Here is a 56666-nt window from a genome sequence, read left to right on the forward strand (position 1 = left end):
CAGGTGGAACAGGCGCTCGATCAGTCGCGCTGGCCGGAACTCAGATTCCATCCGTTGTCCGAACATGTCTACGCGTTTCGCGAGACGTTTCTGGTGATCATCGGCCCGATGTACCCACCGATCATGCGCGGGCACATCGCAGTCGACCGCAGGCACCGCGAGATCATTATCACCGGCTACTGCAACTGGACCATGGTGTATATCGTGGCTGGGATTCTGGTCCCCGCAATCATCATCAAGCCAGGCGTAACGCTGATGTTCTTGGCGCTGCTCATGGTGGTTTATCTGCTGCAACGCAGACGGTTCATCGGTGTCGAAACAACCGTACAGACGCTGCTGCAGACCAACGCCACTCCGCTCATCCCACGCCTCCCCGACGGGTCCAGGCGCGCATCGCCAGAATGACAGCCGCCGCGTGCCGCGCGTTGCCGTGCATCACTCCACCGGGCACAGCGGCTTTTCGTCGGGCCGCAGCGTGAGCACACGCACGCCGGTGCGCGTCACCGCCACCGTGTGCTCGAACTGCGCCGACAACTTGCCATCGCGGGTGTACACCGGCCACTGGTCAGGCTGCGAACGGATCGCTGCGCGGCCCTGATTGATCATCGGCTCGATGGTGAACACCATGCCTTCCTGTAGCGTCAAACCGGTTCCTGCGTGGCCGTGATGCAGGATCTGCGGGCCTTCGTGCATCTCGCGCCCGATGCCATGCCCGCAATACTCCTTGACCACGCTATAGCCGTGGTCGCGCGCATGCCGCGCAATGGCCTGCCCGATATCGCCCAGGCGCGCACCGGGCCGTACCGCAGCGATGCCTTTCCACATCGCCTGATAGGCAGTCTGCACCAGCCGCCGCGCCGGATAGGCAACCTCGCCCACCAGATACGTCGTGCTGGAATCCGCAATAAAACCGTTCTTTTCCAGCGTGATATCCAGATTGACGATCTGCCCGCCGCGCAGCACATCGTCGGCCGACGGCACACCGTGGCAAACCACATCGTCGATCGACGCGTTGAGCACGAATTCGAACCCGTACTGCCCCTTGCTTGCAGGCCGTGCGTCGAGCGCATCCACAATCATGCGCTCGACAAAGGCATTGAGCTCCAACGTGCTGCGCCCTTCCAGCGGCAGCCGATCCAGCGCATGAAACACCTGCGCAAGCAGCTGCCCGGAGATCGCCATCAGTGCGATCTCATCCGGCGACTTGATCATGCGCGCCCTGGTTTTGCCGCGGGCGGCTTCAAGGTTTGCGGCCGCACTCCCGCCGCGCGCAGCTCCTGCGCCACGATGTCCTGGAACGAGGATTCCGGATGCATCTCGCACAACATGCCGACCTTGATCCAGAAAGTGGCCTGCGCATTGATCGACCGGCTGGTGACGGTACAGGCGCGCCGCAGTTGATCGTGCAGGTCGTCATCGATATTGACGATGCCCATGGTGGCTCCCGGCTTGGAATATACACATCGTATACGAACCGTATATTCGACGACAAGCCGCGCGATGGGATGAGCAGCCCGCGCGGCAGGGTTCGGTACGCATCGGCGGTGGCCTGAGGAAGCTCACCCGTAGAGCCCTGCATGCCGACGCAGGATCAGACCTGGGGCTGGCGCACGCGCACTTTGCCGACGCCCCACAGCAGCGCCGGCCACAGCATGAGATGCGCAACGGCAGAGAGTGTTGCAATCACCACGAACACGATGCATGGAAACATCGCGCCGAACACGAAGGTCATGCCCAGCACACAACCGAACAGATACTCCGCGCGGTAAGCACGGGTGACCACGGCGCAAAGCAGGATCGTCATCAACACGCCAAATGCCGCCGACGCATCGCCTTGCCGCATCGCATGCGCACAGCTGACATAGAATCCGCAGTATGAGACGGCGGCGGACACCTCTACGCACATTTGCCTGGTTAGCCATCATGGCTGCCATGCTGATGGCTGTGGCACCGGTTGTCTCACGCTTGGTGCAGGCGGCTGCCGTCGCACCTCCCATCGTCAGCGAGCTTTGCCACCACGGCGAGACAGCAGTTGCGGCGATTGCCGAAGCGGCCACACCCACTGCACACGCATGGGGCGGCGCGCCAATCGGCAGCGACCACACCCGGCAACACGATGCATGCGATTACTGCGCATTGGCGGCGCGCATGCTGCCGATGCTGCTTGCCGCATGGTTGCCGCTTGCTGCGCCCGCTCCGCCGGTGTTCGCCTCGCCCGATACGCTGCCGATCGATACCGGGCGATTCCGCTACGCGCACGCTCCACGCGGGCCGCCGGCCAGCGCTTAAACGTCCAACCGACAGGGATGGCATCGGCGGCACTCGTCGCCGTCCACGTGTCGCTGCCCCGCGCGTCCGACCACACCACCGCGGTGCCTGGCTGCCTTGTGTTGCACACGGGCTCCAGCGCAGGCGGCAGCAATCGCGCACCTGTTCCTTATTCGATACCGGCACCCGCCACGGGAGCCGCTTGCCTGGATCTGTCCATGCACACCGACCTGCCCCACCCGCACCGCCTTTCCATGGCGCTGCGCAGCGCCATGGCCGCGCCACTGCTCTGCACTGCGTTCTGTGCAATCGCACAGGACACACCCAACACGCTGTCCACCATCTTCGTCAGCCAGGACCAAGCCGTACGCGACACACCTGCATCGACCGGAACTTCGCTGGGGCTGAGCCCGTTCCAGACAGCGGCCAGCCTGGACGTCATCACCCGCGATCAACTCGAGGCACGCGGCGACAGCAACGTCACCGACGCCATTACCCGCGCCGGCGCAATCAGTGCCATGGCGCATCCAGGCAACGGGCTGAGCGCGCTCTCCACCCGCGGCTTTACCGACAGCGCATCGGTCATGCGCCTGTATGACGGCCTGCGCCAATACGGCGGCGTGGGCGTCACCTTTCCATTCGACACCTGGTCCATCGAACGTATCGAAGTCCTACGTGGGCCGGCCTCGGTGATCTATGGCGATGGCGCCATTGGCGGCGTCGTCAACATCATCCCGAAAATGCCGAGCGCCGGTGCCATTCAAAACGACATCCAGGCCACTCTCGGGACCCAGGACACCGCACGCCTGGCCTTCGGCAGCGGCGGCGGCCTGACCGACACACTGTCCTACCGCATGGATGTCAGCGGCAATACCACCGGCGGTTGGGTAGACCGTGGCCGCGCCGCAGATGCCACTTTTTCCGGCGCACTGCGCTGGCAGATTGCCCCCACCTTGCACACCACCCTGCGTTACGCCTACGGCTATCAGACGCCGATGCGCTACTTCGGCACGCCACTGGTGGATGGACGCCAGCTACCCGCGCTGCGCCACAAGAATTACAACATCGGCGATGGCGTCATCCGCTTCCGCGACCAGTGGACCCAGCTGGATACGGTGTGGACGCCCACCGCCGCACTCACGCTCAGCATGCGCCTGTACCACATCGACAGCCAGCGCGATTGGCGCAACGCCGAAGCCTATCTTTACGACTCCGCCACGCGCTTGATCGACCGCTCCGACAACACGGCCATCGGTCACGACCAACAACAGACCGGGCTTACCGCCAATAGCGTCGTGCGAGGACGCGTGGGAGGGTTCGACAACACGCTTTCGTTCGGTGTCGATGCCAATGACAGCCGCTTTCAGCACACCAACAACACCTATGTCGGCAGCGCCGGTCCGGTGGACCCGTACGCACCGGTACCCGGCCGTTTCAGCAGCGAGATTCCCACCATTCCGCGGTATCGCAACAATGCCCGGCAATACGCGGTATTCCTGGAAAACCGGCTCGCACTGAGCACGGCCTGGTCGGTGCTGGGCGGAATGCGCTATGACCACACCACGCTCGATCGGCAGAACCTTGTCGTCGGTACGCAGGCCTTCAGCACCACGTTTTCCAACGTTGGCTGGCGTATCGGCACGGTCTACGATCTGCAGCCCGGCTTGGCGCTCTACGCGCAATACGCGCGCGCCGCAGACCCGGTCGGTGGCTTGCTGATGCTCAGCCCGGCCAACAGCCGCTTTGCGATGTCGCAAGGCCGGCAAACCGAGGTGGGCCTGAAACAGGCATTTGCGCAAGGACGCGGCGAATGGACGCTGGCCGCGTATCACATCCGCAAATCCGACTTGCTCACACGCGACCCCGTCGACCCCGATCTGCGCGTGCAGGTCGGTGCGCAAAGCACGCGCGGCATCGAAGCATCGCTATCGCTCGCCACGCACAACGGCTGGCAACTGGATCTCAACGCAACCGCATTACGCGCCCGCTACGACGACTTCACCGAGGCCACTGGTGCCCCTGCGATTGCCATCTCGCGGGCAGGCAACGTCCCGCCCAATGTCGCCGCACGGCTCGCCAATGCATGGCTCAGCTGGAACTTTCAGCCCGATTGGACAGCCGCCGCAGGCCTGCGTTATGTGGGCAAGCGCTATGCCGATACCGCCAACGCGCTGGCACTGCCCGGCTACACCACCACCGATGTATCGCTGCGCTGGCAGGTGCGTCAGGACACGGCACTGACGGCACGCATCTATAACCTGTTCGACAAGGCGTACTTCACCACCGCGTACTACACCGAAACGCAGTGGCTGTACGGCCCGGATCGACGCATGGAGTTCACCGTGAACCATCGCTTCTAGGCAACCTGTCGCGCAGCGTGTGGCTGTATTTCAGCCACACGCTATTTGCAGGTATCGATCGACGCGCTACGTTGCTCGCTGCTTTGGATTTGCAGCTGTCGACGCATCAACCGTTGGAATCGCCCGACGACACCGCCCGCATCTGCAGACCATGCCGTGGCGCTTGTGCCAAACGCTTACTCAAGGTCTGGCAAGCGGGCAAACCGCTGCAATCTCCCGCATGCTCATTGCCACGCCATCCTTCGGTTGCGTCACCGCAACAGTGTCTGCTGGCAGCGATTCGCCCCATTTTCGCAGTGCATCGAAGACGCCATGCAGCCCTTCACCTAATGGCGTGAGTTCGTACACCACGCGCGGCGGCGTCTGCGCATACGCGGTGCGCGCCACCAGACCGGAGGCCTCAAAGCGCCGCAGGTGACTGGTCAATGTATGTGCGCTGATGCCCTGCAAGACCTGCCTGAGTTCGGTGAACCGGCGCGGCCCCGCAAGCAGCTCGCGCACGATCAACGACGCCCATGGCCCCTCCAGCAACCGGAAAAAACGCGCGACACCACAACACGGAGTTGTTGACCTTTCCATCGGCTGACTGATCCTGGCAGTGAACGACCCCTGGCTGCCAGCACGCCGCCGTGCTGGCACATCGATTCCCAACGACGCTGCCTAGTGCATATGCTGGTCATGCGATTCGGCATCGGGCGCCGATGCGCCGATGGGACGAACGTCGAAGTGCACCTCGACGCGGGGTGCATGCTCGAACACCAGCGTAGCCACCACCGGCTTGCCTTGTTCGAATGGCGCGTGCGGTGCAATGAACATCAGATGTGTGCTGCCGCTACCCAGCACCACGTCTTTTCCAGGCGGCAAGACCAGCCCCTGTTCCAGATGGCGCATCTTCATCACACCCGCATCCATCGTCATCTCATGGATTTCCACCTGTGCACTGGCCGGCGATTCCACCGCCACCAGCCGATCCGGCGTTGCCGACTGATTACGCAAGGTGAGGTAGCCGCCCGCCACCGGCGCACCCGGCGGCGTTGCGCGCGACCATGCGCCGCTCGCCACCACCACAGGCGCTGCGGCCGGCGCTGCGGTCGACGCAGGTGCCACAACAGCGGGCGCAGGGTTGGCCTCGGGCGCAGGTGCGCGCTCGCAGGCCACCATCGACAAAGCAGACAATGCACTCACCATCAGCAGATGCAATTTCATTTCGTTCTCCTTGGGTCGAGCCGTGCGTACGCCACAGCGCATTGCATCGGGGTCATCGACATTGAAATTCGGGAAGCCGGCAGGTCGCTCGTACGTCAGTTAGAGCACTTGCCGGATATCGTGCACAACCGAGTCCACTGTCTGCTCGTGGGCCAGGCCCACGCGCAGCTGTCCGTCGCGATCAAAAAGAAAACTGCGGGTGGAGTGATCGATGGTGTACGTCGGCCCCATCGGCACTTTTGCATAACTCACTTTCAGATTGCCTGCTGCCACCCGGATGTCGCCCTCGCTGCCGGTCAAACCGATAAAGTCCGGATCGAATGCCTTCACGTAAGTCCTGAGCACGTTTGGCTTATCGCGTTGCGGGTCCAGCGTGGCGAACGCGAATTGCACCTTCGCCGCATCCGCACCCAGCTTGCGCTTGACCTGCGCCGCACGCGCCAGCGTCGTCGGGCACACATCCGGGCAATGGGTAAAGCCGAAGAACAACACCAACGCCTTGCCACGAAAACTGCGCAATGGCCGTGGCGTGCCTTCGGTGTCGTAAAGGTAAAAATCCATTCCGCGTGCCATCGCGCTGAGGTCTGCGCCATTGGGAGCGGACCCACCGCCCCATTGCCCACATCCGGCCAATACGCAGACCAGACACCCCAGCATCACGTACGACAGTCGTCGCTTCCACACAGATCGCATTGCTTGCATCCTGATTCCCATCCATTAAGAGCGGCCTTGCGCATGCCGTTCTATCGCGCGCCCTTGATTGCGAATCGGCAGCAATCGCAGCCCTTGCCGCACACATTCGTCCGCCATGTCATTCACAGGCGCTCCTGCGGTTGTACGCCAATAGCCTGGTCGCAGTGCTCCGCGTTCGGTACGCCATCGCTCGAAGCAGTCCGACTCGGCTGTTGCGGTTCGCCTGCAGTCAGTCGGCGCAACTGGGCAGGGGTAATCAACGCCAGTGTCGGCACCAGCGTCAAAAGAGCAAGGCAAGGCGTCGCCGCCGCGCGGGGCGGCAAAGCAAAGTAGGTCATCTACACGCTCCAGAACATCCAACATCACACCCGCTGACGGGTGCGGCTCTCCATCCGATGTTTCAGGCAAACAGCGGTGGGCCGCGTGGCGCATGTGCCAACCAGCGTGCGGCTGATGGAGCCTCAGCGGCAAGACGCTCAACCGCACGCCGGCCCCGACGGAGCGCAAACAGCACGCACGCCAGTAGCAGCCAGGGCAGCAGCCGCGCGGCGAGCAGGCAGTAATCGCAGGCAAACGCATGGCCGCCATCGGTGTGGTGCAGATCGTGTTCGGCGCTCGGCCACCGCTTGGCTGTCCCGGCCTGGGCGTCTGCTGCCAACTGCGCGGCATGTACACCGACGGCATCGGCCGCCTCGCCAGCTGGCCAGGGCTGACTGTGGCAAAGCGGCCCGTCCAGAACGCCGGAGGCATTCTCGAGCGTGCGGCTGACCAAGGGCGCGACCAACAGCAATAGCAGCGCCAGGCAAGCCAGGCGCTGCATCATGCTGAACAAGGGCGAGGGACGGAAGCGCACCCGCAAAGTGTAATGAAAAAACCGCACGCCACCTGCGACCCTTCGTCGCAGCCGGACACCTGGGTTCGCGCGGCGGTGCGCACTGCATGCACTGCGCACCGCATCCGGGCCAGGCGTATCCCGCGCGGCAATCGGTCTGCACCATCAGCACCGGGCGCCACGCGCGCGCCGTTGTCTCACTGACCCTGCAGATACTCCTGCGTGGATCGCACTGCCGCATAGCCAAACTGAAACGCCGCCATCATTGTCGCGTGCACGTGGGCCGCAGGCACCTTGGTGCCATCGAAGTCCAGGTCCATCGTGGCGCAGGCATCGTGCAGCACTGTCACGGTATAGCCCATGTCGGCGGCGGCGCGCACGCAGGCATCAACGCACATGTGGCTCATCGCGCCGACAATCACCACGTCCGTCACACCGTGTTGTTGTAGCTGCTGCGCGAGCTGCGTCTCGCGAAAGGCGTTGACGTGCTGCTTGACGATGACCACTTCGCCATCCTGTGGCGCAACTGTGTCATGGGTCTGCGCGCCCTGCGAACCGGCGACCAGGAACGGGGCACCCGCAGCCGCCTCGTGACGTACATGCAACACCGGAACGCCAGTGTCGCGCGCATTGACGATCACCGACAACGCATTCGCTGTGGCCAGTTCGATGCCGGTCAATGGCAGTTTCCCGCCGGGGAAATAATCGTTCTGCAGATCGATGACGATGACGGCCTTGGTCATGGTGTTTCTCGCGTTGAATGCCATGCATCAGCATGCGCCTGCACGGTGATCACGACGAGTGGCACCACCGACATTACCGGGCCGGTAGCGACATCCCACCGCCGTTCGACGTGCTGGAGACGCGCGTCGAAGAAGAAAGTGGCCGGGGTAAGCTCAAGTCGCCCTGGCACTGCTTGCACCCGCAAACCGCTGCCGATAGTCGCTGGGCGACAGTCCAAGAATGCGTTTGAACACCTTGCGGAACGCCGCCGCATCCTGGTAACCGACGTCCCACGCAATCGCATCGATAGTCATGGCATTTGCTTCCAGCAAGGCACGCGCCCGGCCGATCCGCAGCCGCTGGCAATACTCCGTGCTGGTCATGCCGGTCGCCTTCTGGAACCGGCGCAAGAAGGTGCGTGCCTCCAGCCCCGCGTGTGCGGCCAGATGGGTCAGCGCCACATCCTGCGCACCGGTCTCCTGCAGCCAGTGCTGCACCCGCAGGATGGCCGCGTCGCCATGCGTCAAACGTGGCGAAAACACGCTGTAGTAACGCTGCTGCCGGCCCGGCGGGTCGACCAGCAGCACGCGTGCGGTTTCCAGCATGACTGCCGGCCCCAGCAGGCGATCCACCAGCCGCAGACCCAGATCGGTCCACGACATCACGCCACCGGCGGACATGACATCGCCCTCGTCGATGAGCATCTCGTCCGAATCGACCCGGACCGCCGGAAAGCGCTGCTGCAATGCGTCTGCATGCAGCCAGTGCGTGGTCATGCGACGTCCGTCCATCACGCCGGTGCCGGCCAGCAAAAACGCACCCGCACACACCGAGCACAGCATGACACCTTGAGCATGTTGCGCGCGCAGCCAGCCAATCAGGCTGCCATTGCGCTCCTCATCCGGCGCATCGCCCAGACTTGGCGGCAGGATCAACGCACACAGGCGCGCACCAACGTGTGTATCGCTCTCAACTACACGCGACGGCGCAGCGCTGGGCGTTGCCTGCTGCCAATGCGTGACCTGGATCGATGCGCTCTCGGCTGCACCGCTCGCGCCTGCAAGCCGGTTAGCCACCGCAAACAGATCGGTAAGGCCAAGCACGGCCGCCTGCTGCGCATTGGCATACAGCACCACACCAACCTCGACCCTTTGCCTGGATGTCATCTCGTTCTCCACGCCGACTTGCATTCAGCAGCGCGCCATTAGTGCAGTTGAAGTAACCGAAGTCCGCCGTCCATGCTCCTGCGCCACAGCTTCCTTCTCACGTCCACAGGAGTATGCCAATGACTTACATCATCCATGGTGCCACCGGCGCACAAGGCGCCCCGCTGCTCAATGTGCTGTTGCAGGCCGGCAAGCAGGCCGTGGCCGCAGTGCGCAACGCCGACGCGGTCACCGGCCCCTCGGTGCAGATCGATAATGGCTCCGTCCAATCATTGACCGATGCCTATCGCGGCGCGCAGGGCGTCTTCATACACCTGCCTCAGGCGCCCGAGGACGTGCGCGTGGCCTACGCCACCAGTATCGTCCAGGCCATCGACGCCGCAAAGCCCGCGCGCGTGCTGATCTCCACCAGCGGCAGCATCGTCGACGAACCGGACAACGCATTGCAGGCAGCCCCCGACTCGGCCATCGCCCTCTTGATCGATGGCGTGCAGCGCAGCGGCGTCTCCAGCGCCGTCATCGCCCCACGCCTGTATCTGGAAAACCTGCTGCTGCCCATGGTCATCGGCGGCGTGCACGCCAACGGCGTCCTCGGTTATCCGATCCGGGAAGATTTCCCGGTGCCCTGGAGCTCGCACCTGGACATCGCCGACGTTGCTGCGCTGCTGTTCGATCAGCCTGCCATCACCGGTGTGGTCGGCGTCGGCCAGCTACCAGGCCTGCTGGGCGCAGACCTTGCTGCAGCAATGGCCAAGCACTTCAAGCGCGATGTGCACTTTCAACCCGTGCAACCCGAAGCATTCGGCGAGCAATTGCAGCCCCTGCTCGGCCCCGCTGCGATGGCCGTCGCCGGGTTCTACCAAGCCCTTTGGCAAACCCCTGCCAACACCATCAACCCCGCCACCAGCGCCCAGCAATTGCTCGGCAGCACGCCGCGCAGCGTCGAACAGTGGTTGAAGGATCTGCTCGGCTAACGATGACGGCTAGTGCAGTGACTACCCGGCTGAGTCGGCGGCGCGGCACAGGCATCGTTCAAGCCTGTACTGCGCCAGCACTGCGTAATCGTGAGAGCGAGTCATTGGCTGCCGATACAAGGCTGCGCATTCTTAAGCATTACGGCCGAGCCGCGGCACGGGCGGGGACTTTCATACCTGCTGCCGCGCATGCCTCGTAGCTGCACACAGCAGCGTGTGTTCGTGCAGCCCTAAAGTCCAGGCCACACCTCAGAAGTTGTGCGGCCTGACTCAACCGCAGTGCAAGTTCCCTCGAAGGTGTCAGAGCTTTCATCGTCGTGGATCCAATGTGCCGATCTATCGAAATCGTGGGCACATACACGCCATTGAACTTGAACGCAGCTTGGATCCGGTCCGGCGTGATGCTTATCGGCACTACACCTGACGACACCGCCTGCATCGCCTGGTGGCCTACCAGGATTTGAACCTGGAACCAAAGGATTATGAGTTTGTCGTCGACGCGCTATGCCAAAGAAAATCAAGTGCAAGGCAACGTAATTAATAGAACAAAAAAGTAAGCTGCGCCAGCAATTTCACGCAGCTTGGCGAAGGCATACAAAACTCAGCTCTGTACTGCTTAAGTACCGCCAAAGGACTAATCAATGCCAATCCAACCCAAGGCGTTTGTCACCTCACGCGCCACCGATCTCCCAACGGGTTCGGTCTTGATGACCGGCGGCAGTTAGTTCGCCCATGCCAACATCGCGTCGCGGCGCGGGATGCGACCACAGAGCGCGGCTGTGGCCCTGACTATCAGCGGAATCAACCAGAATTATCACGCATGAGAACCGCCTCTCACCGCCCCCTCCTACGCCGACCGGCATTACGTAATTACGCGGCACGTAATATCTTACGAAATCAATTGACTGGCTTGACCGAATCCCTGCCGACCCTCTTGCATAGTTGGAGAAGAACCCAAAGCTATGGAAAAACTGCGAGCGCAAGCTCAATGCCAGTTTGCAGATGATCCACTTGACTTTGCTGCTCGGAAGAATTTGAACGGGCTTTGATAGGTCGCACAGGTTGCCAGGGCCGACTTATATTATAAATAGATAATACATAATTATTATATATTTCTCCACCCCCTGTCCATAGGCTGAATCTGACTTGCGTATCGCGGATGTCAGCCTGGATTTGTAGTTAAATGATAAATCCTATGATGACGCTTGGATAATAAGTTGAAAAAAATCTATCTGATAGTTACGCTGTTAGCATTGGCAATAAGTTCCCAGACCGTGCTTGCGCAGGAACCAAGCTTTTACAATTGTCAAAATAAAGCGATCCGAGTGAACATCCCATCTATGCCCCTAGGCAAGGCAGTTGCTCGGTTCACAGAACTGACACGTTGCCCAGTATCGATCGATGCTGACGAAGTCGCAAACACGGATGTGAAAGAACTTCCGACTTTCATCGTGAAAGGTAAGCTGACTCCCCGCAAAGCGCTCGATTTGATGCTCTCGAGTACGCCATTGAAGGCAAAGGAAATCAGGGGCGGCTTCTCCATTTACGAAGACAACAATTACGACAGCAAACCATAAAAGACGCTCGTCAAGGCGTGTAAAGCGGGGACCCGCTGATACGAAAAGAGATGGCACTCTGCGGATGAGAAATTGAGCGTCATCGCATTCGAATGGTCGGAAGGTGTGCAGTTCGTTTTGCTTTGCGATCTGCACTTCTCCCCCAATATCTCGCGCACTCATTGCAAAGCGATCACCGACATAGCCGCCATCGCAGAACGGACCCCGTAAGCGCTTCAAATTCGGTTTTTTGCGCTCAAGTGCCAGCAGCGCAATGAATCGCCCCGACTTCTGTAGACACCCCGCAGCCTCATGATGATTGCTGCTTTCCAAACTCTACCGGCGACAGCCCGTCGTTATGACCGTGCTGTCGCCGCGTGTTGTAAAACATCTCGATGTAGTTGAAGACATCGGACTTGGCTTCCTCGCGTATCACATAGACCCGTCGCTTGGTGCGCTCACGTTTCAGGAGCTGGAAGAAGCTTTCAGCAACTGCGTTGTCGTGGCAATTACCGCTACGGATCATGCTGCTGACCAAGCCGTGTGCCTTCAAAAAGTCCTGCCAGTCGTGCCTGGTAAACTGTGTGCCTTGGTCGGAGTGGACCAGCAGTCCTGCAGGCGGCTGACGTCGCCATACGGCCATTATCAATGCGTGTAGCACCAGGTCGGTATGCATGGTCGATTGCATCGCCCAGCCCACGATCGTCCTTGAGGAAAGATCCAACACCACGGCCAGGTACACCCCCGTGCGTTCGAATGTAGGTGATGCCGGTGACCCATGCTTGATTAGCCACGCCAGGATCGAACTGACGCGCCAGTTGACTGCTGGTCACGGCGGCCAGTTTCTCGCCACGAACACCGGGCCGGCGGCCATAGTCGACCTGGGCACGCAAGCCTTCATGTCGCATCAGTCGCGCTGTCCGATGCTTGCCGCACGACTCAGCTATATCGCGAAGGTCACAGTTGATCTTGCGGTCACCATACACACAGCCGCTTTCCAGCACGGACGGCTTGATCAGACCGAGAACGCGCGCGTCATTCTTGTCACGTTGCGACATCGGCGCGCTCCGCCATGCGTCGTATCCGCCGGGGTGTAGGCCGAACGCCCTGCACATATTCCGAAGGCGAAAGTCCCGCTCATGATCGAGCATAAACGCGTATTTAATATGGCCAGCTTGGCAAAGTGCGCTGCGGCCTTTTTTAGTGTGTCTCGCTCGTCGGTGACCCGCCGCAACTCCGAGGTCTGTTCGATTGCCGCCGAATGCGTGGACGATGGGTAGGCCTAGTGCTTCCGCCAACCATATAGGCTGTGGATTGAGATGCCGAGCCGGCTGGCCACATCGGCCACTGAGTGGCCACGGTCGGTGACCTGCTTGACCACCTCGACCTTGAACGCTTCGGTGTATCGCTTGCTGCTCATAGACACCCCTATTGCTACCGTGAGTTACGGCTGCAAGGTGTCGTAGGAAAGCCGGAGCGATTCATGGACTGTTTTTTGGTGGGCCCACCAGGATTCGAACCTGGAACCAAAGGATTATGAGTCCTCTGCTCTAACCGTTGAGCTATAGGCCCTGCTGCACAGCGCTCGCTGATGCCGCATGCCATGCGTCGGGCCCTCAGGAGTCGAGCAAGTTTACCTGTCTGTCCGCGAGCTTGTCTGCTGCGGCGCCGTCTTCTCTGCGGGTTCGTATCTGCGCCCGCTTGCTGCGATTCTGCAGGCGCCTGGTGTCTGCTGGACGCTTGGTAGATAGATGCCTGCACACCACAAACGCGCCTACACGCCCACACACCCACACACCCACACCATCAAGCATCCACTGTTTGACGTTGCTTATCGATCAACTGGCGACCTGCGCGAAACCCCTGCGCGATGGCGTCCTGGTAGGTGTCCCAGGTCTGGGTCCCGTCGTTGATGCGTGGCAGACGGGTGCCGCCGCCGTCAGCGTACACATCGACCCACAGCGTCCACTTGGCTGTCGGCGAAGCCTGTTCGACGCGTACACGGATTTCATGCTCGCAGTACGTGGTGGTTTCGAAGCGGCTTTGTCTGCTCATCGGACGGTCTCAGGTTCCTGTCGCGCTCGAAGGTAAGGCGCCGGTTGCAATCTCGCGTGAGATTGCAGGAAACATCCACTTAATAGTGCGTTGCGGTGCGGCTTCGTCGCAAAGGCGTGAAGCCACGCCGTCCGAATCTGCGCCGCTGCTGCCCGACTAGCATCGCCGGGCAGGTACCTGAAACGCAACAGCCCCGCATGTGCGGGGCTGTTGTGCGACCACTATCCAGCGACGACTAAGGTCAGTCGATGTCCAGGAACGAGCGCAACTGTTCCGAGCGGCTGGGATGACGCAGCTTGCGCAGCGCCTTGGCTTCTATCTGCCGGATCCGCTCGCGGGTGACGTCGAACTGCTTGCCGACTTCTTCCAGCGTGTGATCGGTGTTCATGTCGATACCGAAGCGCATCCGCAGCACCTTGGCTTCGCGCGGGGTCAAGCCGGCCAACACGTCACGCACCGTCTCGGAGAGATTGATGTTGGTGGTGTTGTCGATCGGGGACTCCACATTGGTGTCCTCGATGAAGTCGCCCAGATGCGAATCCTCGTCGTCGCCGATCGGGGTTTCCATCGAGATCGGCTCCTTGGCGATTTTCATCACCTTGCGGATCTTGTCTTCCGGCATGTCCATTTCCTTGGCCAGTTCCTCCGGCGTGGCCTCGCGGCCAAACTGCTGGAGCATCTGACGGGAAATGCGGTTCAACTTGTTGATCGTTTCGATCATGTGCACCGGAATACGGATGGTGCGCGCCTGATCGGCGATCGAACGGGTGATGGCCTGACGGATCCACCACGTCGCATACGTGGAGAACTTGTAACCGCGACGGTATTCGAACTTGTCCACGGCCTTCATCAGACCGATGTTGCCTTCCTGGATCAGGTCCAGGAACTGCAGGCCGCGGTTGGTGTACTTCTTGGCGATGGAGATGACCAGACGCAGGTTGGCCTCGACCATTTCCTTCTTGGCCTTGCGCGCCTTGGCTTCGCCATAGGCCATCGCACGGCTGATCTCCTTGATCTCGCCAAGGGTCAGGTAGTTGGCCTTTTCCATCTCGATCGAGCCCTGCTGCTCGGACACGATCTGGTCCTTGACGTCGCGCAGCGCGGACGACCACTTCTGCTTGCGCTTGAGTGCGTCTTCCACCCATTCCAGGTTGGTCTGGTTGCCTTCCCAGGAGCGGATGAAGTCCTTGCGCGGCATGCGTGCCACGGTGGTGGCCAGGTGCAGCACCTTGCGCTCGTGGTCCTTGATGCCGTTGACCACGCCACGCAGCTGGGTGACCAGCGCGTCGGTCAGCGGCAGCGGCAGCTTGAGCGTGGTGAAGATGGCGGCCATGTCTTCGCGCGCCTTGACCACCAGCTTGTGCTCGGCGCCGTTCTTGGCATAGATCTTCTTGAACTTGGCGTATTCGTTGGCCAGGTTCTCCATGCGCGTGGCGACTTCGACCGGGTCCGGACCGGTCGGGCCGGCCTCTTCTTCGGCAGCGTCGTCGTCGCCATCTTCGGCGTCGTCGTCGTCGGCAGCATCGTCTTCGGAGACGGCAACCGGGCCGGCGGCGGCCAACGCGGCAGCGGCGGCATCGGCTTCTTCGATCAGGTCGTTGAAGCCGACCACGATCTCGGCCAGACGCTTCTTGCCTTCCTTGTGCGCTTCGTAATCGGCGAGCAGCATTTCGGTCGACAGCGGGAACACGCCCAGTGCTGCCTGGACCTGGCTCAGGCCTTCTTCGATGCGCTTGGCGATGGCGATTTCGCCTTCGCGGGTCAGCAGCTCGACCGTGCCCATTTCGCGCATGTACATGCGCACCGGGTCGGTGGTACGGCCACCTTCGGTATCGAGCGCGGTCAGCGCTGCGGCGGCTTCTTCGGCGGCAGTGTCGTCAACCTCGCGGTTGCCGGTGTTGCCATCGTTGAGCAGCAGGGTTTCGGCATCGGGGGCAACTTCATGGACATCAATGCCCATGCCGTTGATCATGCTGATGATGTCTTCAATCTGCTCCGGGTCGACGAGGTCGTCGGGCAGATGGTCATTGACTTCGGCGTAGGTCAGATAGCCCTGTTCCAGGCCCTTGCTGATCAGTAGCTTGATGTCGGATTGCTGGGCAGGACGTTCGTTGGCCATGAGTGCTCGCGCCACCGGCTTTGAGATTGGAAAGAGAACCTAGCATTATACCAGCGTGAAGCCCGGTCTGCCGGAATCAAGACGGGACCGCTGGTAGAACTGCGCTGGCTAGGGTCTGAGAAGGAAGGTCACCGGGCCGTCATTGACCAGGTCGACAACCATATGGGCACCAAAGCGCCCGGTTTCCACCCCGGCGTGGTGGTTTTCGCGGCAGATCGCCACCAATTGATTGAACGCCCGTTCAGCCTCCAACGGCGGTGCCGCAGTGCTGAAGCCTGGCCGATTACCGGAACTGGTGTCGGCGGCCAGGGTGAACTGGCTGACCAGCAACAGACCGCCGGCAGTGTCGGTGAGCGAGCGATTCATCTTGCCGGCATCGTCGCCGAACACCCGGTAGCTCAGCAGGCGCTCGGCCAGGCGCCGGATCTGCGCGTCGCTGTCGCCGGGCTCCACGCCGACCAGCGCCAGCAACCCGGGGCCGATTTGCCCGACGACCTGGCCCTCGACACTGACCGAGGCCCGGGTAACGCGCTGAATCAATGCAAGCATCGGCTTTCTCGCCCAGCAAACTGTGTCGCGCAGCATGCCCAGCGCTGCCCGCACTGTCACGCGCGGGCCTTCGCCGGCTGCGCTGTTTAGAATTGCGCGGATGAAACCTGATGTCCGCGCTCGACTGCTCTATGCCACCGCCGCCACCGTGGGCCGCTTGCCGTGGCCGCTGCTCAAACGCGTGGCCGATGCGCTGGCCTGGAGCTGGCGCAAGCTCAACGCGCGCGAAGCCCGCGTGGCACGCCGCAACCTGGAACTGGCCTACCCGGAGTTACCGGCCGCGCAGCGCGCGCAGCTGCACGCGCAAATCCTGCAATCGACCGCGCGCCAGACCCTGGAAGTACTGCGCACCTGGACCCGCCCGCCGGCCGACAACCTGGCGCGCCTGCAACGCAACGGGCAGGAGCTCTACGACGCGGCGCTGGCCTCCGGGCGTGGCGTGATCGTGGCGGCGCCGCACTTCGGCAACTGGGAGCTGCTCAACCAGTGGCTGTCCGAGCGCGGGCCGATCGCCATCGTGTACCGGCCGCCCGAGTCGGAGGCGGTCGATGGATTTCTGCAGCTGGCGCGCGGCGGCGACAACGTGCGCCAGGTACGTGCCGAAGGCCCGGCGGTGCGGCAGTTGTTCAAGGTACTCAAGGACGGCGGCGCGGTCGGCATCCTGCCCGACCAGCAGCCGAAGATGGGCGATGGCGTATTTGCGCCGTTCTTCGGCATCCCGGCCTTGACCATGACCCTGGTCAACCGGCTGGCCGAGCGCACCGGCGCCACCGTGCTGTACGGCTGGTGCGAACGCGCTGGCGGGGACCTGCAGTTTGCCCTGCACGTGCAACCGGCCGACCCGGCAGTGGCCGACCCCGACCCGGTGCGTGCCGCCAGCGCACTCAATGCCGGCATCGAACAGATCGCCCGGCGCGACCCGGCGCAGTATCAGTGGACCTACAAGCGCTACACGCTGCGCCCACCCGGCAGCGGCGAGGCCAACCCCTACGCGACCGAGCGGCATCCGCATTGATCGTCGCGCCGCGCCCGCCTGATCGCGCGCGGCAGCCGGGCCGGGTGCGTCAGTCGTCGTGCGGGTCTGCAGGCGTCGCCAAAATGCGTTGATAGAACGCCAGATCCAGCCAGCGTCCGAACTTGAACCCGGCCTCGCGCACGGTGCCGGCATGGGTGAAGCCGAACTGTTCGTGCAGCGCGACGCTGGCCTGGTTACTGGCATCAATGCCGCCGACCAGCACATGCACGCCGCGCTGCTCGGCCGCGGCGATCAGCGCTTGCAACAACGTGCGCCCCAGGCCTTTGCCGCGATGGTCCTGGTGCACATAGATCGAATGTTCGACGCTGTACTTGAACGCCGGCCAGGCGCGAAAGGTGCCGTAGCTGGCAAAGCCCATCAGCGTGCCATCGGCATCTTCGACACCAATCACCGGAAAGCCGCCCGCGCGCTTGGTGGCGAACCAGCCGACCATGCTCTCCGGCAGACGCGGCCGGTAGTCGTACAACGCGGTCGAGTTGGCGATGGCCTCGTTGAAGATGTCCAGGATCGCGCTGGCGTGACGCGCTTCGCTGCAGTCGATAAGACGCATGGGATCCGCTGAGCTGAGAGGTGATCGAATTAGAAAGCATTGCCGGGCGCTGAACAACGCGCGCGGCGCACAACCAATCGGCGCCTGTGCTGTCACTCAATCGCAGCCACTGGATGCAGCGTTCCACCCGATGGTGGCAGCCGCCAGTTGCGAACCACGCGACAATGGCGGCATGCGGCCGGCACTGGCGCGGCGGCGTCCGCCTTGAAGCGGCCGTGGCAATCCCCATCTGGAGTCGTGCATGAGCAGCCCCGTCCCCTCCCCCAGCGCACAGGCCTTCGGCGACCCGGCAGCCATCCGCTGCGAGCGCGCCGCATCCGAGTTGCGCGCCGGCCGGCCAGTGCTGTTGACCGCCGCCGATGGGCAGGCGCGTGCGGTATTGGCGTTGGACAGCAGCACGGCGCAGTCGTATGCCGCGTTCGCACGTGCCGCGCAGGGCCGTCACTATCTGTTCGTCACGCCGACCCGCGCCCAGGTGCTGGGGCTGACTGCGCCGCAGGGCGCGCGCGTGGCCCTGGCCGACTACAGCTACGACCAACTCGCCGCACTGGCCTATCTGCGCGACACCCCGGTGCCGGCGCAGTGGGCGGCTGGCGATGCGCTGGATGCCGGCGGGGTGGAGATCGCGCGGCTGGGATTGCTGCTGCCGGCCCTGCTGGCCGTGGAGCTGCGCGACGTGCACGCCCACGCCGCCTTTGCCGGATGCCAGTCGCTGAGCCTGGATGACCTGAGCAGTGGCTGCGCCAAATCGGCTGCGGCCGGCTTTGAGCTCGTCACCCGCACGCCGGTGCCATTGCGCGGCCTGGGCATGAGCGAATTCGTGGTGTTCCGCGGCGGCGTCGCGCAGCGCGATCAAGTGGCGATCGTGGTGGGCCAGCCCGACCTGTCGGGCGCGGTACCGGTGCGCGTGCACTCGTCGTGCCTCACCGGCGACCTGTTCGGCTCGCTCAAGTGCGACTGCGGCGACCAGCTGCGGCACGGCCTGGCCAAGTTGAAGGATCTCGGCGGCGGTGTGCTGCTGTATCTGGATCAGGAAGGCCGCGGCACCGGCATCGCCGCCAAGATGCGCGCCTACGGCTACCAGCATGCCGGCCTGGACACCATCGATGCCGATGCGCAGCTGGGCTTCGGCCCGGACGAGCGCCGCTACGGCAGCGCGGTGGCGATGTTGCGCGGCCTGGGCATCGGCCGCATCCGTCTGCTGACCAATAACCCGGCCAAGGCCGAGCGGCTGCGCGCCGCGGGGATCGCTGTCGAAGATCGGATCCCGATCACCGGCGATATCACCCCTGAAAACGAGCAGTATCTGCGCACCAAGGCCGCGCGCGCCGGCCATGCGCTGGATGTGGATGCGCTGATTCTGGCTGCACAGTAAGCGCGGGCAGCAGGCTGCCTGGCTAGATGCCGCTGGCACGCAGGCGGTACGTGCCCGGGCCGATGCATCCGGCCATCGGCGCCTGATGCGTGCCCACTGTTGGCGTCTGCCTGATCAATGTTGCGTGTTCGATCGCCATCGCTGCGCGCCATCGGCGTGGGTGTCGGTCTGGGAGACCCGCCGTGTAGCGCAAACGCGCGCACCGATGAGGATCACCTAACGAAACGACTGCGCAGCCACCAGGCGGGCGCTGCCGGTGCTCGCTGCGGCATGCACCACTCACTCCGGTTCTGAGCGTGCCGTCCACACCCACCTGACGACTGCTCGCTACGTTTCGTTAGCCGCTCTTAAGAGCAATCTCGACCACCGAACGTGTTTGCCCGCTGCACCACGACGTCCTCTGTCAGCCGTCCAACCCAGTTCCTCGCAACCCAAGGCCAGAGCGGATGCGCCCTGACCGGGCACCCGGCTATGCTTGCGCACCGCTTCTGCAGGCACGCCTCGTGCACGACGCTCCACCGCCGCACCCCGACATCCTGGTCAGCGCCGCGCCTGCCGACACACCGCCGGTGGACCACGCGCACTGGCAGCAGTTGCCACGCCGTGGCGCCTACGTGGCCGCGGTCAATGGCGCACTTGGCGGTGGCTGTGCCGGCCTGATCGCCGCCGGTGTCATCGTCACTGCGCTGCACGCCTGGCACTACTGGCCGGCGGTGCTGGGCGTGACGCTGGTGCTGGCCATGCTGTGCGCATGGCTGGCAGTCAAACGGCACCGGCTCACGCTGTGGAAACTCGACCAGCATGGCCTGGCGCTGCAACGCGGGCATCTGTGGCAGAGCGACACGCGCGTGCCGATCTCGCGCGTGCAGCACGTGGATCTGCGCCGCGGCCCGATCGAACGCGCCACGCGCCTGACCACGCTGGTGGTGCACACCGCCGGCAGCCGGCTCAATGCGGTGGCGCTGTCCGGCTTGGATCAGGCCGACGCCGAGCATCTGCGCGACCGCCTCGCCCGCCAGCTTGATCATCACGACGACGCGCTGTGAATACCATCGAGCACCCCGGCCACGACGAGCAGCGCCTGCATCCGCTGTCGTGGGTGTTCGTGCTGCTGCAGCAGATTCGCCAGTTCCTGATTCCGTTGGTCGCCTTGGTCGTGTTCGGCAGCCGCGACGGCAGCCGCGATTTTGCCGACCACATCGCCACCGCCGTGGTGATCGCCGTGCTGGTGGCGATTTCGGTGCTGCGTTACTTCACCTATCGCTATCGCATTGGGCAAGACAGCGTGGCGATCCGCAGCGGCCTGCTGGAGCGCAGCCGGCGCGACATTCCATTCGCCCGCATCCACAACGTGGTGGTGCATCAATCGCTGCTACACCGGTTGGCCGGCGTGGCGGAAGTGCGGCTGGAATCGGCCGGCGGGCACAAACCCGAAGCGGAAATGCGCGTGCTGCGACTGGATCAGGCGCTGGCGCTGGAAGATCTGATACGGCGCCGCGCCCACCACGCCGATGCAGCTGCAGCTGCCGTGCAGAGCGACGACCGCACCACCTTGTTGCGCCTGCCGATGGGCGAAGTGATCCGGCTGGGCCTGATTTCCAACCGCGGCATGGTGGTGGTCGCGGCCAGTTTCGGTGTGATCTATCAGATGATTCCGCGCCGGGTGGCGTCCAGCTTTATCGAGACCAATGGCGAGATCGCGTACCGCTACGTCAACCAGATCCATCCGGGTGCAGCCGTCACCACGATCCTGGTGACGATCGCCGTCGTGGCGGTGCTGCTGGCCATGCGCGCGCTCTCGGTGGCCCTGGCCGTGGCGCAATACCACGGCTTTCATCTCAGCGAATCGGAGCGGCGCCTCACCGTGGAGCGCGGCCTGCTGACGCGGATCCGCAGCAGCGTGGCACTGCGACGGATCCAGTCGTGGACGGTGTACGAAAGCCGGCTGCATCGCCTGTTTGGCCGCCGCCAGTTGCGCGTGGATACCGCCGTGACCAACACCGGCGACAACCACGATAGCGCGCTGAAAGAGCTGGCACCGATCGCCGAGCCGCAGCGGTGCGATGCCTTGTTGCAGCGCCTGCTGCCGGGTATTGCGTGGCCGCCGGCGCAGTGGCAGGCGATCGCCACGCACTGCTGGTGGCGGCTGAGCCTGCCGACGCTGCTGATGTTGCTGCCGCTGGTGGCCGGGCTGGCGTGGCAGTTCGGCAGTCAGGCTGCATGGCTGCTGCTGTGGCTGCCGTGGAGCGCCTTCAAGGCGCATCGCCAAGTGCACCGCATGGGCTATGCGGTGGACGCGCGCTATGTGGCGGTGCGTGGCGGCTGGTGGAAACGCTGGTGGCGGCTGGCCGAACTGGACAAGCTGCAGGCGCTGCAGCTGCAACGCTCGCCACTGGATCGCCTGACCGGCACTGCCACGCTGTGGCTGGACACCGCCGGCGCCAGTCCCACCGGCCCGGCCTTGCGCTTGCGTTTTGTGCCTTTGGCGCAGGCGCAGGCGCTGCAAACCCAACTTGGCGCCGCGCTGGCACGGCGCAAGCTGCGCTGGTGATTGGTGATTGGTGATTGGTGATTGGTGATTGGTGATTGGACCAGCCTCGCTGATCGGCAGGGAGATCGCCCACGACCGACGATCAGCGCTGCGCCGGACCCCAATAGCCGAGTTCGCGCCGAATCTGCAGGCCACGCCACAGGGCGCCCAGCGGCTTGCGTCGCAGCGTACCGAGCTTGCCGGCGATGAAATCCTCGGTGGCGGCGATCACTCGTTCGGACGATCTGCCATCGCGATACGGATGGATCGCATCGGCATAACTGGCCAGCGCGCCGCGTAGTTCGGCATCCGGCGCCAGCGCGCGCGCCAGTTGCTGCGGCAACTGCGCCGGCTGCTGAAAGTCCAGCATATGCGGCTGCGGCACGCGGTTGCGGAAGGTCACCACCGGTTTGTGCTGCACCACGAACTCGGAAACGATCGACGAGGTATCGGAGACCAGCACATCGGCCGCACGCTGCGCCGCCACGACCTCTTCGGGCTCGACAAACCGCGCATTGGCACCAGCCAGCGCGCGATAGCGGTCGAACAATTCCGGCGCGCATTTTGGATGCAAGGTAAGCAGCCAGTAGTGCGCACCGCGCGCGATATCGGCGGCGATTTCCTCATACAGCACAGGTGCCGCGCTCAGGCGCTCGGTAAAGGTGGAACCGAACAGGATCACCGGCCGCCCGTTAGCGGGCGCACGCAGCGTGGCGCTGTGCCCGCCGTCATCGCGAAACACCGGATCGAGCTTGGGCCAGCCGGTTTCCACTACCGCAAAATGGCCCTCGCGCGCCGCCAGTACACGAAACGGCGCAGTGGTGGCCGGGCCTTGCGTGCAATACAGATCGAACAAGCCGCGCACACGGAAATGGCCGCGATTGTCCTCGCGCTTTTGCACGTTGAAGCCGTGGAAGAGCTGCACCTTGGCGCCGGAGATAAACGGCGGCACCCAGTTGGCAGCACTGAACACCGCACGCGGACGCAGGGCCAGCGCCTCGCGCAACCCCACTTCGCGCACGCCCGGCAGCACCAGTCCGCGTGCACCGCCTTCGTACCAGGCGGCAACCGTGTCGCCGCGGGCCTGTAATGCCTGCGCCAATGGCGCCAGAATAGGCAACGCGTAACGCTCCGTTGCGAACAGCAGGTAATCGGCCATCACATGTCCTCTTCGACCGCACCCGACGAACGGCCTCGCATTAGCGCCTGCATTATCGCGTTCAACGAGGCCGATCGCCTACGCGACTGCCTGACCTCGCTGGCGTTCTGCGATGAGATCGTGGTGGTGGACTCCGGTTCCACCGATGCCACTGCTGCCATTGCCAGCGCGCATGGCGCGCGCGTGCTGCAACGCGCCTTCGATGGCTACCGCAGCCAGAAGGCGTATTGCGTCGCGCAAGCCGGCCACGACTGGGTGCTGTGCCTGGATGCGGACGAACGCATCAGCGACAGTTTGCGCGCATCGATCCTGACGGCACGCGATGCCGGCTTTGCCGACGCGGCCGGCTACCGGTTCGCGCGGCTCTCCGAGTATTTCGGCCGCTTCTTGCGCCACGGCAATGCGTATCCGGACCGCGTGCTGCGCCTGTTCGACCGACGCCGTGGCGGCTGGCGCGGCAAGCGCGAGATCCACGAAGCGGCCAGCGTCGATGGTGCCGTGGTCACCTTGCGCGGCGACCTGGTCCACTACCCCTATCGGTCGCTGATGCAGCAGCTGGCCAAGACCCAGCGCTACGCACAGATGATGGCCGAGCACGACTACGCCCGCGGCAAGCGCGCGACCTGGAGCAAGCTGGTGTTGGCGCCGGCCTGGCGCTTCTGGCGCGGCTATCTGCTGCGCGGCGGTTTTCGCGATGGCTGGCATGGGCTGATCTACGCCTACGTACGTGCCAACTACGTACGCCAGAAGACCATCATGCTGTGGCTGCTACAGCACAACCAGCCGGTACAGGACCCGCCGCGCGCTGCGGATCAACACAGCGACTGAGCGCGGTCAGCACGGCTGCTGCGCTCATCGCCAGGCGGCGCGACCGATGCGCTCGGTGGCCACGTACCCGTCGCGCAGATGAATCGCTTCGCATGGGCGGGCAGACGCATGACGGCTTGCGCAGGTCTGGATGCTTGTTGGCCGCGCTCAGCCGATCAGGTTCCGAACACGCGAAGCGTCTCCAACTCAGCACCGCTCACTACGCGTTGCCGACAGCCTTCGGCATTGCCGGCTGTGCCTGACGTGCGGCCAGGCCCACCAATATGCCGACCATCGCCGAGTAGAAGCTTGCCGACACCTGGTGCGCGAACATCGACTGGGTCAACCCGCACAGCGCATAGCTGATCACGATCATCACCCCGGCCGCCGCCGGCCCGCGGAACTGCACCTGCCCGCTGCGTCGATGTAAGCGCACGAACACCCACAGCGGCACGCCATAGACCGCAATCAGCAGCAACAGCCCGGGCACGCCCTGGGTGGCACCCCATTCGGCCAGATCGTTATGCGCATGGCCCAGATGGCAGCGCAGCAGCCAGGTGCCGCTGGCACAGACCGGCAACTCGCGCATCGCATCATCGAACCGACCTACACCGACGCCGGTCAGCGGATGCGCGCGCAAGGTATCCCAGGCCACATGCAGGCGTTCGATGCGGGCCCCGGCAGACGAATCGCTGTCGCCCACTTCGTAGCGTTGCAGATCGCTCTGCAACTCGCCCAGGCGCATCTGGTCGGTCAATGCGGGCACGCTGACGACCACGCCCACCGCCAGCACCGCACCGCCGACGAAGGTCAGCAGCCGCATGCGCGCGCTATGCCACGGCGCGCCCCAGGCCAGCACGCCCACGGTGGCCAGCAACGCCAGCCACACGCCACGGCTGCCGCTGAGCACGATCACCACCACCGCTGCGACCGCCGCAGCGACCAGCCAGCGCACAGCGCCGACCGGACGACAAAACGCCACCACCACCAGCAACATCAGCGCGATGTCGGCAAACACAATCGCATTGGTAAAGCCTTCTGCACGGTCGGCGCCATTCATCACCTGCAGCAATGCGATCAACATGGCCGCAAACACGCCGGCCAACGCGCCCCGCCACAGCCAGACCTGACGGGGTTGCAAGGCGTAAGCCCATAACGCCGCCCAGGGCAGCACCAGAAAGCGCGAGCGGTTGTCGACATCGCGCAGGCCGTGCTCGAACAAGGCGATCGACAGCAGCGACATTGCGATCACGACCACCGACAGCCACCCCACCGCGCGCAACGCGCCGCTGCGCGCCGCGATGCCGGCACGCAGGCTGCGCCAGCCGACCAGCGAGCCAAGCAACAGGCACAGGCCGAACGGCAGCAAGCCGCTGGGCATGCTCACCACCAACGCGGTCAGCGTGAACACCCCCAGCTCGGCGATGCCCACGCCCGCGCGCGATGCCACGGGTGCGGACTGCGGGAGCGAAGTGGGCTGGGTACGCAGTGAATTCATTGAAAGATCGGTGGCGGAAGGGGGCGAGACAGGCACTGCACGTCAGCGACGCCGACCAAGCTAACGATGTCCCGCATGAATGACTGCTAGACAATCGCCAGTCACTGCAGTGGCCTGATGCAGGCAGGACCTGAAATGCGCGCGTGAAGGGCTCATTCGACGTCCAGGTTGCCCTGCTCCTTTTCTTCGACCGCCCGCTCCGTGGAGCTGGCCACGCAGTCGCCGCGCACCGCATCGCCCGGCACCAGCCACCAACGACGTCGATTGGCCACACCGACCAGCTGGCTGCGACTGCGGTCTACGCAGCCCAGCAGCGCCGTCTCCTGCGCCATCAACCAACGCTGCCCCGGTTGCTCGGCCTGCCAGGCCACGCCGCGCCGCAGCTGTTCTTCCCATGGCACCTTGAAGCCGAAGGTCTGCGCCGGGCGGTCGGCCATCAGCAGGTTCTGCTCCTTCCATGCCACCAGGCCGAGCTGGGCATCCGGGCCGATACGGCGCCCGACCTCGCGCATCACCGCACCGGCCGAACTGGAATCGTTGAAGATCGGGTAGCAGACCAGCCCGAACGCCACCCACCACGCGCCCAGCAGCGACACCACCGCCAGCGCGGAGCGGCGCACGCGCAACAGCAGCAGGCTTGCCACGCCCCAGGTACCCACCGCCAGCAGCAGCCAGCCCAGCGGGTCGGTGGCTTCGCTGCCGACCCCGCGGCTGTCCATGATCTTCTGCTCGAATCCGGGGTGCCCGATCAGCATCGCCGCCCCGCCTGCGGCGAAGACCACAGTCAGCAGCAGCGCAAAACCGAACAGCACCCGCTGCACCCCGACCCGGCGCAGCAAACCCGCGGCCAACGGCGCCAGCGCCAGACAGAACATCGGCAACGCCGGCAGGATGTAGACATCGCGCTTGCCGCTGGGGATGGTGAAGAACACCAGCACCAGCAACCACCACGCCAACGGCAGCAGATAGCGCGCATCGCGCCGGCGCAACCGCCGCCGCCACGCCGGAATCGCCCATGGCAACAGCAGGACGGTCGGCATCCACATCGTGGCCATGCTCTGCAGGTGGTACCAGATCGGCTGCGCGTGATCCCACGAACTGGCGTAGCGCTTGGCGGTCTGGCGCAGCAGGATGTCGTTGAGATACACCCGGTATTCGGGCTGGCCGGCGGTCAGCGCGGTGACCATCATCGGCACGAACCACAGCGCGATCGCCACGAAGAAGAACAGCGGCCCGAGCCAGAAGCGGCGGTCGCGCACATGCACGCGCACACCCGGCCAACCGCGTGCGGCGGCAATGCCGGCCGGGATCAGCATCAGCAGCGCGATGATGCCCACGCCCTTGGTGATCACACCCAGCCCGGCGGCAAACCAGCCCAGCGTCCACCAGCGCCAGGCCGGGCCCAGCAACAGATGCCGCAGCAGCCCGTAATTGGCCAGGGTGATCCAGAACACCACCAGCGGGTCGATCTGCGCCTTCTTGGCCTGGAAGGTGAAGTGCAGGGTGAACAACAGCAGCCACGCGGCATACACCCCCACCCGCCGGGTCCACAGCCGCCGCCCCAGGTCGTACACACAGGCCAGCGTACCCAGCGCCGCAAGCAGCGACGGCAGCAGGAACGCCACCCGCCAATTGCCCAGCAGCGTATAGAACAGCGCCTGCAGCCACATCAGCATCGGAGGCTTGTCCGAATACAGCTCGTTGCCGCGATGCGGGAACAACCAGTCCCCGCTCAGCACCATCTGCTTGGCGACCAGCGCAAAACGCGGCTCGTCCGACGGCCAGGGGTCACGCAACCCCAGCCCGGCACCGATCACCAGCACCGCGGTGATGGCCAGCAACCAGAAATCCTTTGAAGCACGGGTCTTGAGCATGGAGGGCGGCAATGGGACGCGAAAAGGGAGCGCCGGCATCGGCGCGCGATCAGGACGCTTTTAGCAAAAGCGCGTAGAAGAAACCGTCGCAGTGTTGCTCGCCGGGAAACCGCTGACGTCCCGGGCCCGCCGCATGGCCGAACTGCGCACCCAAGGGCTGCGCCTGCGCATCGGGCGTGCGTTGCAGGAAGGCCTCTACTTGCCCCTGGTTCTCGCGCGCCAGCAGCGAGCAGGTGGTGTAGAGCAGCTGGCCGCCCGGACGCAACGTGCGCCACGTCGCATCCAGCAAGCGCGCCTGCAGGGCGCACAGCGCATCGATGTCATCGGCGCGGCGGTGCAACAGCACATCCGGCTGACGACGCACCACGCCGGTGGCCGAACACGGCGCATCCAGCAGTACCGCATCGAAGGGCTGACCGTCCCACCATGCCGCCGGGTCGGACGCGTCGGCCGCATGCAACGCGACCTGCGCGTTCGGCACGGTGCGCTGCAACGTCTGTTGCACGCGTTCCAGCCGGCGCGCATCCACATCCAGCGCGGTGAGCTGCAACTGCGGGTAACGCTCCAGCAGATGCGCCGCCTTGCCACCGGGCGCAGCGCAGGCATCGAGTACCCGCGCCGCCGGCGTCAGCGTCAGCGCGTCGGCCACTTGCTGCGCGGAGCCGTCCTGCACCGAGACCTCGCCGTCGGCAAAGCCCGGCAACTGGCTCACCGGCACCGCACTGTGCAACCGCAGCGCATCAGGCAGCACCGTGTCGATCTGTGCGGCGATGCCCACCTCTGCCAGCCGCGCCACGTAGGCGGCTGGGTCGGTGCGCCCGCGATGCACGCGCAGCCACATCGGCGCCATCTGCGCGCTTGCGACGAAGATCGCTTCGGCCTGCTCGCCCCAATCGGCACGCAGCTGCTTGCGCAACCACGACGGCCAACCGGCATCGTCCGAGACCGCCGGAAATCCTTCGCGCTGCGCACGCCGCAGGATCGCGTTGACCATGCCGGCCTGGCGCGGCCGGCCCAGCGCGCGACACGCCTCCACGGTGGCCGACAGCGCCGCGTGCGCGGGCAGTTGCAGCACGTCGAGCTGAGCGAAGCCGGCCATCAACAATGCCTTGAGTTCGGCATCGCGCGGCGGCAGCGGGCGTTCCAGCCATTGCCGCAAGGCGACGTCGTAGGCCGGGCGGCGCCGCAGCACTGCAAAACAGATCGCCTCCACCAGCGCGCGATCGCGCGGATCGGCAATGCCAGGCAGCGCAGCGGTCAGTTCGGCCTTCAACGAACGGCCCTGGTCGAACACGGCCGTGAGCACCTTCGCTGCCGCCAGCCGTGAGGCGACGCCGGCCGCCGCGGTGTCGGCGGCCATCAGCGCAGCGCCGGCAGGTCGCGGCGCGCGTTGAGGTAATCGGCGGCGGTGATCGCCTTGCCGCCCTCACGCTGCAATACGCGCACCCGCAGCGCGCCCTGCCCGCAGGCGATGTCGATGCCCTGCTTGCTGGCGGCCAACAAGGTGCCCGGCGGCTGTTGATGGGCCAACTCGAGCGCCACCGCGCCATGCAGACGCACCCGCTCGCCGGCCAGCGTGGCCTCGGCCACCGGCCACGGATTGAACGCACGCACGCGCCGCGCTAGTTCTTGCGCCGGCTGCGCCCAGTCCAGCCGCGCCTGCGCCTTGTCCAGCTTGTGCGCGTAGGTGACGCCCTCGCCCGGCTGCGCTTGCGCCACCGGGCGAATGCCGGCACGCAGCAAGCCCAGGCCATCGGACAGCACCTGCGCACCCAGCGCGGCCAGGCGGTCGTGCAGCTGGCCGCCGGTTTCCTGCTCACCGATCTCGATGCGTTGCGACAACAGCACCGGGCCGGTATCCAGACCGGCTTCCATCTGCATCAGGCACACGCCGGTTTCGGTATCGCCGGCCTCGATCGCACGCTGGATCGGCGCGGCGCCACGCCAGCGCGGCAGCAGCGAGGCATGCACATTCCAGCAGCCGTGGGTCGGCGCAGCCAGCACCGCCTTGGGCAGGATCAGCCCGTAGGCCACCACCACCATCAGATCGGCATTGAGTCCGCGCAGCGTGGCCAGCGCCTCGGGCGAGCGCAGCGTCTGCGGCTGGTACACCGGAATGCCGCGCGCGATCGCCTCCAGCTTCACCGGCGACGGCGTCAGCCCGCGACCGCGACCGGCCGGCCGATCCGGCTGCGTGTAGACCGCCACCACTTCATGTCGTTGCGCGGCAACGCGTAACGAGGCGACAGCGAAGTCCGGCGTACCGGCGAAGACAATTCTCATAGGGCTGGGATTCGGGAGTCGGAATTGGGGATTGGCAACCGCGGGTGACGCAGCCGAATGGAATCGGCGGGCCGATGAGTGGGGATTGGGGAAGTGGGATTGGGAATTGGCAACAGCGGTTGGCTGGTGCTTTCAGTCGCCGGGATGGACAGGCCGGACTTCACACCAGGTCTGTGCAGAGACACACGACCTCGCGCCCCATGCATGACGCCGTCGATCAGGTTTATTGAACAAACAGACTGCACACCGGCGTCAACACGTGCACGGGGACCGCATTTGCCAATCCCCGCTCCCGAACCCCAAATTCCCGCCCTCAAGCCACATGCTTGCGCATTTTGGCCAGCTTCTTGCGCACCATTTCGCGCTTGAGCGGCGACAGGTAATCCACGAACAACTTGCCGTCCAGGTGGTCCATCTCGTGCTGGATGCATACCGCCAGCAGGCCATCGGTGCTCAGCTCGTGAGGCTGCCCATGACGGTCGAGATAACGCAGGGTGATCGCATCGGCGCGGCTGACATCGGCAAAAATGCTCGGCACCGACAGGCAGCCTTCCTGATACACCTGCTCGCCCTGTCTGGTGATGATTTCCGGGTTGACGAACACCTGCGGGGTGTTCTTTTCCTCGCTGACGTCGATCACCAGGAAGCGCTTGTGCACATCCACCTGACTGGCAGCCAGGCCGATGCCGGGCGCCTCGTACATGGTCTGGAACATGTCATCCAGTAGCGTCTGGAACGCCGGGCTGGTGACTTCTGTCGCATCGACCGGCACGGCTTTGGTGCGCAGCCGCGGATCGGGAAATTCGAGAATAGGGAGCAAAGCCATGGGGTTACCCGTCCAGAAACACCGGCGCGGCGCCGGCAAGACGGGGGCATTCTAGCGCAATGCTTGCGTGGCGCCCCGGTTTCTGGACTATAGTGCGCGGACCTGTTGGGGAATCAGGCAAGAAGGCACTCATGTTGAACCGACTTCGTACGGTCGTCGCTGCGGCGATGCTGACCGTCGCGACCTACGCTGCCGCGCAAGCGGTGGGCGAGCATCCAGACACCTATGTGGTCCGCAAGGGGGATACCCTTTGGGACATTGCTGGGCGTTTTTTGCAAAAACCATGGCTGTGGCCGGAAATCTGGCAAGCCAATCCACAGATCCAGAATCCGCACCTGATCTATCCGGGTGACGTGATCAGCCTGGCCTACCTGGACCGTGTGGGGAAAGGCACGATCCAGCCCGGCCCGCGCCAGGAAGCGCCCATCAACGCGATTCCGCTGGCCGATGTCGAGCCGTTCCTGAAGAATCTTCGCGTGGTCGAAGACTTTGACGAGCTGCCCTACGTGGTTGGCCTGGAAGGCGGACGCTCGCGCGCCACCACCGGGCAGGTCGCTTATGTGGTCGGTCTGGAAGACGCGCAGCCGGGCCAGCGCTTTGCGGTGGTGCGTCCGACCGTGAAGTTCAGCCTGCCCAAGCACAACGAAGACCTGGATATGGCGGGCAACATCACCGCCGGCTCCGGCAACATCTGGAAGAACTTCATCGCGCCGAGCACGCGCCGTGAGTTCCTCGGCTATGAGATGGCGCAGGTCAACGTCGGCACCATCACCCGCAGCGCGGCGGGTGGCAATTCCAAGGCGGCGACCTTGCTGCTGCAGGACAGCGGCCGCGAAGTGCGCGCCGGCGATCGCATCGTGGCAGTGGAAGCGCAGCCGTACGATCTGCAGTTCATCCCGCATCCGCCGTCCGACCAGGCGCTGCAGACCGAGCTGCGCGTGCTGGCCATTTCCGACGCCTTCATCGTTGGCGGTACCCGCGACGTGATCGCCATTTCCGGCGGCGCGCGCGAAGGCATCAACAACGGTACGGTGTTCTCGATCTGGCGCAAGGGACGCACCGTCAGCGACCGCGTGAAGCATTCGCGCTTCTCGCGTACCGATGACGATTTCAGCGGCCCGTCCGGCTCCACCGTCGGCCTGCCCGATGAATATGCCTCGCACGCGATGGTGTTCCGCACCTTCGACAAGGTCAGCTATGCGCTGGTGATGGAAAGCGTCAAGCCAACCGGCCTGGGCTACTTCGTCAAGCATCCTGACGCGCAGTAATCTGAAAGTCCGATGCGGTAACGCGACGGCGCCTGAGGGCGCCGTCGTCGTTTTCGGCACAGGCTGTGCGCATGGCCCCCACCTCTCTCGATCTGCGCGCAATGTTGATGTTGCTGTTGGCTGGCGGTCGCAGCCCACCGCGTCGCGCGCTGCTGAGCTCTTTCGCCAGCCTGTCCGACGTTCTGACTGCCGGGCCCGGCGCATGGCGCGCGGCCGGCTGCGACGACCTGCAATCGGAACGGCTGCAGACGCCCGACCCGCAAGCGCTGGATGCGGCGCTGCGCTGGTGCGAACAGCCCGGCCACCACCTGATTGGCTGGCAAGACCCGGACTACCCGGCACTGCTGCGCCACATCGCCAACCCGCCGCTGGCGCTGTTCGTGGACGGCGACCCCAACGCACTCTGGCATCCCGGCGTGGCCGTGGTCGGCAGCCGCTCCGCCACCGCTGGAGGACGCGACCACACCCGCGCCTTCGCATCGAGCCTGGCATCTGCAGGCCTGGGCATCGTCAGCGGGATGGCCGCCGGCGTAGATGCGATCGCACACGACGCCGCGCTCGCCCAGCCTGACGGCATCACAGTGGCGGTGGTCGGCACCGGTGCCGACGTGGCTTACCCCGCGCATCACCAGGCATTGCGCGATCGCATTGCCGCACGCGGCGCAGTGGTCAGCGAATATCTGCCCGGCACCGGGCCGGTGGCCGCGCATTTCCCGGCGCGCAACCGGATCATTGCCGGGCTGGCGCTGGGCACCTTGGTGGTCGAAGCGGCGATGCGCTCGGGCGCGCTGATCACCGCGCGCCTGGCGGCCGAGGCCGGACGCGAGGTGTTCGCCCTGCCCGGCTCGCTGCACAACCCGCTCGCGCGCGGCTGCCACCACTTGATCCGCCAGGGTGCAACGCTGGCGCAGGAACCGGCCCAGGTCATCGAGGGACTACAACTGCTGTCGGGCGAGTTGGCCACCGCCTTGCGCGAGCGCCTGGCCGCCCCCACTCAGGTGCCCAGGACGACGCGCACCACCACTTCCACGCGCCCGGACCCCGACTACCAGCGCTTGTGGCAGGCACTAGGCCACGACCCTACCCCTATGGATTCCCTGGTCGAACGCACCGGATTGACGGCCGCCGCGCTGTCCTCCATGCTGCTCATCATGGAACTGGAGGGAGACGTGGTCACCGAGCACGGTCGCTATACCCGCAATCCCTAGTTTCTTCACCTCCACAGCGTCGCGCGACGCAGGCCGAGGGGCAATGAAAGAGAGCATTCTCGATGTACTGCTGTACCTGTTTGAACATTATTTCAGCGAAGACGCGGACCTGGTCCGTGACCGTGACTCGCTTCAGAATGGCCTGATCCAGGCCGGCTTCAGTCCCGCAGAAATCAGCAAGGCGTTCGACTGGCTGGACGCGCTCTCCGAGCAGCGCCCAAGTGTGGCGCGTCCGCATGTCGATGGCCCCGTGCGCATCTATCACGGCCCGGAGCTGGACAAGCTCGATGTCGATTGCCGTGGATTTTTGTTGTTTCTCGAACAACACCGCATTCTCGACGCCGACCAGCGCGAGTTGGTGCTGGACCGCGCCATGGCGTTGGACCAGGACGAGCTGGATCTGGACGACCTCAAATGGGTGGTGCTGATGGTGTTGTTCAACCAGCCGGGCGCGGAAGCGGCCTACGCCTGGATGGAAACCCAGATGTTCCTGGACGAGCCTGAACCCGTACACTGAAGGCTGAAGCCGCCACGGACGTGCGTGCGAGGGGACGGGGATGAGCAGTTGGTATTACGCCGAAGGCAACCGCCAGCGGCGTGGCCCGGTGGCCGACGAGGTTCTGCTGGGCCTGTATCGCGATCGTCAGATTGCCCTGGACACGCTGGTCTGGCGCGAAGGCCTGGAGCAGTGGCTGCCGCTGGCAGCCTGTGCCGACGCGCTAGGCCCGCCGATTTCCACGGATCTGCATGCCGCTACGGTCCCGCCGCCATTGCCAATGGCAGCAGCGGGCGCCCCGCCGGTCAACCCTGCGTCACCGCACCTGCGCCAACCTGCCAAGGGGCCAGCATGGCCACTGCTGTTGGTGTTGGGCGCGGTGGCAGGCTTGTTTGTGGTCGTTGCCATGATCGGCATCCTCGCGGCGATCGCATTGCCGGCCTACAAGGACTATCAGACCCGCGCCAAGGTCACCGCGGCAGTTGCTGCATTGGCGCCACTGAAGCCGCAGATCGCCGACTTTCTCGCGCGCGAAGGGCGGTGCCCGGAGAATGGGGATACCGGCTTCCAGACGCCCGAGCACTACGCCAACGGCACCCTGACCAGCGTGCAGATCGGCCGTTTCGACACCAGCGCCTGCGGCATCGAGGCCCTGCTGCATGCTCCCGGCTCGCCCAAGATCGACGGCAAGGCGCTGTGGCTGGATTTCGATGCGGATGCCGGCACCTGGGAGTGCAGTTCCGAGATCGACGACAACCAACTTCCGCAGGACTGCCGCGGCTGACCGGTCGCTGCACGCACAACGCATCATCCAAGGGGACATCATGACGCAGTGGTACTACGCCGACGCACAGCGGCAACGCCAGGGGCCGGTCGACACGGACACGCTTGCCGCGCGCCTGTCGCAGGGCATCATCGATCACACCAGTCTGGTCTGGCGCGAAGGTCTGCCGCAGTGGGTGACCCTGAGCGAGGTTGCGTCCGAACTGGGCCTGGACACGCTGGCGCCAGCATCCCCGCCCACCGCCGCCGATGCGCCGATGCCCGAACAGGGCGAGACTGCGCCGGCCGTCGCACTGCCTGCTGACACCGCGCTCCGGGATGCGACACCGGTTGCCGCAGCCCCGGCGACGGACCTTCCGTCGCAGGCCTGGTCGAGACAGGCAGAGCCTGCCGCGGCGGATGCGGATGCGCTGTCTGGGCCATCTCCGACTCACTCCGACGCGACGCCGGACGCCGTGTCCTGGACGGGCGCGCCTGTGGACGCCGCTGACCATCCGCCGCACACGGCTGAGCACGCGCCAGCCGGTCAATTGACCGCCTCTGCGCCGGTCGCGTCCGAGGGCAACGAGTCGTGGCCCGGCACGCCTGGCGCTGTGGATCCCGCCGTGCATGTGCCAACCCCAGCGGCGACCGCTGCTACCACCCCACCGCCCCCAGCCCCGGCCGCCACGCCGTTGCCAAGTGCCTGGGACACTCCGGTAGCGGCATTGCCCGCTGCTGCAGTCGTCACCCATGACGCGCCAGTGGTCTACGCGGGCCTATGGCGGCGTGTGGCGGCCAGCATCCTGGATAGCCTGATCACCACCTTCGCGGTCTATCTGATCGTGATTCCGCTGGTGTTCGTCGTGGCGCTCGGCACCAGCATGGGCGATTCCGCGTCGTCGATGGACGACGGCAGTGCGCTGGGCATCGCCATTGTGGTGATGTCCTACGGCATCGGCCTGGCCATCCCCACGCTGTATTTCGCCTGGATGCAGTCCAGCCGGCTTCAGGCCAGCCTGGGCAAGCTCGCTTGCGGCATCAAGGTCGTGCGCGCCGACAGCAACGGAGCGCGGGTCGGGTTCTGGCGCAATGTGTTGCGCTATCTGGCCTACATGTTGATCAGCGTCCTCACCCTGGGGATCGGCGCGGTCGTGGCGGCCTTCATGGCCGGCATGTCGCAGCGCAAGCAGACTCCGCACGACAAGATCTGCGACACGCTGGTTGTGGACCGCTGGGCCTTCACCGACCGCCCGGAGCTGCAGTCGCGCGGTCTGGACACGGTGTCGATCGTGGTGCTGGCCATTTACGGGGTGATGCTGGTGTTGTCGATCGTGGTCGTGGTGATCATGCTGGCGACGATCGGAATGAGCCAGAGCTAGCAGTTCGCCGCGCCCGCCGCTTGACACGGCGGCGTCCGCCGTGATCTTTCTAATAAGAGAACTGAACGCCCGGGAGTACTCCCCGGGCGTTAACGTGTGGGAAACGGCCGATCTGCTTCCCTCAACCGGCCAATTAGGCCACGCTACCTGCCCCCCGGGCTCCGCCCCAAGAATTTGCCACCATGCCCAAGCACTTGCTCATCGTCGAATCGCCCGCCAAGGCCAAGACGATCAATAAATACCTCGGCAAGGACTTCACCGTCCTGGCCTCGTATGGGCACGTGCGCGACCTCGTCCCCAAGGAGGGTGCGGTCGATCCGGATAACGGCTTTGCGATGCGTTACGACCTGATCGAGAAAAACGAGAAGCATGTCGAAGCCATTGCCCGTGCCGCCAAGAGCGCCGACGACATCTATCTGGCAACCGACCCGGACCGCGAGGGTGAGGCGATCAGCTGGCATATCGCCGAGATCCTGAAAGAGCGCGGCCTGCTTGAGAACAAGACCATGCAGCGGGTGGTGTTCACCGAGATCACGCCGCGCGCGATCAAGGAAGCCATGCTCAAGCCGCGTGCGATCGCCGTCGATCTGGTGGACGCCCAGCAGGCCCGCCGCGCACTGGACTATCTGGTCGGCTTCAACCTGTCGCCGGTGCTGTGGCGCAAGGTGCAGCGCGGGCTGTCGGCTGGCCGCGTGCAGTCGCCGGCGCTACGCATGATCGTCGAGCGCGAAGAAGAGATCGAAGCCTTCATCGCGCGCGAATACTGGTCCATCGATGCGCATTGCCGGCATCCGTCGCAGCCGTTCAACGCCCGCCTGATCAAGCTGGACGGGCAGAAGTTCGAACAATTCACCGTGACCGACGGCGACACCGCTGAGGCTGCGCGTCTGCGCATCCAGCATGCCGCGCAAGGCGTGCTGCATGTCACCGATGTGGCCAGCAAGGAGCGCAAGCGCCGCCCTGCTCCGCCGTTCACCACCTCCACGCTGCAGCAGGAGGCGTCGCGCAAGCTCGGCTTCACCACCCGCAAGACCATGCAGGTGGCGCAGAAGTTGTACGAAGGTGTGGCGCTCGGCGACGAAGGCTCGGTCGGTCTGATCAGCTATATGCGTACCGACTCGGTGAATCTGTCGCAGGACGCACTGGCGGAGATCCGCGACGTGATCGCGCGCGATTTCGGCACCGCGTCGTTACCGGATCAGCCCAACGCCTACACCACCAAATCCAAGAACGCGCAGGAAGCCCACGAAGCAGTGCGCCCGACCTCCGCGCTGCGCACGCCTGCGCAGGTGGCGCGTTTCCTGTCCGACGACGAGCGCCGCCTGTACGAATTGATCTGGCGCCGCGCAGTGGCCTGCCAGATGATTCCGGCCACGCTCAATACCGTCAGCGTCGATCTGTCGGCCGGCAGCGACCACGTGTTCCGCGCCAGCGGCACCACCGTGGTGGTGTCGGGCTTCTTGGCGGTCTATGAAGAAGGCAAGGACACCAAGAGCAGCGAGGACGAAGACGAAGGCCGCAAGCTGCCGCTGATGAAAGCCGGCGACAACATCCCGCTGGACCGCATCGTCACCGATCAGCATTTCACCCAGCCACCGCCGCGCTTCACCGAAGCGGCGCTGGTCAAGGCGCTGGAGGAATACGGTATCGGCCGTCCGTCCACCTACGCCTCGATCATCCAGACCCTGCAGTTCCGCAAATACGTGGAAATGGAAGGCCGCAGCTTCCGCCCGACCGACGTCGGCCGCGCGGTGTCCAAGTTCCTGTCCGGGCATTTCACCCGCTACGTGGACTACGACTTCACCGCCAATCTGGAAGACGATCTGGATGCGGTGTCGCGCGGCGAAGCCGAGTGGATTCCATTGATGGAGAAGTTCTGGGGCCCGTTCAAGGAACTGGTCGAGGACAAGAAGGATTCGCTGGACAAGACCGACGCCGGCAGCGTGCGCGTGCTTGGCGCCGACCCGGTCAGCGGCAAGGAAGTCAGCGCGCGCATCGGCCGTTTCGGCCCGATGGTGCAGATCGGCACCGTGGAAGACGAAGAAAAGCCCACGTTCGCCTCGCTGCGTCCGGGCCAGAGCATCTATTCGATCTCGATCGAAGATGCGCTGGAACTGTTCAAGATGCCGCGCGCGTTGGGCCAGGACAAGGAGCAGGACGTCAGCGTCGGCATCGGCCGGTTCGGGCCGTTTGCACGCCGTGGCACCGTGTATGCGTCGCTGAAGAAAGAAGACGACCCGTACACCATCGATCTGGAGCGTGCGGTATTCCTGATCGAAGAGAAGGAAGAGATCGCGCGCAACCGGGTGATCAAGGAATTCGACGGCAGCGACATCCAGGTGCTCAACGGCCGCTTCGGCCCGTACATCAGCGATGGAAAGCTCAATGGCAAGATCCCGAAGGACCGCGAGCCGGCGTCGCTGACCTTCGAGGAAGTGCAGCAGTTGCTGGCCGACACCGGCAAGCCGGTGCGCAAGGGCTTCGGCGCCAAGAAGGCAACGCTCAAGAAGAATGCAGTGAAGGATTCGGCCAAGGTGGCCAAGGATGCCGCAGCGAAAGACGCGGCAGCCAAGAAGACTGCGGTGAAGAAAGCGGCCACCAAGACCGCTGCGAAGAAGGCGCCGGCCAAGAAGACTGCGGCCAAGAAAGCCGCCAAGCGCGTGGTCAAGAAAACCGTGAGCAAGGCGGCAGGCTGAGGCCCGCATGGATCACACGCTGAGCCTGGACAGCGCCGTCGCCCCCCTTCAGAAGGGCGGCGTGATTGCCTACCCGACCGAAGCGGTCTGGGGGCTGGGCTGCGACCCGGCACAGGAGGCCGCCGTGCTACGCCTGCTGGAGATCAAGCGGCGCCCGGTCGACAAGGGCGTGATCGTGGTGGCATCCGACATCGAGGTGCTGCGCGACTGGGTCGATCTCGACGCGCTGGAGCCGGCCCGCCGGGATGAAGTGTTGGCCAGCTGGCCCGGCCCACATACCTGGATCCTGCCAGTCACAACCCGTGCGCCGCGCTGGGTCACCGGCACGCACGATGGGCTGGCCGTACGCATCAGCGCGCATCCGGTCGTGGCAGCGCTGTGCGCGGTCTGGGGCGCGTCACTGGTGTCCACAAGCGCCAACCTGGCCGGCGAGCCACCAGCACGCACCCGCGAGGCCCTGGACCCTGCGCTGCTGGCGACCATCGATGGCGTGGTGGCGGGCGATGTCGGCGAGCTGGCGCAGCCCACCCCGATCCGCGATGCGCGCACCGGTCAGAGTCTTCGCGACTGAGCTTGCGGTATGAGGGCGGCCTCTGGCCCTGCAGCAGCGGGCGTCTGGCGGGTGAGAGACGCCCGGCACCATGAAGATCGTGCACGGCCCCTACGCGCCGACCGAAGGTCACCGCTTCAATCACAACAAGCTGTTGCTGGTGTGCACCGACGTGATGTCATGGCGAGGGCGCTTTCAAACCCGCTTACATAGATCGCCGTGCTCCAGGTCTAGCGCCAGCGCTCACTGACAACGTCACGCAGCAGGCCGCCGACCGGCCACATCGCCACGCCCCCAGACGCAGAATCCACCGGCCCGCCCGCTTTCCCGCACGTGGGCCTGAGCAGCGCCCGTCCGCACACTTTGCTGCGCGGCCGCCAAGCGCGCACACTCGGCGCATGCGCACTCTTCCAACCTTTTTGTTGCTGGCCTGCGCGCTGCCTGCCTTGGCAGCGAGCACGGCCGCCAAGCCGGACCCGAACGTGCGGGTCTACCGCTGCGTCAGCAGTACCGGGACCGTGGCTCTGCAGGATGCGCCGTGCAGCAGCGGTCGCCAGCAGGTGCTGGACATGCAGCGCCCGCAGGACCCACCGCCGCGACCGCAACGCGTGGAGGCACCTGCCCCGGTTCCGGCTGCGCCGTCGCGCGAAGTGCGCATCGTTACCGTGCAACCGCCGCAGCCGATGTACGAGTGCACCACCGAAGACGGCGAGCGCTATACCAGCGACAGCCCGGAAGGCAATCCGCGCTGGGTGCCGACCTGGGGGCCGGCCTATGTGGGCAATGCGGTTGGCCCGCCGATCAGCGGCGGGGGTATCCAGCGTCCACCGATCTCGGTCAACCCGCGCCCGGCGATTGCGGTGCAGGGCGGCGCCGGGCGGGGCAGCATCCGCGGCAGTGCCAGCTTTGGCGGAGGTAGCTACCAGGGCGGCTATCAGGACAGTTACCACGGCGGCGGCTACGGCGGCACGGTGATCGTGCCTTACGGCAATGTGCAGATCCGCGACGAGTGCCATGCCCTGCCCGAACAAGAGGTCTGCGCGCGGCTGGCAGACCGCCGCTGGGAGTTGATCCGTCGCTACAACAGCGCGCTGCAGAGCGAACGCCAGGACCTCAGCCGCGAACAACGTGGCATCGAAGCGCGTCAGCAACGCGACTGCGGCGGCGCATGAGCCGCGCCTTGTGGCTGATGCTGTTGCTGGGTTGGGTATCGGGCGCCAACGCCCAGGACGTGGCCATCTACCGCTGCACCGATCCCTCCGGCGCGCTCACCGTGCAGAACATGCCGTGCCCGAAGGGCATGCAGCAACAAAAGAAAATGATGACCGCACCGGCGGCGGTGCCGTTTGCACCGGGCGGCACGCCTGCACCCGCGCCAGTACGTCCTGCGCCAGCTGCGAAGCCAGCGCCCGCCGCACCTGTTGCTGTACCGACTGCGCCGGCAGCCGCATCGACGCCACCGCCGCTGACGCCCACCTCCACGCTGCCTCCGCCGCCGTTGTTCGAATGCACCGCACACGACAATGGCCGCTACTTCACCGAAGACCGCGAACCGGCCACACGCTGCCTGCCGATGCAGACCACCAATCTGGCCGGCGGGCCGGCAACCGGTGGCGGCAGCGCCTGCGAAGTGGTCACCGACCGCTGCGCACCGGTGCCGGATCAGAGCCTGTGCGAAGCCTGGCGCAAACGCGCCGAGCAGGCTGAGGCGACCTGGCGTTTCTCCGACGAGGCGCAATCGGCAGAGCGCAAGCAGCGCTACGACCAGATGCGCCGGGTGCTGGACGAAAGCCGCTGCGCCAATCCATCCGCTGCGCCCTGACTGACTCTGCAGGGCTGCGTGCGGGAAGGCGATCGATGGCGAGTGCGTCATGCCTGCGCATGACCGATGCCCCCATCCGCCCTTCGGGCACCTTCCCCCGCGATGCGGGGGAAGGGATGCACCTCCTGCCGACGCGGGGTTCCTCCTGCTTACGTAGCAAAGACTCCCCTCACTCGCGGCAACATCCGGCCAACGCCTGCCATCATCACAGCGCGCAAGGAGCTGACAGGCGTCACGCGAGCACTTGCTTGCGGCCGGCACCGGTTGGGTGCGGAAGCAGATCGATGGCGAGTGCGTCATGCCTGCACATCACCGATACCCCCATCCGCCCTTCGGGCACCTTCCCCCGCGATGCGGGGGAAGGGATGCATCTCCTGCCGACCCGGGGTTCCTTTTGCTTACATAGCAAAGACTCCCCTCACTCGCGGCAACATCCGGCCAACGTCTGCCATCATCACAGCGCGCAAGGAGCTGACAGGCGTCACGCGAGCCCGTGCCTGCGGCCGGCACCGGTGGCCGCATCGTGTGCCGGTGAGGCTAGAACCCGTAGCGCAGAAACCCGCCATCCACCGCGATGCATTCGCCGGTGATGTAGCTGGCCGCAGGCAGGCACAAAAAGCCCACGGCCGCGGCGACTTCTTCGGGTTCGCCAATGCGGCGCATCGGGGTGCGCTCGATCACCTGTTCGTAGTAATCCGGATCCGACAACGGGCCGGAGGTGCGGCGCGTGCGGATGTACCACGGCGCGACCGCGTTGACGCGGATACCGTCCTCGGCCCATTCCACCGCCAGGTTGCGCGTCATCTGCTGCAACGCGGCCTTGGTCATGCCGTACGGTGCGCCGCTGCGCACATGGGTGATGCCCGAAACGCTGCCCACATTGACGATGGCCGAGGCGGCATGCCGGGTCAGCAGCGGATGCGCATACCGCGACAATTCGAATGCAGAGAACACGTTGGTTTCGAAGATGCCGCGCCACTCGTCTTCGGTGTAATCGATCGCGGCGCGGGTGATGTTGCCGCCGGCATTGTTGATCAGCAGATGCAGGCCGTCGGCGTGGTCTTCCACCCAGTCCAGGATCGCGCGACGCTCTTCATCGTCGGACACATCGGCCGCCAGCCCATGCAGCTCGCGCTCGGGAAATTCTTCGGCCAGTTCGTCGCGTGCCTGCGCCAACGCATCGGCATCGCGCGCCACCATCAGCAGATCCGCCCCGAAGCCGAGCAGTTCGCGTGCGATGGCCAATCCAATACCGGCACTGGCGCCGGTGATGAGCGCGGTCTGTCCATCCAGCCGCCAACGCTGCGTTGTCACGTGGGTGATCCTCTTTCAAAACGCGGAAAAACGGTCGCTGCAGCGCAGTTGACGCGCAGCTGCGGCACCGGCGTTAGGATACCGCCACCGCTCGCGAGGTCACGACGATGAAACTTCACTGGATGCTTGCCGCCGTTTTGACGTTGCCGCTGGCTGCCTGTCAGCGCCCGCAACCGGCGCCCACCGACCAAAAGCCCGACCCGCAGGCCACCGCCTTGCGCGACCACATCCAGCAGCCATTGAACAAGGCGCACGCGGTGCAGGCCGCTACCGACCAGGCTGCGGAAGATCAGCGCAAGGCCATCGACGCCGCCACGCAGTAAGCGCGAGGCGCGATAGGCGCGATCAACACCGCGACGCCGCTGTCAGGCGGCTCGCATGAGCTGAGCGTCAGGCATCAGGCGACACAAAAACAAAGACGCCGGCGCAAGGCCGGCGTCATCGCTACAGTCAGTGGCGTGGTTTGCCGCCTCAGAACCCGCAGAAGCAGTACGCCAACGCCTTGACCGGCGTGCCACCGGCCTTGCTGTCGTGCACGGCGCTTTCGACGAAACGCAGCTGCGTGTCCACTTCCGGCAGCGAGCGCGCCAACATGGCGCGCGCCATGCCCGAGTCGCTTAGCATCCACGCACCAATGCGGCTGCCGGCAAATCCGCTCATGAACTGCGAGAACGGCGTGGCCGGCTTTTCCACGTAATGCACGCGGAACTTGCCCTTGCTCAATTTGGCGCGATTGGCCGCATCGGCTACCGCGTCCTGCATGCCGCCGAACGCATCCACCAAGCCATGCTGCTTGGCCTGCGCGCCGCTCCACACGCGCCCGCGGGCGACCTTGTCGATGGCTTCCACCGACTGGTGACGCGCCTGCGCGACCTTGCCGGTGAAATCGGCATAGCCCTTGTTGATCACCGCCTGGATGACCTGCCCGGCGGCCGGGTCCAGTGGACGGGTGATGTCGAACGCACCGGCAAACCGCGTGGTGCCCACGCCGTCGGTGTGCACGCCGATCTTGTCCAGCGCGCGGGTCAGATTCGGCACCATGCCGAAGATGCCGATCGAGCCGCTGATGGTCGACGGGTCGGCATAGATGCGATCGGCGTTCATGCTGATCCAGTACCCGCCCGAAGCGGCCAGATCGCCCATCGACACCACCACCGGCTTGCCGGCCTGCTTGAGCGCGACCACTTCGCGACGGATCTGCTCGGAGGCGAACACTTCGCCGCCCGGCGAATCCACGCGCAGCACCACCGCCTTGACCTTTTCGTCGTCGCGCGCCTGGCGCAGCAACGCAGCGGTGGATTCGCCACCGATGCGGCCGGCCGGCTGCTCGCCGCCGCTGATCTCGCCGGCCGCCACAACAACGGCCACCTGCGGACGGCTGTCCATCGGCGAGCGCTGTGCCTGCAACTGACTCAGATAATCGTTGAAGCCGATATTGCGGAAGCCGCTGTCGGCATCGCTATCGGCCACGCCGCGCTTGGTCAGCAGCGCATCGACGTCCTCGCGGGTCTTGAGCCCGTCGACCAGTTTTTGTTGCAGCGCGAACTTGGCCAGATCGCCACCTGCGGCCACCACGCCTTCAGGCAGCGTGTCGATGCCGGCGGTCAGCTGCGCCGGGGTGAGCTTGCGCGCGGTGCCGACGTCGGCCAGGTAACGCTGCCACACGTCGTTCATCCAGAACAGGTCCGCTTCCTTGGCATCGGCCGAGGCCGCGTCGAGGATGTATGGCTCTGCAGCAGACTTGTATTCGCCCACACGGAACAGGTGCACGTCCACGCCGAGCTTGTCCTGCAAGCCTTCGCGGAAGTACTGGCGATAGCGCCCAAGGCCTTCCAGCAGCACGCTGCCCATCGGATCCAGATAGACCTCGTTGGCCTGCGCGGCGAGCAGGTACTGGCCCTGACTCATGCTCTCGCTGAAGGCCACGATCTGCTTGCCGGAAGCACGCAGCTTCTGCAATGCGGCGGCCACTTCGCGCTGCGAAGCGAAGCCGGACGGCTGCAGCTTGTCCAGATTCAACAACACCCGCTCGATCTTGCGGTCCTTGCCGGCCGCTTCGATCACCCGCACCAGGTCGCGCAACTGCACCTCTTCGGCGCTCTTGTCGCCCACGGCCTTGGCCAGCGAACGGCTCACCGGGTCGGCGCTGAACTGTTCGACCAGCGTGCCTTCGGGGTTGATGACCAGGGTGGTGCGCTCGGCCAGCGGCTTGGTGCCGTCGCCGCGCGCCATCGCCACCACGAGCACCAGCAGCAACAGGAACAGAAAACCGAAGAACGCCAGGTTGAAGATCAGGCGTCGGGTGAAATTCATCACATCCCACAGGCCGACGAAGAAACTGGCGATGGGACTGCGACGCACGGGGTGGTTCATGGAAAACTCCGTCGAAAAGACGCTGCATGTACGTAATGCTGCCCAGCATACCGGCTGCGCACCGCCCACGGCATGCGCTGAAAGTCAGGGGGTCGCGTCGGCAGTCAGCCGCCGGCTGGTCTGCCGGAAACGCAGGCCCATCAGAATCGACGCGGTGGTCAGGCCCAGGATCAAGCCGATCCACATGCCTTGCGGCCCCCAGCCCAATCCCAGGCCGAGCCCGGCGCCGATCGGCATGCCCACGCCCCAATACGAGAACATCGCCAGGAACATCGGCACGCGGGTGTCCTTGAGCCCGCGCAGCGCGCCGGCCGAGAGCACCTGGATGCCGTCGGGAAACTGGAAGGTGGCGGCAAACAGCAGCAACACCGACGCCAGCGCGGCCACCGTCACATCGTTGGTATACACACCGACGATGGCGTCGTGGCCAAGCAGCAGCGCACTCGCCGACAACGCCTGCGTACCCAGCACGATGGCGTAACCGGCCCAGGTGGCACGCCGAATGGCCAAAGGATCGCCACGCCCCACCGCGTGACCGACGCGCACGGTGGTGGCCTCGGCCACGCCCATCGGCACCATGAAGCACAGCTGCGCCACATTGATGGCGATCTGGTGCGCCGCCGCTTCGGTCGAGCCCAGCCGGCCGATCAACAACGCGGTGACGATAAACAGGCCGCCTTCCATCAGCACGGTGATGCCGATCGGCAGGCCGGTGCGCAGCAGATCGCCGATGGCGCGCCATCGCGGCCCTTCCAGATGGGTGAACAACTCCAAGTGCGCAAAGCGCCGCGCGCGCCATAGATACAGCGCGAATACGCTGACCTGCACCCACATGGTGATGGCCGAGGCCATGCCCAGGCCTTCGGCGCCGTGCTCGGCAAACCCGAACTTGCCATAGGTCAGCACATAGCCCAGCGGCGCCAGCACCAGCAAGCCGCCAAACCCCAGCAGCATGGTCGGCAGCGTCCAGTGCATGCCTTCGCTGAGATAGCGCATGCAGAAGTAGAACGTCAGCGCGGGCACGCCCCAACGCACCGCGTGCAGAAAGTCGGTGGCACCCGGCACGATGTCCGGCGCAATCCCGAAAGTGGGCAGCAGCGGCGGGACAACGCTCAGAAACGCGAACATCAATGCGCTCAGCCCCAGCGACAGCCACAACGCCTGGCGAAACAACGGGCCGATCTCGCGCTCGCGCCCGGCGCCGCGCAATTGCGACACCGAGGCGGTCAAGGAAATGAGTGTCCCGATCGGCACCAGCATCGGCAGCCACAGCAGCGCGGTGCCGATGGTCACCGCCGCCAGCGTCGCAGTGCCGTGGTGGCCGGCGATGACGTTGTCGACAAACCCGATCAAGCCGGTAGAGACGTGACCGAGCACCAGCGGCAAGGCCAGCAGGCCGGTGGTGCGCACTTCCGCGGCGAAGCCTGGCGTCGCGGACGCGGGGGCAGGAGAAACAGACATGACACACCGATTGCTGCGCGGACTACGGCCGTGCCGGGAGGCGCTGGCACCGGGTCGCGTGGGGCCGCTATCTTACGCGTACTTTCCGATTGCGCCCTGACGCGCGCCTGGGCAGTTCCCGCCGCGCTCGCTGCTATGTGCGCGGCAACAAAAGCAGCTGCCGATGTTTCCCGGCAACCGCATGCTGACGCTATACCGTGTGCCAGGCGTGGACCTTCGCGGTATCGCATCGGGCACGCGGCCTCTCCATCACCGCCGACTGGACCTGGCTCATGTCCCTGCACCCGACCGCATTGCATCCATCGGACTGTGAAAACTGTTCCACCGCATTGCAAGGCGCGTTTTGCCACGCCTGCGGGCAAAGCGCACACAGCCCGGTGCGCAGCGTCGCGCACGCGGTGGAAGAAGTCTTCGAGTCGTTCTGGCATCTGGATGGGCGGATCTTCCGCACCTTGCGCGATCTGCTGGTGCCCGGCCGCGTGGCGCTGCGGTTTCTGAGTGGGCAACGGGTGCGCTATGTCGCGCCGATGCGGCTGTTTCTGGTGGTGAGCCTGTTGACCTTTTTCATTGCACGCATCGCAGTGCATGCCTCTGACGAGGACGTCGCGGCGCCCGGCACCACGCACAGCGCCGTACCGAAGGATTTTGCGCATGCGCGCACGCCGGCGCAGGTGGAAGCAGTGCGTGCGCAGATCGTCGGCACGCTCACCCAGACCCGCAAGGTAGTGCCGGCGGGCATCGCGCGCGACGGCGTGGATGCCGGCATCGCCCGCGCCGAGAGCGAGGCGCGCAAGCGGCTGGCGCAACTGCACCAGGGCGCGCGGCTGGAAAGCGCCGCACCGGCGGTCGATGCCCCAGACAACAGCACGTTCTTTTCGTTGGGAGGCAAACCCTGGGACCCGGTGAGCAACCCGCTGACCGTTGCGCCGTTGCCGCAGTTCGCCAACCGCTGGCTCAACGTGCAGCTTGACCACATCCGCGCCAACCTGCCGCGCCTGCGCAGCAATCCGCAACTGCTCTACAACGCGTTCTTCGCCGCGGTGCCATCCACCTTGTTAGTGCTGGTGCCGTTGTTTGCGCTGTTGTTGCGCGTGTTCTACCTGCGCAGCGGGCGGGTGTATCTGGAACATCTGGTGGTGGCGCTGTACAGCCATGCGTTTCTTTGCCTGAACCTGCTGGCGATGCTGCTGCTGTCGCTACTCAGAGAATCGGTGACGCAGGTGGCTCCCCCGATTGCGTGGAGCATCCGCCTGCTCCAGTTCGGGCTGGCAGTGTGGATGCCGCAGTATCTGCTGGGGATGCAGCGCCACGTGTACGGCCAATCGTGGTCAGCCACGGTGCTGAAATACCTCGGCCTGGGCAGCATCTATTTCGTCGTGGTCACATTTGCTGCCGCGTTCTTGATGGTGGCGAGTCTGGCGCGTCTTTGACGCTGCGCCATTTGGCTGCGGTGCTGCAATCGCACGGGCCAGACAGCGCGGTGCAATCCGGGATGCGCGGCTGACAGCCGCGTTGTTCGCACAACGCAGGTCGATGAGCACTTGCCGCGCCAACGCGCGGCAATGCACCGCGCATCGGCGATCAGCGCGCCAGTTGCCGCTTCAGCCAGGCGCTGCGGGTGGCCGGGGCTTCGGCCAGCAAGGCGTCGCGTAACCCATCGCGGTCCTGCGGCGGGGTGCGTTGGGCGAGGACCGCCAGCTGTTCCAGCTGGCCGGCATCCAGGCTGCGCAGCACCGCCAGCAGGCGCTCGCGCTGGTCGACCGGCACATAGCCGATCAGCGGCTGCAGCTGCGGATAGAACGCGCCCACCTGCGACCCCAGACGCCAGCCACCGCGATGCAGGCGATCCATCGCGCTGAACTGGGTGCGCAAGGCGCGTTGCTGGTCCTCGGGCAGGCTGTGCAGCCGTTCGCGCGCCTGCCGCAACACCACACGATCGGTGGCGGTCAGGTCTTTCCACGCGGCATAGCGCGCACGCAGGTCGGCCTGCTGTGCCGGCGTCAGTGCCGCCCAGCGCGCGCGTTGCTGCGCGGCGCTTGGCGCTGCCGCCGGGGCGGAGGCGCTGGCAGGTTCGGTGTGCCCGCTTTCGTCCAATGCCGCTGGCAGGGCCTGCGCGCCGGCGATGCCGGCACTGGCGAGCATCAGCAGGCCGAACCACTTAGTTGTCGTCATCGACCGTCTCCAGCGGGGCGGAAGGCTGCTCAGTCGCGGTGGCATGCGCGCCGGATTCGTCCGCCGGCACCGGGTGGCCGGCGGCGTACCAGGCGTAAAAGTCGGCCGCACGCGCCAGCTCCAGATCCGGGTCGGCCAGCATCGTCTGGTCGCGCGGATCCATGCCCGGGGCGGCAGGAGCCTCCGGCAGGTCGGACGCCGGCAGTTCTTCCACCAACACTGGCGCGGCATCGGTGACATGCAGCACGCCGGCCGGCGCCTGCGAGACCGGCTCAGGCGGCAAGCTGGGCCGTCGGTGGGTCCACCACCAGCCCAGCACCGTCAGCAGCAGCACCAGTGCGAGCCCCCCCAGAGCGATACCGGCATGGCGCCGATCCAGCTGTGGCCACTGCCATTGCCGCTTGGGGCGGACTTGTGCCGGGGTGGCGCGGCGTGGCGCGGGCGGCGCCTCTGCCGGGATGGCGGGTTGCAGCGCGACGCCAGCCAGCGAGGCGTCGCGCAACTGGCTGAGCCGGGTCAGCTGGGACGGGGTGAGATCGCGCAGCTCCGTTTGCGCCGCCTCGGCCAGCACCCGCCACGCCTGTGCATCTGGATTGCCGGCCGCATCGCGTGGACAGGCACGCGCCAGCGACTGTCGATAATCCGCCACCGCGATGCCCTGTACGTCGCTGGCGGCCTCCTCTTCCAGCCCGGCCACGATCCGCAGCAGCAGCGCCAGCCGGTCGGGGGTCTGCATCCGGCCCAGTACGGTGAAGGGCGGCAGCCAGGTGCCAGGCATGGGCTCGCGGCGCAGTGGCGGCGCGGTTGCCAGCAGGCTCCAGAAGCGCATCGGCCAGCCAGCCATTGGTCGTCCCGCTGCCTGGCTGCTGAAAGCGCGCAGCGCAGCCGCCAACGCCCGCTCGGCTGCCGCCACGTCGCCGCATTGCAGCTGCGCCAGTACCAGGCCCCGGCGTTCCACACCCCGCAGAAAGGCTGATAGTGCGGCGGGGGTAACGGGGGCGTCGGGGACTACGGTCATGTGAACTCCAGCATCGGCCGGCATGATACCGACGCACGTCCGCCACGCCGACCGCTTGACAGATCGCACGACCCTCGATCCGGTCGCGAGCGCTATCCGCGTACGTTGTGCACAGCGGCAGACACACCGATACGCGACCGTCTGTCAACTGTTGTTTTTTCTTTGTTGCAATCGTGTTTCACGCCTAAGCTATTGATATATATTGAATTTCGATGTGTGGCGAAAAAATGTCCAACAGGTTGCCAAGGCAAGTGAATCCGCCTTCACCGCGTGGAGCACGAGACTAATTCACAGGCTTATCCACAGGCAGTGTGGATAAACCCGTTTCCTCAGGCCTCACATAGGTTTACGTCGTATTTATCACTTGGGTCACAGAAAGGCGCTGCAAGTGATCACACCGTCTTCACGAGTGAAATTGCGCAAGTCGGGGGTGCTGGACAGTGTCGGTAGACTGAGCGCATGCCTTCCACCGTCCTCACTCTGCGCGTCGCCCTGCCGGTGCCGCTGCCCCAGCTGTTCGATTACCTGCCACCTGCCGACGCCCCGCTGACCGATCCAACGCGGGTCGGCTGCCGTGTGCGGGTGCCGTTCGGGTCGCGCGAGTTGATCGGGGTGGTGGTGGAGATCGGCCAGCTGGCATCGGCCGATGGTCTGCGCGCGGCGCTGGAATGGTGCGACCAGGCGCCGCTGCTGGTGGATGAACTGGCACGCTCGCTGCAGTGGCTGGCCCGTTATACCCATGCTCCCCTCGGCGAGGCCCAGGCCAGTGCCCTGCCCGGCCCGCTGCGTCGCGGCGAGCCGCTGGCCGACACCCATGCCTGGGCCTGGCAGCTCACCGAGGCCGGGCATACCGGGGCAAGCAGCCTGCGCGCGGGCAGCCGGCCCGCCCTGCTCGCCGCCCTGTTGCAGACCGGTGCGGTGGGCGAAGAACAGCTGGACCCGCTGCTGCCACAGTGGCGCGAGGCCGCACGCAGCCTGGCCAAGCGCGGCCACGCCGAACGCGTGGCGGTGCCGGCCGATGCCATCGCGCCACGGCCCGGCACTGGCCCGGCACTCAACGACGAACAACGCGCTGCCGCCGCCGCGATCCGGGCGCACACCGGCTTTGCCACCTATCTGCTCGACGGCGTGACCGGCAGCGGCAAGACCGAGGTCTACCTGCAGGCAATCGCCGACTGCCTGGCCGCCGGCAAGCAGGCGCTGGTGCTGGTCCCGGAAATCGGCCTGACCCCGCAGACGCTCGGCCGCTTCCGCGCGCGCCTGGGCGTGTCGGTGCATGCGCTGCATTCGGGCCTGTCCGATGGCGAACGCGCCCGCGTCTGGGCGGCGGCCTGGCGCGGCGAAGCCAAACTGATCGTCGGCACCCGTTCGGCGGTGTTCACCCCGCTGCCCAACGCCGGGCTGATCGTGATCGATGAGGAGCACGACGGCAGCTACAAGCAACAGGACGGCATCCGCTACCACGCCCGCGACTTTGCCCTGGTGCGCGGCAAGGCGCTGGACGTGCCGGTGATCCTGGGCAGCGCGACCCCGTCGCTGGAAAGCCTGCACAACGCTTACTCCGGCCGCTACCAGCACCTGCGGTTGTCGCAGCGCGCCGGCGATGCGCGCCCGCCGCGTGTGCGCGTGCTGGACGTGCGCAAGCGCCCGCTCAAGGACGGCTTGTCGCCGGAGGTGCTGGCCGGTATCGGCGCCACCCTGGCGCGCGGCGAGCAGGTGCTGGTGTTCAAGAACCGCCGCGGCTATGCGCCGGTGCTGCTATGCCACGACTGCGGCTGGACCGCTGCCTGCCAGCGCTGCAGCACGCCGCTGCACCAGACCCCGATGACCGTGCACGCCGGCGGCCGCCGCCTGCAGTGCCACCACTGCGGCGCCCGCCAGCAGGCGCCGCTGGCCTGCCCGGCCTGCGCCAGCCTGGCCTTGCAGCCGCAGGGCATCGGTACCGAGCGCCTGGAAGAACGGCTGACCGAGGCGTTTCCGGCATTCCCGGTGGTGCGCATCGACCGCAGCACCACCCAGCGCCGCGACAGCCTGGAAACCCAGCTCGCCCGGCTCGGCACCGATGCCGGCATCCTGGTCGGCACCCAGATCCTGGCCAAGGGCCACGACCTGCCGCGGTTGACCATGGTGGTGGTGGTCGGCATCGACGAAGGCCTGTTCTCCGCCGACTTTCGTGCCGCCGAAAAACTCTCCCAGCAGCTGATCCAGGTGGCAGGGCGCGCCGGGCGCGCCGATCGCCCCGGCGAGGTCTGGCTGCAAACTCACCATCCCGAACATCCGCTGCTGCAGACCCTGGTCAACGGCGGCTACCACGCCTTCGCCGATGCCGAACTGCAGCAGCGCGAGGCCGCCGGCTTCCCGCCGTTTGCGCATCTGGCGCTGTTCCGCGCCGAAGCCAAGGATGTCGCGGCGGCCAACCAGTTCCTGATGGCGGTGCGCGAACTGGCCACGGCCGACACCAGCGCGCAATCGCCCGCGTTTGCAGAGGTGGAATGCTATGGCCCGATGCCTGCGCCGATGCCGCGCCGCGCCGGTTTCCAGCGCACCCAGTTGTTGCTGTCCGCACAGCAACGCTCGGCGCTGCATCGCCTGCTCGATGCGCAGCTTCCGGCCATCTATGCGCTCCCGCAGGCGCGCCGCGTGCGCTGGTCGCTGGATGTGGACCCGATCGATTTGTATTAGCGCTGGGCGTATCGCATACGGAGTTGCAGCCAGACGCACGTGGCGCGGTGTACCCAGGTTCTGTAGGAGCGCACCTGGGCGCGAGGGCATTCCCGGTCACGTTGCGTCGCGCCCAGGTGCGCTCCTACGACAACGCGCGCTATCAGCGCCGCGCGATGTACAAGGCCCACTTCACTGGAGAAACGTGTGAGGTCGGCGGCGCGTGCGGGGCCTGCAATAAACAGCGCTGGCCTGAGCGGTGGCTCGAAACTCAGGTCAGCGCCGTCATCACGCCGCGTTGGTATGCAGGCCGTGTGCGCAAGCGCTGATACCACGCGTGCAAATGCGGCAACGCAGGCCGCTCGATCGGCATTTCGAACCATGCATAGATGAAACTGCCCAGCGGAATATCGCCCATCGCAAAACGCTCGCCAGACAGATACGGCTGCTGCGCCAATGCCGCATCGGCGCGTGCCAGCAGCTCGCCCGACTGCGCCAGCGCCGCAGCGATACGTGCGGCATCGCGCTCGGCCTCGGGTGTGCGCAGCACGCCCCAGAACAGGTCGCGAAACACGCTGGCAAAGGTCGAGGTGGTCCAGTCCATCCAGCGGTCGCCCACTGCGCGCTCGGCCGGCGATGACGGATACAACGCCGGCGCGTATTGCGCGGCGAGATACCGCACGATCGCATTGGATTCCCACAACACCACCGCGCCATCCTGCAAGGTCGGCACCACGCCGTTGGGGTTCAGCGCGCGATACGCGGGCGTGTCATTGCCACCGAAGGCGCCGCCCACTTCGATCGACGTATAGGCCACACCGGCTTCTTCGGCACACCACAACACCTTGCGCACATTGGTGGAATTACGACGCCCCCAGAGCGTGATCGTCGGCTGTGCAGCGGGAGCCATCGCGTCGTGCGTCATCGTCATTTTCCTGTGGCAGGTTTGGCTGTTGCGCGCGCTGCACGCTTGGGGGTGGCTTGTGGTTCCGGTGCAACGGCAGGCACGGCAGTTTTCGCACGATTGTCGCTGCCCTTGGGCGTATCGCGTACCCACAAGGCCTGCTCGTCCAGCTTGAGCTCGAACAGGCCGATCGCGCGCACCAGATCGCTGAGTTTGCGATAGCCGTAATTGCGTGGATCGAACGAAGCCTGGTTAGCCACCTGCTTGCCCACCGCGCTCAACAACGCCCAACCATCGTCCTCGCATGCGCTGACGATGGCGTTGCGCAGCATCTGCACCAGGCGCGTATCGCTGCGCAGCGCGGTGGCATCCTTGCGCCCGGCAGCAGTATCGCGAGCTGCGGCGGCCTGCTCGCCCAGCGCTTCTACGTAGGTGAATTTGGAGCAGGCATTGACGAACGGCGCCGGGGTTTTCTTCTCGCCAAAGCCATAGACCTTCATGCCATCGGTGAGCAGGCGCATCACCAGCGGGGTGAAATCCGCATCGCTGGAGACGATCGCAAACCCATCCAGATTGCGCGCGTACAGCAGGTCCATCGCATCGATCACCATCGCCATATCCGAGGCGTTCTTGCCGGAGCTATAGGCAAACTGCTGGATCGGCCGAATCGCATAATCGTGCAAGGCCGCTTCCCAGCCTTTCAGGTGCGGGCTCTTCCAGTTGCCGTAGGCGCGGCGCACGTTGGCCACGCCATAACGCGCCACTTCCGCCAGCACCACATCGATCTTGCCGGCCGGCGCATTGTCGGCATCGATCAGCAAGGCGATCCGTTTGTCGGGATTGTCGGTCATGCGCGTTCCTCCAAAGACGTGCCCGCGTCGGTTTGCATCTCCGAGTCGGTTTCTATCTCTGATTCGGTTTCGGTTTCGGTTTCGAGCTCGCTATCGTCTGCGGCCGGCAGCGCGAAGTGCCTGCCATCGCGCAGGATGAGTTCTCCGTCGGTCAGAATCTCCTGCTCGGAGTCGGCACTGACCCAGGTGGCCTGCACGCGGCCGGCGCCGCGATCGCCTTCCACATTGAACACAAACTCCTCGCTTCCCTGCGCCAGACTCGTGCGGTACAGATCGACCCGCATCGTGTGGATCTGGCCGATATGTTCCTGCACCACGGCGTCGGCTTGCAGTGCAGTACGCGCCTGATCGGTAAACAACGACCAGCCGATGCCGAGCAGCCACACGCTCGCTGCCAGGACCACGATCCCGAACAGCGTTGCGCAAGCCAGCACGCCGATCAGGCCGATCGCCACGCTGCTGAGCTTTTTCCTGGCCACAGGCGCGGGCGGGGCAGCCGGCGCTGCGGTGGGCATGGCGGCTGGCGGCAGCGGCGGCAAGGGCGGTGGCAATGAGGACATGCGATGGCCGTCAAAAGTGGATGCGACATGATGCCGCAGCCACGTGGCGCCAACGCGTCATGTTCATTGGGAATTTGGCATTCTGTCGTGCCCGCGTTGCCTTCCATCGGACCTACGATGACCTCATCTCCCTCCCCCGCTCCCTTGCATCTGGTTGTGGTCGGCGGCGGTTTCGCCGGCTTGTGGGCGACCCGCGCGCTCGATGACCCCGCCATCCGCATCACCTTGATCGACCGGCAAAACCACCATCTGTTCCAGCCGTTGCTGTACCAGGTCGCCACCGCCGGGCTGTCGGCACCGGATATCGCCGCACCGCTGCGCCATATCCTGCGCGAGCAGCGCAATGTCGAAGTGTTACTTGGCGATGTGGCCGAAATCGCGCCAACCCGTCGCGAAGTGGTACTGACCGATGGCAAGACGCTTGGCTACGACATGCTGCTGCTGGCCACCGGCGCCACCCATGCCTACTTCGGCAACGACCAGTGGGCCGAACATGCGCCCGGCCTGAAGACCCTCTACGACGCGCTGGTGCTGCGCCGCAAGCTGCTGCTGGCCTTCGAGCGGGCCGAGGCCGAATCCGACCCAGCTGCGCGTGCGGCCTGGCTGAGCTTTGCGGTGGTCGGCGGCGGCCCCACCGGTGTCGAGCTGGCCGGCACCCTGGCCGAGATCGCCCGCCACACGCTCAAGAACGAATTCCGCCACATCGACCCGCGCCAGGCGCGCGTGCGCCTGGTCGAAGCCGGCCCGCGCGTGTTGCCGTCGTTCCCCGACGATCTCACCGACAAGGCGCGCAAGCAGCTGGAGCGGCTGGGCGTGGAAGTCCACACCGGCACGCCGGTGACCCATATCGATGCGCTGGGCTACCAGCTTGGCGACAGCTTCGTCCCCGCGCGCACCGTGGTATGGGCCGCCGGCGTGGCCGCCTCGCCGCTGGCGCGCACGCTGGGCGTGCCGCTGGATCGCGCCGGCCGCGTGCTGGTGGCGCCGGACCTGAGCGTGCCCGGCCATCCTGAGATCTTCGTCGGCGGCGATCTGGCGTCGGTGCAGCAGAACGGTCGCCCGGTGCCGGGCGTGGCGCCTGCGGCCAAGCAGATGGGCAAGCACATCGCCAAGGCGATCCGTGCGCGCCAGCGCGGTCAGACGGCGGCCGCGTTCCGGTATCAGGACTTCGGCAACCTGGCCACCATCGGCCGCATGGCCGCCATCGTGCACGTGGGCAAGCTCAAGCTGTCCGGCATCGTGGCGTGGTGGTTCTGGCTGGCCGCGCACGTCTACTTCCTGATCGGCTTCCGCAACCGCTTCGTGGTGTTGGTGAACTGGGCGATGGCGTACTGGAGCTACCAACGCGCCGCACGCATCATCTTCGGTGGCGCAACCGACGACCCGCCGCCCAACACCAAGGGCGAATGACAGCGCCACCGGCCGTGCGCGATGCTGTGCAGCCTGATTCGATGGTCTACGTGTGGCAACTGTCCTGTTCCTGCTGGATCTGCTCGGCACCTTCGTGTTCGCCCTGAGCGGCGCGACCGTGGCAGTGCGCAACCGCCTGGACCTGTTTGGCGTGCTGGTGCTGTCGTGCGCGGCCGCTGTCTCCGGCGGCATCGTGCGCGATGTGTTGATCGGCGCCACCCCGCCGGCGGCACTGGTCCACCCGCAGTATCTGCTCACCGCCTGCCTGGCCGGCGTCGCCGGGTTTTACTGGCACGCGGCAGTGGAGCGCCTGCGCAACCCGGTGCAGATTTTCGACGCGGCGGGTCTGGCGCTATTTGCGGTCTACGGCACCAGCAAGGCGCTGGACTACAACCTCAGTCCGCTGAGCGCCACCTTGTTGGGCATGCTCAGCGGCATCGGTGGCGGCATCGCACGCGACCTGCTGGTCGCCCGCACGCCGGTAGTCTTGCAAGCGGAGTTATATGCGGTCGCCGCGCTTGCCGGCGGCGGCCTGGTGGCCGTTGGCCATGTGCTCGGCGTGCCGCAAGCCTGGTCGCTGGCAACCGGCGCCGGCGTGTGCTTTGGCCTGCGTTTCATGGCGATCCGTTATGGCTGGCATCTGCCGGTGGCGCGCTTGCCGGAATAGTCGTTGTCGACCAAAGCCACGATACCGTCCGCATCATCCGGACGGTGCATCAGCTCCTACGAAACTGTTTGCGCTGCCGACCCGCAACGCAAGCGGCCCGGAGAACCGGGCCGTTTGTACAACTTGTTCCGCGTTTGATCGAACCGATCAGGCGACGAACAGTGCCTTCATCTTCTTCAGCGCGTTCGCTTCGATCTGGCGGATACGTTCGGCCGACACACCGTATTCGTCGGCCAGCTCCTGCAGCGTCACCTTGGATTCCGAATCCAGCCAGCGGCGCTTGACGATGTCGCGCGAGCGCGTATCCAGACCGGCCATGCCTTCGCGCAACAACTGCAGCTGGTTGTCTTCGCTGTCGTGCCGCTCATAGGCCTGCGACGGGTCTTCTTCGTTGGCCACCAGATAGCTGACCGGCGACGGCGGACCATGATCGTCATCTTCATCCGACGACGCGTCGAAGCCGATATCCCGGCCGGACAGACGCGACTCCATCTCCATCACTTCACGCTCGGAGACGTTCAAGTCCTTGGCGACCGCGGTCACTTCGGAGGCGTTGAGCCAGCCCAGACGGGTCTTGGACTTGCGCAGGTTGAAGAACAGCTTGCGCTGCGCCTTGGTCGTGGCGACCTTGACGATGCGCCAGTTCTTCAAA

53 protein-coding genes, 1 tRNA gene, 1 other RNA gene and 2 pseudogenes (2 of these 57 running past the window's edge) are annotated in these 56666 nt (G+C 65.4%); 26 read left to right on the forward strand and 31 right to left on the reverse strand.

Annotated features, from left to right (window positions below):
- Window positions 1-405, forward strand: the 3' portion of a protein-coding gene (locus tag RQH86_RS15915) for a hypothetical protein (RefSeq protein WP_311239059.1). Its footprint begins 144 nt before the window's first position; only the last 405 of its 549 coding nucleotides appear in the window; its start codon lies off the left edge, out of view; its stop codon occupies window positions 403-405.
- A gap of 30 nt (window positions 406-435) precedes the next feature.
- Here RQH86_RS15915 and map read toward each other — a convergent pair whose 3' ends face one another.
- The 3 genes from map to RQH86_RS15930 form a co-directional block, all read right to left on the reverse strand.
- Window positions 436-1212 carry a type I methionyl aminopeptidase gene (gene map / locus RQH86_RS15920; RefSeq protein ID WP_311239058.1) on the reverse strand — a complete coding sequence of 259 codons (777 nt, stop codon included), beginning with the start codon at window positions 1210-1212 and terminating at the stop codon, window positions 436-438.
- Window positions 1209-1436 (reverse strand): ParD-like family protein, encoded by a 228-nt coding sequence (locus RQH86_RS15925; protein ID WP_115529026.1) that lies wholly within the window; start codon window positions 1434-1436, stop codon window positions 1209-1211. Before RQH86_RS15925 ends, map begins: the two co-directional genes overlap by 4 nt.
- Before the next feature lie 155 nt (window positions 1437-1591).
- Window positions 1592-1804, reverse strand: coding sequence for a hypothetical protein (locus RQH86_RS15930; RefSeq protein WP_311239057.1), 213 nt, complete (start codon window positions 1802-1804; stop codon window positions 1592-1594).
- 71 nt (window positions 1805-1875) lie between these two features.
- Between RQH86_RS15930 and RQH86_RS15935 the strand changes: the two genes are divergently transcribed.
- On the forward strand, window positions 1876-2289 hold the full coding sequence (locus RQH86_RS15935; protein ID WP_311239056.1) for a DUF2946 family protein: 414 nt from the start codon (window positions 1876-1878) through the stop codon (window positions 2287-2289).
- Between the two features lie 197 nt (window positions 2290-2486).
- Complete coding sequence (locus RQH86_RS15940; RefSeq protein WP_311239055.1) at window positions 2487-4628, forward strand: TonB-dependent receptor; 2142 nt, start codon at window positions 2487-2489, stop codon at window positions 4626-4628.
- A 180-nt stretch (window positions 4629-4808) separates the two neighbouring features.
- On the opposite strand, the gene RQH86_RS15945 is transcribed toward RQH86_RS15940, so the two are convergent.
- The 7 genes from RQH86_RS15945 to RQH86_RS15975 all read right to left on the reverse strand — a co-directional run bounded on the left by RQH86_RS15945 (window position 4809) and on the right by RQH86_RS15975 (window position 9248).
- Window positions 4809-5207, reverse strand: coding sequence for a helix-turn-helix domain-containing protein (locus RQH86_RS15945; protein ID WP_311239096.1), 399 nt, complete (start codon window positions 5205-5207; stop codon window positions 4809-4811).
- An 81-nt stretch (window positions 5208-5288) separates the two neighbouring features.
- Window positions 5289-5834, reverse strand: a complete 546-nt coding sequence (locus RQH86_RS15950) for a copper chaperone PCu(A)C (protein WP_311239054.1) — start codon at window positions 5832-5834, stop codon at window positions 5289-5291.
- A 99-nt stretch (window positions 5835-5933) separates the two neighbouring features.
- The gene (locus RQH86_RS15955; protein ID WP_236699221.1) at window positions 5934-6395 is read right to left on the reverse strand and encodes an SCO family protein; all 462 of its coding nucleotides are present in this window, start codon (window positions 6393-6395) and stop codon (window positions 5934-5936) included.
- 254 nt (window positions 6396-6649) lie between these two features.
- Window positions 6650-6865, reverse strand: a complete 216-nt coding sequence (locus tag RQH86_RS15960; RefSeq protein WP_311239053.1) for a hypothetical protein — start codon at window positions 6863-6865, stop codon at window positions 6650-6652.
- Window positions 6866-6927: 62 nt separating this feature from the next.
- The gene (locus tag RQH86_RS15965; protein ID WP_311239052.1) at window positions 6928-7407 is read right to left on the reverse strand and encodes a DUF2946 family protein; all 480 of its coding nucleotides are present in this window, start codon (window positions 7405-7407) and stop codon (window positions 6928-6930) included.
- Between the two features lie 149 nt (window positions 7408-7556).
- Window positions 7557-8102 carry a cysteine hydrolase family protein gene (locus RQH86_RS15970; protein ID WP_311239051.1) on the reverse strand — a complete coding sequence of 182 codons (546 nt, stop codon included), beginning with the start codon at window positions 8100-8102 and terminating at the stop codon, window positions 7557-7559.
- 153 nt (window positions 8103-8255) lie between these two features.
- On the reverse strand, window positions 8256-9248 hold the full coding sequence (locus tag RQH86_RS15975) for a GlxA family transcriptional regulator (RefSeq protein WP_311239050.1): 993 nt from the start codon (window positions 9246-9248) through the stop codon (window positions 8256-8258).
- 119 nt (window positions 9249-9367) lie between these two features.
- Here RQH86_RS15975 and RQH86_RS15980 point away from each other — a divergent pair, with 119 nt between their 5' ends.
- The 3 genes and pseudogenes from RQH86_RS15980 (at window position 9368) to RQH86_RS15990 (ending at window position 11799) form a co-directional block, all read left to right on the forward strand.
- Complete coding sequence (locus RQH86_RS15980; protein ID WP_311239049.1) at window positions 9368-10222, forward strand: NmrA family NAD(P)-binding protein; 855 nt, start codon at window positions 9368-9370, stop codon at window positions 10220-10222.
- A gap of 936 nt (window positions 10223-11158) precedes the next feature.
- Window positions 11159-11260: pseudogene (locus RQH86_RS15985) on the forward strand (IS5/IS1182 family transposase); the annotation flags it as partial.
- A 179-nt stretch (window positions 11261-11439) separates the two neighbouring features.
- A complete protein-coding gene (locus RQH86_RS15990) occupies window positions 11440-11799 on the forward strand; it encodes a hypothetical protein (RefSeq protein ID WP_311239048.1) in 360 nt (119 codons plus the stop codon).
- 289 nt (window positions 11800-12088) lie between these two features.
- Here the strand turns inward: RQH86_RS15990 and RQH86_RS15995 are convergent.
- The 5 genes and pseudogenes from RQH86_RS15995 to dtd all read right to left on the reverse strand — a co-directional run bounded on the left by RQH86_RS15995 (window position 12089) and on the right by dtd (window position 16501).
- Window positions 12089-13198, reverse strand: a pseudogene (locus tag RQH86_RS15995) (IS3 family transposase).
- A gap of 76 nt (window positions 13199-13274) precedes the next feature.
- A tRNA-Ile gene (locus RQH86_RS16000) sits at window positions 13275-13350 on the reverse strand.
- Between the two features lie 234 nt (window positions 13351-13584).
- Window positions 13585-13833, reverse strand: a complete 249-nt coding sequence (locus RQH86_RS16005; protein WP_115554721.1) for a DUF6566 family protein — start codon at window positions 13831-13833, stop codon at window positions 13585-13587.
- A gap of 241 nt (window positions 13834-14074) precedes the next feature.
- On the reverse strand, window positions 14075-15952 hold the full coding sequence (gene rpoD / locus RQH86_RS16010) for an RNA polymerase sigma factor RpoD (RefSeq protein ID WP_055847682.1): 1878 nt from the start codon (window positions 15950-15952) through the stop codon (window positions 14075-14077).
- Window positions 15953-16060: 108 nt separating this feature from the next.
- Complete coding sequence (gene dtd, locus RQH86_RS16015) at window positions 16061-16501, reverse strand: D-aminoacyl-tRNA deacylase (RefSeq protein WP_311239047.1); 441 nt, start codon at window positions 16499-16501, stop codon at window positions 16061-16063.
- Here dtd and RQH86_RS16020 point away from each other — a divergent pair.
- A complete protein-coding gene (locus RQH86_RS16020) occupies window positions 16500-17516 on the forward strand; it encodes a lauroyl acyltransferase (protein WP_193552511.1) in 1017 nt (338 codons plus the stop codon). The two genes, dtd and RQH86_RS16020, sit on opposite strands and share 2 nt — an antisense overlap.
- Window positions 17517-17565: 49 nt before the next feature.
- Here the strand turns inward: RQH86_RS16020 and RQH86_RS16025 are convergent, their stop codons facing one another.
- Complete coding sequence (locus RQH86_RS16025) at window positions 17566-18087, reverse strand: GNAT family N-acetyltransferase (RefSeq protein WP_055847672.1); 522 nt, start codon at window positions 18085-18087, stop codon at window positions 17566-17568.
- Between the two features lie 241 nt (window positions 18088-18328).
- On the opposite strand from RQH86_RS16025, the gene ribA reads away from it, so the two are divergent.
- The 4 genes from ribA (at window position 18329) to RQH86_RS16045 (ending at window position 22013) form a co-directional block, all read left to right on the forward strand.
- Complete coding sequence (gene ribA, locus RQH86_RS16030) at window positions 18329-19462, forward strand: GTP cyclohydrolase II RibA (protein ID WP_311239046.1); 1134 nt, start codon at window positions 18329-18331, stop codon at window positions 19460-19462.
- 270 nt (window positions 19463-19732) lie between these two features.
- A non-coding RNA gene (locus tag RQH86_RS16035) (sX9 sRNA) lies at window positions 19733-19805 on the forward strand.
- 226 nt (window positions 19806-20031) lie between these two features.
- On the forward strand, window positions 20032-20508 hold the full coding sequence (locus RQH86_RS16040) for a PH domain-containing protein (protein ID WP_055850214.1): 477 nt from the start codon (window positions 20032-20034) through the stop codon (window positions 20506-20508).
- Window positions 20505-22013, forward strand: a complete 1509-nt coding sequence (locus tag RQH86_RS16045) for a PH domain-containing protein (protein WP_311239045.1) — start codon at window positions 20505-20507, stop codon at window positions 22011-22013. The genes RQH86_RS16040 and RQH86_RS16045 overlap by 4 nt, the downstream gene beginning before the upstream one ends.
- 82 nt (window positions 22014-22095) lie before the next feature.
- On the opposite strand, the gene RQH86_RS16050 is transcribed toward RQH86_RS16045, so the two are convergent.
- The gene (locus RQH86_RS16050) at window positions 22096-23154 is read right to left on the reverse strand and encodes a CDP-glycerol glycerophosphotransferase family protein (RefSeq protein ID WP_311239044.1); all 1059 of its coding nucleotides are present in this window, start codon (window positions 23152-23154) and stop codon (window positions 22096-22098) included.
- Between RQH86_RS16050 and RQH86_RS16055 the strand changes: the two genes are divergently transcribed.
- Window positions 23155-23979 carry a glycosyltransferase family 2 protein gene (locus RQH86_RS16055; protein WP_311239043.1) on the forward strand — a complete coding sequence of 275 codons (825 nt, stop codon included), beginning with the start codon at window positions 23155-23157 and terminating at the stop codon, window positions 23977-23979.
- A gap of 199 nt (window positions 23980-24178) precedes the next feature.
- On the opposite strand, the gene RQH86_RS16060 is transcribed toward RQH86_RS16055, so the two are convergent.
- From RQH86_RS16060 to def, 5 genes are all read right to left on the reverse strand, one after another.
- On the reverse strand, window positions 24179-25456 hold the full coding sequence (locus RQH86_RS16060; protein ID WP_311239042.1) for an O-antigen ligase: 1278 nt from the start codon (window positions 25454-25456) through the stop codon (window positions 24179-24181).
- 152 nt (window positions 25457-25608) lie between these two features.
- Window positions 25609-27330, reverse strand: coding sequence for a glycosyltransferase family 39 protein (locus RQH86_RS16065; RefSeq protein ID WP_311239041.1), 1722 nt, complete (start codon window positions 27328-27330; stop codon window positions 25609-25611).
- 49 nt (window positions 27331-27379) lie between these two features.
- Window positions 27380-28690: a 16S rRNA (cytosine(967)-C(5))-methyltransferase RsmB gene (rsmB, locus tag RQH86_RS16070; RefSeq protein WP_311239040.1), complete on the reverse strand. Its 1311-nt coding sequence runs from the start codon at window positions 28688-28690 to the stop codon at window positions 27380-27382.
- The gene (gene fmt / locus RQH86_RS16075) at window positions 28690-29613 is read right to left on the reverse strand and encodes a methionyl-tRNA formyltransferase (RefSeq protein ID WP_311239039.1); all 924 of its coding nucleotides are present in this window, start codon (window positions 29611-29613) and stop codon (window positions 28690-28692) included. The genes rsmB and fmt overlap by 1 nt, the downstream gene beginning before the upstream one ends.
- 313 nt (window positions 29614-29926) lie before the next feature.
- A complete protein-coding gene (def, locus tag RQH86_RS16080) occupies window positions 29927-30439 on the reverse strand; it encodes a peptide deformylase (protein WP_115514054.1) in 513 nt (170 codons plus the stop codon).
- Window positions 30440-30570: 131 nt separating this feature from the next.
- Here def and RQH86_RS16085 point away from each other — a divergent pair, with 131 nt between their 5' ends.
- The 9 genes from RQH86_RS16085 to RQH86_RS16125 all read left to right on the forward strand — a co-directional run bounded on the left by RQH86_RS16085 (window position 30571) and on the right by RQH86_RS16125 (window position 40623).
- Window positions 30571-31707, forward strand: coding sequence for a LysM peptidoglycan-binding domain-containing protein (locus RQH86_RS16085; RefSeq protein WP_115529044.1), 1137 nt, complete (start codon window positions 30571-30573; stop codon window positions 31705-31707).
- Between the two features lie 71 nt (window positions 31708-31778).
- Window positions 31779-32915: a DNA-processing protein DprA gene (dprA, locus tag RQH86_RS16090; protein WP_311260606.1), complete on the forward strand. Its 1137-nt coding sequence runs from the start codon at window positions 31779-31781 to the stop codon at window positions 32913-32915.
- Window positions 32916-32958: 43 nt separating this feature from the next.
- A complete protein-coding gene (locus RQH86_RS16095) occupies window positions 32959-33432 on the forward strand; it encodes a DUF494 family protein (protein ID WP_003484452.1) in 474 nt (157 codons plus the stop codon).
- 40 nt (window positions 33433-33472) lie between these two features.
- The gene (locus RQH86_RS16100) at window positions 33473-34195 is read left to right on the forward strand and encodes a pilin (protein ID WP_311240672.1); all 723 of its coding nucleotides are present in this window, start codon (window positions 33473-33475) and stop codon (window positions 34193-34195) included.
- Window positions 34196-34235: 40 nt separating this feature from the next.
- Entirely contained in the window at window positions 34236-35555 is a 1320-nt protein-coding gene (locus RQH86_RS16105; protein WP_311240673.1) for an RDD family protein, read from the forward strand.
- A 182-nt stretch (window positions 35556-35737) separates the two neighbouring features.
- Window positions 35738-38251, forward strand: coding sequence for a DNA topoisomerase I (locus RQH86_RS16110; protein WP_311240674.1), 2514 nt, complete (start codon window positions 35738-35740; stop codon window positions 38249-38251).
- A 7-nt stretch (window positions 38252-38258) separates the two neighbouring features.
- Window positions 38259-38822, forward strand: a complete 564-nt coding sequence (locus RQH86_RS16115; protein WP_311240675.1) for a Sua5/YciO/YrdC/YwlC family protein — start codon at window positions 38259-38261, stop codon at window positions 38820-38822.
- 377 nt (window positions 38823-39199) lie between these two features.
- On the forward strand, window positions 39200-39973 hold the full coding sequence (locus RQH86_RS16120) for a DUF4124 domain-containing protein (RefSeq protein WP_311240676.1): 774 nt from the start codon (window positions 39200-39202) through the stop codon (window positions 39971-39973).
- Entirely contained in the window at window positions 39970-40623 is a 654-nt protein-coding gene (locus RQH86_RS16125; protein WP_311240677.1) for a DUF4124 domain-containing protein, read from the forward strand. Before RQH86_RS16120 ends, RQH86_RS16125 begins: the two co-directional genes overlap by 4 nt.
- A 537-nt stretch (window positions 40624-41160) precedes the next feature.
- On the opposite strand, the gene RQH86_RS16130 is transcribed toward RQH86_RS16125, so the two are convergent.
- Window positions 41161-41937 carry an SDR family oxidoreductase gene (locus RQH86_RS16130; RefSeq protein WP_311240642.1) on the reverse strand — a complete coding sequence of 259 codons (777 nt, stop codon included), beginning with the start codon at window positions 41935-41937 and terminating at the stop codon, window positions 41161-41163.
- 107 nt (window positions 41938-42044) lie between these two features.
- Between RQH86_RS16130 and RQH86_RS16135 the strand changes: the two genes are divergently transcribed.
- Window positions 42045-42260 carry a hypothetical protein gene (locus RQH86_RS16135; protein ID WP_046964303.1) on the forward strand — a complete coding sequence of 72 codons (216 nt, stop codon included), beginning with the start codon at window positions 42045-42047 and terminating at the stop codon, window positions 42258-42260.
- Between the two features lie 148 nt (window positions 42261-42408).
- Here the strand turns inward: RQH86_RS16135 and sppA are convergent, their stop codons facing one another.
- Complete coding sequence (gene sppA / locus RQH86_RS16140; RefSeq protein WP_311240643.1) at window positions 42409-44310, reverse strand: signal peptide peptidase SppA; 1902 nt, start codon at window positions 44308-44310, stop codon at window positions 42409-42411.
- A gap of 84 nt (window positions 44311-44394) precedes the next feature.
- Complete coding sequence (locus RQH86_RS16145) at window positions 44395-45771, reverse strand: MATE family efflux transporter (RefSeq protein ID WP_311240644.1); 1377 nt, start codon at window positions 45769-45771, stop codon at window positions 44395-44397.
- Between the two features lie 272 nt (window positions 45772-46043).
- On the opposite strand from RQH86_RS16145, the gene RQH86_RS16150 reads away from it, so the two are divergent.
- Window positions 46044-47201, forward strand: coding sequence for a DUF3667 domain-containing protein (locus RQH86_RS16150; protein WP_311240645.1), 1158 nt, complete (start codon window positions 46044-46046; stop codon window positions 47199-47201).
- A gap of 151 nt (window positions 47202-47352) precedes the next feature.
- On the opposite strand, the gene RQH86_RS16155 is transcribed toward RQH86_RS16150, so the two are convergent.
- Window positions 47353-47943 (reverse strand): DUF3106 domain-containing protein, encoded by a 591-nt coding sequence (locus tag RQH86_RS16155; protein WP_311240646.1) that lies wholly within the window; start codon window positions 47941-47943, stop codon window positions 47353-47355.
- On the reverse strand, window positions 47930-48961 hold the full coding sequence (locus tag RQH86_RS16160; protein WP_311240647.1) for a hypothetical protein: 1032 nt from the start codon (window positions 48959-48961) through the stop codon (window positions 47930-47932). The genes RQH86_RS16155 and RQH86_RS16160 overlap by 14 nt, the downstream gene beginning before the upstream one ends.
- Window positions 48962-49420: 459 nt before the next feature.
- Here RQH86_RS16160 and RQH86_RS16165 point away from each other — a divergent pair, with 459 nt between their 5' ends.
- On the forward strand, window positions 49421-51643 hold the full coding sequence (locus RQH86_RS16165) for a primosomal protein N' (protein WP_311240648.1): 2223 nt from the start codon (window positions 49421-49423) through the stop codon (window positions 51641-51643).
- Between the two features lie 250 nt (window positions 51644-51893).
- On the opposite strand, the gene RQH86_RS16170 is transcribed toward RQH86_RS16165, so the two are convergent.
- From RQH86_RS16170 to RQH86_RS16180, 3 genes are read right to left on the reverse strand one after another with little or no spacing between them, the layout of a single operon-like run.
- The gene (locus RQH86_RS16170) at window positions 51894-52547 is read right to left on the reverse strand and encodes a glutathione S-transferase (RefSeq protein ID WP_311240248.1); all 654 of its coding nucleotides are present in this window, start codon (window positions 52545-52547) and stop codon (window positions 51894-51896) included.
- Between the two features lie 2 nt (window positions 52548-52549).
- Window positions 52550-53377, reverse strand: coding sequence for an NYN domain-containing protein (locus tag RQH86_RS16175; RefSeq protein WP_115563024.1), 828 nt, complete (start codon window positions 53375-53377; stop codon window positions 52550-52552).
- On the reverse strand, window positions 53374-53937 hold the full coding sequence (locus RQH86_RS16180; RefSeq protein ID WP_311240247.1) for a hypothetical protein: 564 nt from the start codon (window positions 53935-53937) through the stop codon (window positions 53374-53376). The genes RQH86_RS16175 and RQH86_RS16180 overlap by 4 nt, the downstream gene beginning before the upstream one ends.
- Before the next feature lie 117 nt (window positions 53938-54054).
- Between RQH86_RS16180 and RQH86_RS16185 the strand changes: the two genes are divergently transcribed.
- Both RQH86_RS16185 and RQH86_RS16190 read left to right on the forward strand, forming a co-directional pair.
- Window positions 54055-55347, forward strand: coding sequence for an NAD(P)/FAD-dependent oxidoreductase (locus RQH86_RS16185; RefSeq protein ID WP_311240246.1), 1293 nt, complete (start codon window positions 54055-54057; stop codon window positions 55345-55347).
- 52 nt (window positions 55348-55399) lie between these two features.
- Complete coding sequence (locus tag RQH86_RS16190) at window positions 55400-56014, forward strand: trimeric intracellular cation channel family protein (protein ID WP_055847585.1); 615 nt, start codon at window positions 55400-55402, stop codon at window positions 56012-56014.
- Between the two features lie 147 nt (window positions 56015-56161).
- Here the strand turns inward: RQH86_RS16190 and rpoH are convergent, their stop codons facing one another.
- Window positions 56162-56666, reverse strand: the 3' portion of a protein-coding gene (gene rpoH / locus RQH86_RS16195; protein WP_005987961.1) for an RNA polymerase sigma factor RpoH. The gene runs 371 nt beyond the window's last position; only the last 505 of its 876 coding nucleotides appear in the window; its start codon lies beyond the right edge, outside the window — the gene reads right to left on this strand; the stop codon is at window positions 56162-56164.

Origin of the sequence: Xanthomonas sp. WCS2018Noco2-27, assembly GCF_031843525.1 — a bacterium.
Lineage (GTDB): Bacteria > Pseudomonadota > Gammaproteobacteria > Xanthomonadales > Xanthomonadaceae > Xanthomonas.

Bases quoted from the DNA above. Each gene is read 5' to 3' on its own strand.
- map (WP_311239058.1), bottom strand. From the start codon at position 1,212: ATGATCAAGTCGCCGGATGAGATCGCACTGATGGCGATCTCCGGGCAG.
- RQH86_RS15925 (WP_115529026.1), bottom strand. From the start codon at position 1,436: ATGGGCATCGTCAATATCGATGACGACCTGCACGATCAACTGCGGCGC.
- RQH86_RS15930 (WP_311239057.1), bottom strand. From the start codon at position 1,804: ATGACGATCCTGCTTTGCGCCGTGGTCACCCGTGCTTACCGCGCGGAG.
- RQH86_RS15935 (WP_311239056.1), top strand. From the start codon at position 1,876: ATGAGACGGCGGCGGACACCTCTACGCACATTTGCCTGGTTAGCCATC.
- RQH86_RS15940 (WP_311239055.1), top strand. From the start codon at position 2,487: ATGCACACCGACCTGCCCCACCCGCACCGCCTTTCCATGGCGCTGCGC.
- RQH86_RS15945 (WP_311239096.1), bottom strand. From the start codon at position 5,207: ATGGAAAGGTCAACAACTCCGTGTTGTGGTGTCGCGCGTTTTTTCCGG.
- RQH86_RS15950 (WP_311239054.1), bottom strand. From the start codon at position 5,834: ATGAAATTGCATCTGCTGATGGTGAGTGCATTGTCTGCTTTGTCGATG.
- RQH86_RS15955 (WP_236699221.1), bottom strand. From the start codon at position 6,395: ATGGATTTTTACCTTTACGACACCGAAGGCACGCCACGGCCATTGCGC.
- RQH86_RS15960 (WP_311239053.1), bottom strand. From the start codon at position 6,865: ATGACCTACTTTGCTTTGCCGCCCCGCGCGGCGGCGACGCCTTGCCTT.
- RQH86_RS15970 (WP_311239051.1), bottom strand. From the start codon at position 8,102: ATGACCAAGGCCGTCATCGTCATCGATCTGCAGAACGATTATTTCCCC.
- RQH86_RS15975 (WP_311239050.1), bottom strand. From the start codon at position 9,248: ATGACATCCAGGCAAAGGGTCGAGGTTGGTGTGGTGCTGTATGCCAAT.
- RQH86_RS15980 (WP_311239049.1), top strand. From the start codon at position 9,368: ATGACTTACATCATCCATGGTGCCACCGGCGCACAAGGCGCCCCGCTG.
- RQH86_RS16005 (WP_115554721.1), bottom strand. From the start codon at position 13,833: ATGAGCAGACAAAGCCGCTTCGAAACCACCACGTACTGCGAGCATGAA.
- rpoD (WP_055847682.1), bottom strand. From the start codon at position 15,952: ATGGCCAACGAACGTCCTGCCCAGCAATCCGACATCAAGCTACTGATC.
- dtd (WP_311239047.1), bottom strand. From the start codon at position 16,501: ATGCTTGCATTGATTCAGCGCGTTACCCGGGCCTCGGTCAGTGTCGAG.
- RQH86_RS16025 (WP_055847672.1), bottom strand. From the start codon at position 18,087: ATGCGTCTTATCGACTGCAGCGAAGCGCGTCACGCCAGCGCGATCCTG.
- ribA (WP_311239046.1), top strand. From the start codon at position 18,329: ATGAGCAGCCCCGTCCCCTCCCCCAGCGCACAGGCCTTCGGCGACCCG.
- RQH86_RS16055 (WP_311239043.1), top strand. From the start codon at position 23,155: ATGTCCTCTTCGACCGCACCCGACGAACGGCCTCGCATTAGCGCCTGC.
- RQH86_RS16060 (WP_311239042.1), bottom strand. From the start codon at position 25,456: ATGAATTCACTGCGTACCCAGCCCACTTCGCTCCCGCAGTCCGCACCC.
- RQH86_RS16065 (WP_311239041.1), bottom strand. From the start codon at position 27,330: ATGCTCAAGACCCGTGCTTCAAAGGATTTCTGGTTGCTGGCCATCACC.
- rsmB (WP_311239040.1), bottom strand. From the start codon at position 28,690: ATGGCCGCCGACACCGCGGCGGCCGGCGTCGCCTCACGGCTGGCGGCA.
- fmt (WP_311239039.1), bottom strand. From the start codon at position 29,613: ATGAGAATTGTCTTCGCCGGTACGCCGGACTTCGCTGTCGCCTCGTTA.
- def (WP_115514054.1), bottom strand. From the start codon at position 30,439: ATGGCTTTGCTCCCTATTCTCGAATTTCCCGATCCGCGGCTGCGCACC.
- RQH86_RS16085 (WP_115529044.1), top strand. From the start codon at position 30,571: ATGTTGAACCGACTTCGTACGGTCGTCGCTGCGGCGATGCTGACCGTC.
- dprA (WP_311260606.1), top strand. From the start codon at position 31,779: ATGGCCCCCACCTCTCTCGATCTGCGCGCAATGTTGATGTTGCTGTTG.
- RQH86_RS16095 (WP_003484452.1), top strand. From the start codon at position 32,959: ATGAAAGAGAGCATTCTCGATGTACTGCTGTACCTGTTTGAACATTAT.
- RQH86_RS16100 (WP_311240672.1), top strand. From the start codon at position 33,473: ATGAGCAGTTGGTATTACGCCGAAGGCAACCGCCAGCGGCGTGGCCCG.
- RQH86_RS16105 (WP_311240673.1), top strand. From the start codon at position 34,236: ATGACGCAGTGGTACTACGCCGACGCACAGCGGCAACGCCAGGGGCCG.
- RQH86_RS16110 (WP_311240674.1), top strand. From the start codon at position 35,738: ATGCCCAAGCACTTGCTCATCGTCGAATCGCCCGCCAAGGCCAAGACG.
- RQH86_RS16115 (WP_311240675.1), top strand. From the start codon at position 38,259: ATGGATCACACGCTGAGCCTGGACAGCGCCGTCGCCCCCCTTCAGAAG.
- RQH86_RS16120 (WP_311240676.1), top strand. From the start codon at position 39,200: ATGCGCACTCTTCCAACCTTTTTGTTGCTGGCCTGCGCGCTGCCTGCC.
- RQH86_RS16125 (WP_311240677.1), top strand. From the start codon at position 39,970: ATGAGCCGCGCCTTGTGGCTGATGCTGTTGCTGGGTTGGGTATCGGGC.
- RQH86_RS16135 (WP_046964303.1), top strand. From the start codon at position 42,045: ATGAAACTTCACTGGATGCTTGCCGCCGTTTTGACGTTGCCGCTGGCT.
- sppA (WP_311240643.1), bottom strand. From the start codon at position 44,310: ATGAACCACCCCGTGCGTCGCAGTCCCATCGCCAGTTTCTTCGTCGGC.
- RQH86_RS16145 (WP_311240644.1), bottom strand. From the start codon at position 45,771: ATGTCTGTTTCTCCTGCCCCCGCGTCCGCGACGCCAGGCTTCGCCGCG.
- RQH86_RS16150 (WP_311240645.1), top strand. From the start codon at position 46,044: ATGTCCCTGCACCCGACCGCATTGCATCCATCGGACTGTGAAAACTGT.
- RQH86_RS16155 (WP_311240646.1), bottom strand. From the start codon at position 47,943: ATGACGACAACTAAGTGGTTCGGCCTGCTGATGCTCGCCAGTGCCGGC.
- RQH86_RS16160 (WP_311240647.1), bottom strand. From the start codon at position 48,961: ATGACCGTAGTCCCCGACGCCCCCGTTACCCCCGCCGCACTATCAGCC.
- RQH86_RS16165 (WP_311240648.1), top strand. From the start codon at position 49,421: ATGCCTTCCACCGTCCTCACTCTGCGCGTCGCCCTGCCGGTGCCGCTG.
- RQH86_RS16170 (WP_311240248.1), bottom strand. From the start codon at position 52,547: ATGACGCACGACGCGATGGCTCCCGCTGCACAGCCGACGATCACGCTC.
- RQH86_RS16175 (WP_115563024.1), bottom strand. From the start codon at position 53,377: ATGACCGACAATCCCGACAAACGGATCGCCTTGCTGATCGATGCCGAC.
- RQH86_RS16180 (WP_311240247.1), bottom strand. From the start codon at position 53,937: ATGTCCTCATTGCCACCGCCCTTGCCGCCGCTGCCGCCAGCCGCCATG.
- RQH86_RS16185 (WP_311240246.1), top strand. From the start codon at position 54,055: ATGACCTCATCTCCCTCCCCCGCTCCCTTGCATCTGGTTGTGGTCGGC.